We start from the raw sequence: 57,341 nt of genomic DNA, 5'->3' as shown, positions 1-57,341 counted from the left end.
TCTGAGGCGTGAAATAAGGCTAGCCGTTGACTTGCGCGAGGTGTCGATCCGCTGAGACTGATTGGTGGCTCGGCGGATGGCGTCTGGGGTTCTATGATCCCACGATCCAGATGCAGGCGCAGGGGAAGGAGATCTCGTGCGTCTTCCTGCCGCAACAACATACCCGGCGTTCTTCTCGGGGTGCGCAGCCATGTTGCCGCCAACATGCCAATATGACGAGCGGCGCCGAGCTCGAGGGCCTGAAGCTCGGCATCACGGCTTCTGGTTGCTGGACGGACAGAATGGCGCGCCGTTGCATCGAGAAGTCAGGATTGGGGCCGCGCGACGTCAACAGCAACGCAGTCGGGAGCGATGCGCCGGACATGGTTGCGCTCTGACCAAAAAACGTCGAGGCGCTGGTCTGTTTCGATCGCATTGCGACCCTGCTCTCGAGGAAGATTGCCGCCAATTCGCTGTTCGATGCGCACATCGTCGAAGCCGCCAAGAGTGCCTTTGGTCGGATCGACCTGAGCGCCTGTCGCGGCCTGCAGCAATCTTCATCGACAAGAATCCCGAAACCGTGCAGCGCTTGGTCAATGCCTTGCTGAAGAGCCACCGCTGGATCAACTCTGTATCAACGGAGCAATTCGTTGGCGCGGTCCCGGCCGGGTACAAAACTGATCGCGAGGTGAACATCGACATCCCCAAAGCGTGGAAGGCAATGTTTTTCCAGACCAGCCTAATGGACGCCCAAGCGCCCAAGGTACCCCCGGATGCGTTGAGCGGCTTCTACCCTAGGATCACCGCGGCAAAGGTCGACCTCAGCAAAACCCTCACCAATCGCTTCGCTGGCGTGCGGCCCAGCAGTTGAACTAACAACGGCAGGCGCCGAACATACCACAAAGAAGGCTCCGTCAGATGTCCCTGCCGCTCACCGGTATCCGTGTCCTCGACCTGTCGAACGTATTGGCAGGCCCATTCTGCGGCTACCATCTCTCGCGGCTCGGCGCGGACGTTATCAAGGTTGAAAACCCCAATGGAGGCGATCTCGCGCGGCGCCTTGGCGCCGATCCGAAAAGGGCAGAGCGCCTTCAGGGCCTCTCCTTCGTCAGCGTCAACGCCGGTAAGCAATCGGTGGCGCTCAATCTGAAGTCCAAAGCGGGAAGCGAAGCGTTTTTCAGGCTGGTCTCCGAGGCCGACGTCCTTCTCGAAAACTTCCGCCCCAAGGTCATGGAGCGGCTTGGTCTCGGTTTCGACACCTTGTGCAGGCGCAACCCGCGCCTCATCTATTGTGCGATCTCAGGCTTTGGGCAAAACGGTCCTTGGTCCGCCCGCCCGGCCTACGACCAGATCGTCCAGGGCCTTTCCGGCGCGATGAGTATTACCGGTGATGCAGCCACGGCTCCGCTGCGGGCTGGCTTCCCGATCTCCGATACCATCGCCGGGCTAACGGCCGCCTTTGCTATCGCCGCGGCGCTCGTCGAGCAGCAGCAAACGGGCAGGGGCCGCTTCATCGACGTGTCGCTGCTCGAGGCGACCATCGCGGCTATGGGATGGGTGGTTTCCAATCACCTGAACGGCGGAGTCGAGCCGCGGCCGATGGGGAACGAAAATTTTGCGGCCGCACCCTCCGGCACGTTCTGCACCGCGACCGGCCCGCTGAATATCGCCGCCAACGAGCAGAAGCAGTACCGGACGCTTTGCGATCTGATCGGCCGGCGGGATTTGAAGACGGATCGGCGCTTCGCGAAGCGGGAAGCACGTAAACTGAACCGCGGAGCACTTAACGATGAGCTGAACGAGGCGTTGAGCTGCAGGCCTGCGGAGGAGTGGGAGGCGCTGTTGAATGCCGCCGGCGTCCCTGCCGGCTGCGTGCTGACCGTCCCGCAAGTCTTGCGGGAGCCGCAGGTGCTGGAGCGCGGATTTGTCGAGACGCTGCCGCTCGATGCGGCTGGCGAACCGCCATTACGCATTACGCGCCCCGGTTTTCGGCTGGATGAGGCGTTTCCTGCCCCCGCGCTCCCCCCGTCGCTCGGTGCGGACACGGAGCGATGGCTGGCTCGACTCGGTTATACCGATCCGGAAATTGAGCACCTTATCGCAAGCGGAGCCGCCGGAACGCCATGTCAAGGAGGAGCTCATTTTCCACCGGTCCGCCCGGCGACAGATGGAGCAGCGTGACAGCCAGGCAGTTGCGCGCAAGCAAACCGCGGCCCCACCTAGGCTAACGGGATTGGAAAACAGGGATGAGCGAAACGGAGCTGCGAGAGCAGGCCGCCCATTGGTGGCGGACCTCCATATGCGATATCGCTCCCGGGCGGATCGCCTATCGCGGATACTCGATCGAGGAATTGATTGGTCATATTTCCTTCCCCGCGATGATCTGGTTGATGCTGCGTGGCGAGCTACCCACACCGGCACAGGAGCGGCTCTTGGAGGCTGCGCTGGTTGCATCGGTGGATCACGGCCCCCATGCACCTTCCATCGCTATCGCGCAGATGGCTGTGAGTTGCGGGCTGCCGCTCAATGGCGCGATGGCATCCGCGATCAACACGCTGGACGGTGTGCATGGCGGAGCGGGGGAGCAGGCGATCGAGCTCTATGACGAGGTCCTGCGACGCAGCGAGACCAAGGACCTCGATGAGGCTGCCGCGCAGGCGATCGACCATTTCACCGCCGCGCGCAGCAAATATCTGCCGGGCTTCGGTCACCGCTTTCATCCCGTCGACCCGCGCACTGAACCGCTGCTCGCGCTAGTCGATGCTGCGATCAGTGAAGGTGCCGTCAGCGGTCGCTACGCCAGCGCTGCGCGCGCGATCGAGCGCGTTATGCGCGAGCGCAAAGGCAAGCTCATCCCGCTGAACATCGATGGAACCACCGCAGTCATCTATGGGGAGCTGGCCTTTGCTGCACCCCTAGCCCGCGGCATTTTCTGCTTGTCACGGGCGGTAGGGATTCTGGCCCATGCATGGGAGCAGACCGGACGCAAGGACCGCAATAAAGGCCCGATGCCAAAGCAGTTCGTTTACAAATACGAGGGGCAACCAAGGCGCAGCCTAAAGCAAGCGCCATGATGTACCGTAAGGACCGCCGAGCTCATCGAAACGCGCGTCTTTTCGGCCACCCCCAATTTCGTCGGCTCGGATTGCGCGGACGTCAACCGTGGATGCAAGCCGGCTGACTGCTTCATCGAGGGCCGTCGTTCGAGGCGTAGGGAAATCTCTGTCTGGCCAACATTTTCTTCGCATCTTCAGGCTTGCACCCGGCGGCTCCTGGTCCTCGATTGTCAATAACGCTTGGCGGAATGGCCTGGCCGCATTCTCGCGTCCGACAACATCTGGGGCCTGCCCCTGATGAAAGATGGCGCTGTAAGATCGGCAGGTTTAGTTCATTCTTCGGAACGAGCGGTCCGGACGTGCTGGCAATGGACGCCAGACGCTGTTCGTAACTCATGCATAGCTGGGCCACGTCTTCGTCCTGGCATCGGATGGCGAGTGCATCGCTCCGCGTCAGTCCTGCGCTGGCTCGACGTGTTCTGAGCCTGCCCATGACGGGCAGGCTCTCTCGACCTTCTTCGCCGCTGTTACTGTGCGGTGATCTGCGCCAGGATAAGCGCGGCAATGGCCAGTTGAGCGATCGACGGCGCCAGATTCCCCCTTGAGACCTTGCCCTGCAGATAGTCGCTGAACTTACCACCCTCCATATAGACATCCTGCAACCATTCCCGATACGCGCCGAGCGCGGCGAGAGGGCAGCCCAAGGATTCTTGCGGATTCGACTTCGATTGCGGATGGCTGGCGGGGTAGTGGTGAGGATATTTTTCACGCTCGCCGTAGGTCGCCGCCAAGTCGTCGTCGCACCAGCCTTTCGACCAATGCTGTCCGATCGAGATATCAACGACGTTCTTCTCTCGATATCGGCACCGGCCATGATCAGTTCGTAAATCACGGTGGGGGCCTCGTTGAAGACGTGGAAGAACCCCTTTGGCGCGGACTGAAAATTGAGCACGATGCGCTCATGCCATTTGTCGAATTTCTTCGAGAAATCGCCTGACGCCGCGCCGCTGATCCGGAAGACGCAGCCCTATACCAAGCGCGTCGCGCACCAGGGCATTTGGGTCGAGCCGAAGCTGCTGGCCGAAATCGAGTACCGCGCCAGATTGGCCGAAGGCAAGGTGCGACACCCGGTCTTCAAAGGCTTGCGGGAGGACATGCAACGAGATGGTGCCCGCGATGCGATAACTGCCGGTGGGTTTACGAAAACCATCCGGACCAGCGTTGGCTGGGCATCCATGCGTGCACCTGCGGCGGTGCCGGTATGCCGTGCCCTTTTTGCAACAAGAGCGATGACGAGTCTCGCCCCCGGCGCTGCCAAAAGGCTGTGTTAGCCGCGACGACGACGTGTCCTTGAACGCAGAAAAGGCCCGGCGACCCATCAAGGACCGCGGGGCATTCTCGTTTTTGTGATTGGGGGGTGCATTGCTTCACGGGCCACGGCCTCGTCAGCTTCTCGAAAGCTTGCCCGAGTAGGTTACTCAGTTGATCTGTAGACGTGAGGCTAGCGTGGACCCGCTCAATTTTGACCCCTCCAATGTAGCAGCTTCGTCAGAGGTGCAGCACGCAATGATGCAAGATCAGCAAGCGGACCCGGCGGAGCAAGAAGCCTTTGAGCAGCAATTGGAACCGGCGGGCCTGGCCGATACGGCGATGCCCGACCGGGGGCCGCGCCGTAGCCCCCCTGCCAATGTGGCTAGCGACAGCCAGCAATCCCCGGACGAGTTGATGGGTGCACTTGCCAGGAGCAACCTCCTGCCAAGCGAGGAGGTCCTCATTAACGATGAGCATGACACAGCTGAGTTGAGAGCAGCGAAGAGGCCGAGGACCCTAAACAATCCGCAAGGCGTTGCCATTGAGCAGTAGCTGAGCGAGATCGCCAATTCAGGTGGAGGTGTTGGAGCAATGCCGGCGGCCTCGGCGCTGCCGGCTCAGTCAGCGGGCATTGTGATACGGGGGCAGTGGGACAAACGGCGTCTTTATTCGGAGGATGGTTCCGTTATCTTGAGCCTTGAGGAGGCCCTCATCAAGGGCGGGATGACCGCCACCCCGGCGAAGCAGTATGTAAGCTCTCTTCTTAGCTTTAGCCGTTGGCTCTTCGCAAAAAGCAGACCGAGCATTGTTGCTCGGCTCGACAGTAAGTCGCTGACGGATGGCAGTGACGTACACGAGTTCACCGGAAACGGTAATCCCAAGAAACTCCTTAAGGCATTAGAGCATCTCCGGACCTTTCGGTCGACGGGCGTCGTGCCGATCGTACGCCCAGGGCGCGCTCGCGCTAAGCTCAATCCTCACCCCCAGAACGTGGGCCCCATCAATCCCGAAAGCGCGGTACTGATGGAACCGAGGCTCATCGGCGACGCCGCTGCGCAGCACAGGGCGTCGCACGAAGCTAGCAGTCGGCTAGAGGAGCTTCGGGAAGGGCAGGAGGATCAACCCGCCCCGTCGGCTTTCGTCCAAGAGCTCGTCGCATTCGATCCAGAGCAGATTCCTCAGGCGGCGCTTCGGCGAGTGCTGGATCATCTGGATCATCAACCCATTCCGTCGCCAGTCTCCGTTCCTTCAGAGGAGCTTCAGCGATTGGAAAAGCAATTGCATGACGAGCTTCACGGCGGACGGGACTATCACCCTGCCCCGTCGTTCTCCGTCGATCCAGAAGAGTTTACTTTCAATCTAGAGCGGTTCTCTCCAGGGGAGCCTCGGCGATTGCTGGATGATCAATACATACCGTCGCCAGTCCCCGTCGATCCAGAGGACTCGGCTCTAAATTTAGGGCAGTCCCCTCCAAACGGGCTTTGGCCATGAACCCGCGCCGTTGGGAGTGGCATCTAGCGCAGCCCCGGCAGATCAGTTGGCTTACGAGCCGGGTCCGCTGCCTAATCTATCAATGTACCTCCCCCTGGACTTCCAGCACGGTCCCCAACTGGCGTCGGAAGACTTCATGCAAGGAATGCGCTTGCACAACCTGCTGCCGAGCGCGTCTGAGCCGGAGACAAATTTTCCGCTCAAGGGCGTGAACTACACGGCCACGTTAGGGCCGCCAGGCCATGAGGATCAGGTTTTTCTGCGCCCAACATGAGCAGCGGATTGCCGCACGGCAGAAAGGATGTAAGTTCTCCCCCGTAAGCCTAGGGATCGCCTCCCAACCGGCCTTCTCCCATAGGTACGTAGAGCCGTTGGGAACGTAGTGGTACCGGCCCAGTTCGAGAGCGGCAGGTGCAGGTACTTCGTGATGAAGGAAGCGAGGAAGCCCGCCATTGCGGCAATCGCAAATATCATCCACCGCACGCCGCGCGCTTGCATCAGAAGATCATGCATCGTGTTGACCTTGATTTGCACGTTGGAGAGCTGCGCGGTGACGTGCTCCAATTTCGTTTGCAGACGAATGACGCGGTCGCGGGTACCGGCGTCGTGGGTCATTTCTCGATCACCTTGATTGCGGCGACCGCGGCGACAGCCCTCGACACTCCGATGAAGAACGAGGTGAAGATCGCCTGCTCGGTCTTGTCCCAAGTCGGATTGCCCGTCGATGCCGGGCTTGCCGATGCTCGGGCGCCCCAAGAGCCGGGCAGGTGATGGATCAGTTCCGGCGCCAGGATGATCATCATCGTCAGGACGGTCAGCCCCCGAGTCTTCTTTCTGACAAATCTGCGCATTCAGGTTGTCCGCGTTCCGAAGGTCGGTAAGCGCGCTATCCGCGACGGTGCCGATCGTCTGCGCCGAAAGATCACCCGCAGTGAGCCGGCTACTTCTTGATGAGCGGCTCCGTCATCACGATTGTCGCCCGCATGCGCTCCATCCGAAAGGAGCACGGCCGTGATTGAAGCCATCCTCGGCGTGCTGACGTCGATCCTGTCGCCGCTGTTCAACTGGCTGAACGCCCGGGTCGACGCGGACAAGAAAAGTACCGGATGTTCGATATAGCGAATGCGCCGCCTGCCGCTTGTCGCAAATTTTGCCAAGAGCGAAGTTCGAGAAGGTGTTTACCTACAAGGGCGATTTCATTTGGACGTGATGCGTCAGCAGACACCGTTTCCCTGGGATCGTCTCATCAAGGCGGTCAATCGGCCGTGGTGGACAGGATCTCACCATGCCGAGCAGACGGCGTCTCGGTGCCTGCGGGCCGGTGAGAACGGGGCCGGAAAGACGCTGGGGCGGACAGCGTCCTGTCCGTTCCCGCGCTCTCTAAGCCCCTTACAGCAACGAGAGCTGCATCTGCGGCCTCCTTTGCGCCTCTGACGATAGCACCTGCTGATCACTTGGCTTTGTCGAATCTGTGCCCCGGCGCGACCGTGAGCACGGGCGCGCCGGGGCCTTGCTCCCTCTCAGCCGACCTGGGGCGTATAGGGGGCTGCGGTAGATCAGCGAGAGGTCGCACGATCGGTAAGCACAACAGCAAGGCTGATGTCAGTGCACATTTGTGCTCCTACATAAGGAACTTTGGCCCGAGCAGCGAGAGCTGGATATCGACGTGGTGCCCGCCCCGCCTCAGAAAGCCCTCCAACGACGGCGGTACGTCGCCACGATCGTCGATAGACGAATGAAGTGCGCCTACGTTCGTCCTCTTCCTGCGCCCGACGGTTGATGGTCTGGCCAGGTCGGTACGAAAGCTCGGCGGAGAATGCCTACCGCCGCAAACGGATCGGGACGGGTGCACGACCTCATGCGGGTCCCGGCTGCGGCTGATCAGACGAACTGGGAAGGCCGGGAACGGAATTGAGGACCTCGTCCACGAGTTCGTCGCCGGCATGTTCCTCGGCGAACGCGATCGTCTCGTTGGCGAGGCCGGCGATCTTTCCTAGGCTGAGACTCTCATTCATCAATTGCTGGCCGAAACCGGTGACGCCGGCTCCGCCGACGACGCTGCCGCCCTCTGAGTCCTCACCATCATGCTTCGCCACTAATTCCGAAGCGCCGGGAATGGACTCGATCAGACGCCCCACGGGGTCGTCGGCTGCCTCGCGTTGCAGAAACCCAGCATCATGTCCAACGGCCTTCTCGGCCTGAGCCGGGTCGACGCCGACATCGGCGGCGATGCGCGAGACGAATTCTTCTATGGCAGCGTTCTTTTCGTTTTAGGGCGTGTGGTCAGTTATCGCATCCATAGCACGATAGCTGCGAGAGTGACGACTGGGCGGTAATTCGGGCAGTTCTTCGTGGGTTGCTACGCGTCGGAACTTTGAGCTTACCGAAGCAGCACTCCACCAGATGTAGTTGGGCATAGAGAGTCTGCCGGGTTTGTAACCATCGGCGGTCACGACGATCAAGATCGACTTATTTACCCCTTAGAATGCTTTTTGTGGGACCGATCCATCGTGTGGTTGTCATCCATCAAAGCATTTGATTTTACGGATAATGAGAGTGGCGAATACTTGAGCTTGGTCGAGGTCAGATAATTAGCGGTCTTTGTCCTGTCTGCGACAAAGAGGTGGAGACGGAATATCAGCCGTGGCTCGTGTCCGTTCTGATCGGCATGTTCGGCATTCTGCGCAACCTGCTTTGCGCCGAGGCAACGTCACAAGTCTCGCGTGGCTCATACAGCGCGGTCTGTAGACAAACCTTGGTATAGGTTTTGCAACCGGTTCTATATCGCCTGTTTACCTCTGTAGAATTGAGCCACCCGTCGAGTTGTGTGTACTTTCGACGTCGAAGCTGGATCATTCGACAATCGGTGGGTCGGCGAAACCTTAAGCTCACTTGATAGGGTGTTGCGTGCCATTGAGGCGCGAGGGACGAAGTTGAATGGAAACACGTGAGCCCACTTTCGCCTTGGAGACCCATCAGCGCATTGTTTCGTTCCTGCAGAAGCCAGAGCCAGTGATTTTGGACATTGGCTGCTACGACGGCGTTAACTCGTTACGTTTTCTTCGGCTTTGCCCAGAGGGCTGAGCTCTGCGGCTTCCAGCCGCCCCTGGGCGATTGCTCGCTTTAGAGAAAAACATTGGTGCCTATCTTGAGAAGGTGCCTCTAATCAACATCGCGATCAGCGATCAAAATGGCAGGGCCGAATTTCATGCAAGCGACTGAGATGGAGAAGCTCAGGAACATGAGCCTTTAGATCACCATACGAAGACCGTTGATTGACATTCGAAAAAATAGACTGGCACGTCTGGCTGAGTGGTCGTAGTTAGATAGTAGGAAACACAGCACGGCTTCCGTTATACAACTGAAGTCTGTAATGGGAGCAACTGGCGAACCTTTGCACTTGACCGCTGCCAGTATGAAGGCAGCCGGAGGTGCTAAGCGACTGATCTGAATCTGCCGCAAGCCTGATGACCAATGTTGGTCTGGTCCCGCTGACGCGTGATCCGACGTTCTTCGGAGTTGGAAAGTTGAATGCCTTTGATGCCGCTATGTTTTTTCTGGCCGCAACGACGTTTTTTGCGGCCTTTGTAAATGGAGCCATCGGCTACGGCTTTTCGTCACTCACTGTACCACTTGCGCTGGTTTTCTACACCAATCGCATTCTCAACCCCGCCATCGTCATCATCGAGGTCTTCGTCAACGTCTACGTCCTCTCCATCAATCTGAAGGGCGTGCCGGCGGTTTGGAAACGCGTGTTTCCCATCTTGCTCGGGCTCTTGCCGGGCATTGCGATCGGCGGCTATGCGCTGGCCTCGCTGCAGCCGGGCTGGATCAAATTCGCCACCTACACGATCATTCTGCCCCTGATCCTGCTGCAAGCCGCCGGTTGGCGTCGCCCGGTCGAGGCAAGCTGGCTAATCGGCCTGCCATTCGGGTCGATGCTGGGCGTCCTTTACTCAGTGACGACCATCTCAGGCCCGCCTTTGGCGATGCTGTTCAACAACCAGGGCCTCGTCAAAAACGAATTTCGCGCCGGACTAGCCCTGGTTCGAGTGGCGGAATCGAGCGTAACCGCCTTGATCTATTATAAGCTCGGCCTGTTCATTTCCGAAAGCGGCAGCCTGCTTTATGTCTTTATTCCTAGCGTCGTGCTCGGCATTCCGCTGGGATCTTATGTTATCCGCCGGCTTGATCCGGAGATCTTCCGCCGCATCTGCATGAGTTTTGATGCCTGGGTCGTGGGCTTCGGCCTGTCACGGGCGCTAATCGAGCTCGCCCTGATGCAGAGCCCGTGGGCCTATGGCGTGATGGCGGCAACGATCCTGATCGATCTTTACCTGCTATACACGTTCTTCACGGCACATAACGGCGGCCCTGGGCGACCTCAGAGACAAGCGCGGCGCGCCGAGCGCGAGGTTAGAGCGAGCTCAAGTTGAATGGATCTGGTGTTCTGTCCGCATAACAGAAATGCACACGATCAAACGGGCTGGCGTTCCGTTCAAAGGATCCGGGCGCGCCGCCGCGGCCCGCTCGATGATCTCGGCGACCAAACGGGCTGATGTTGATCGGCTGCCGTCTGCAACTGTCGATTTAGCGAGTCCGCTCTTGGACCTGACTCAATCCACAAGCCGTCCGAACGCATAGGTGTATTCGAGTGCCATGCGGCGTGCATGTTCAGCGAGATTGGCGGCGGCGCTGTGTCCCCCATCGATATTCTCATAGTAGAAATAGGGCTGGCCCAGCGCAGTGAGCCTGGCGGCTGCCTTGCGGCCATGCGCCGGATGCACGCGGTCGTCCTTGGTGGACGTGAGGATGAAGGGGACCGGGTAGGTCTTGCCCGGGACCAGCTTCTGATAGGGCGAGTAGGCCTCGAGCCACTCGCGCTGCTCGGGAATGGCGGGATCGCCATATTCGCCGGTCCAGGAGGCGCCGGCGCCCAGCTTGGTGAACCGAAGCATGTCGAACAGCGGCACCTGCACGATCGCCGCGTTGAAGAGGTCGGGTCGCTGGGTGATTGCGGTCCCCACCAGCAGGCCTCCCTGGCTGCCGCCGACCACGCCGAGCCGGCGCGGAGAGGTGACGTTCCGGCGGATCAGGTCCTCTGCAACGGCGATGAAATCATCCCATGTCCGCTGCTTCGTTGCCGCCTGGGCAGCCTCGTGCCATAGCGGCCCGAACTCGCCGCCCCCGCGCAGGTTCGCGACGACATATGCATTGCCCTGCTCGAGCCAGAGCCTCCCCATAACCCCGCATAGGACGGCAGGAGCGGCTTCTGAAACCCGCCATAGCCATAGAGAAGGGTTGGGGTCGACCCATCAAACCTCGCATTCCGGGGCCGCACCAGAAAGTAGGGAATCCGCGTGCCGTCGCGCGAAGTTGCCTCGAACTGCTCCACGATATGCCGGGACGCGTCGAACTGCGAAGGTGCCATCTTCAGTGGCTCGAGGCGTTGGCTTGCGGCGTCGAAGTAGTAGAGCGTGACCTGCCACTGCGCATTTCCTCCAGAAGGAGTTAGAGTCCGGCCCGAAAGAAGGACGGACGAATGAAGCGAGCAAGGTCCACGGAAGAGCAGATTATCGCGGTATTGAAGGAGCATGAGGCTGGAGCGAAGACGGCCGACCTGGCTCGCAAGCACGGTGTTTCCGAGGCGGCGATCTACAATTGGAAAGCCAAATTCGGCGGCATGGACGTCTCTGAGGCCAAGCGGCTGAGGGCCTTAAAAGAGGAGAACGCGAAGCTGAAGAAGCTTCTGGCGGAGCAGATGCTCGATGCGGCCGCCCTTCGCGAGTTGCTTTCAAAAAAATGGTAGGGCCCGCTGCCAAGCGCGCTGCTGTCGCGCATCTGCAGGCCGTCATGAGCCTGTCGGAACGGCGGGCCTGCTCGATCGTGGGCGCGGACCGGACGATGATCCGCTATCGCTCCAGCCGCCCTCCGGACGCGGCGCTGCGCGGCCGGCCGCGCGATCTCGCCAACGAGCGGCGGCGTTTCGGTTACCGCCGGCTGTTCGTGCTGCTGCGGCGGGAGGGAGAGCGATCGGGGATCAACCGGATCTACCGGCTTTATCGCGAGGAAGGGCTCGCCGTCGGCAAGCGCCGGGCCCGCCGCAAGGCTGTGGGGACCCGTGCCCCGATCCTGGTCGAGCCGAAGCCCAACGCGCGCTGGTCGCTGGACTTCGTCCACGACCAGTTCGCCAACGGCCGGCGCTTCCGGATCTTCAACATCGTCGACGACGTCACCAAGGAATGCCTCGGCGCCATTCCGGAGACGTCGATCTCGGGACGGCGGGTGGCCCGCGAACTGACGGCAATCGTCGAGCGACGCGGCAAGCCAGGAATGATCGTGTCCGACCACGGCACCGAGTTCACCTGCAATGCCATGCTCGCCTGGAGCAAGGACACAGTCATCGACTGGCACTTCATCGCACCGGGAAAGCCGATGCAGAACGGATTCATCGAGAGCTTCAATGGCCGGATGCGCGATGAGTTGCTCAACGAGACCTTGTTCTTGATCTCGACGACGCCCGCACCAAGATCGCTGCCTGGGTCGCCGACTACAACCTCCGGCGGCCTCACTCAGTCATACGCCTATGTCTTCACCCTCCATCGCACCGCGCAAGGCGGCCTTCGCCGGTCTTCGCCGGAGCGATACTCGTTCGGAGACCGTCTGGAATGATAACGACACTAGCTCGTATCGCGGAGGCCACCAGCCTGTTGCTCACGCTCGCTACGGCTGCTTACGCCGACGAGCCCCTTGAAGATTGCAACCGGCGCCGGGGCGGGTTGGACAATTGGTGCAATTCGCCGCCGGGCTCGCCAAGTCCAAAGGCCTGGACGTCAAGGTTGTTGAACTAACCGACTGGGTTGCGATCAACGAAGTCGTCCATAGCGGTGACGTCGACGTGAACCTGTTCCAACACGGGAATCCGGCGCAGACCTATCGCTCGCTGGACGATGTTACGCTGGCTCCGGTCAACATCACCTATCTGCTCGCGGCGGGCGGGGATCTCAAGGCCGCCCTGATCATCGACCGCACGATTGATGACGGCCTCGTGCTGCGCTTCACGGCCAGGCCGGAGAAGAAGGACGATCCTCGCCTGAAGGACTTCATCGAGGTGTTCAAGTTGCGGCAGGTCAAGCAGTTCATCGAGGAGAAGCTGCCGGCGTTCATTCCCGCCGGCTTCAATGGCTGATCCTTACAGCGAGGTTGCTGGCATTGTCCCGGCCAGTGGCGACGCTTCTCCATTCAACGCCGGTAACTCCGGCGGGCCGACGATCGGATCGCAGACGGCTGCGAGGCGCGCCGCCAGCTCGGCGCACTGGTTGCGAATGTCGGGAATCGCGACGATCTCCCAGAAGGCGGCGCGGGTCAGTGGGCCCACCGCGAACAGCCGCCGCGAAGCAATGCCGTTCCGGTTGATCACGGCGCAATCATCCGCGATGTCAATGCCGATCTGCAGGGCGTCCGCTCGTGCCAGGCCCTGCTCGAACAGGCGCTGGATCACAGGATTGTTGGTCGCCCGCGGATCCTTCACGATGCCCGTGCAATCGACGATCAAGCCGACCTGCAGGCTGGCGGTATCTTGTCGGCCCCGCCGGCGATAGCGAACCAGCGCGCCGGCTGCATTCGGCTCGATGCCAGTGACCTTCGCAGCCACCAGGGAGAGACGACCCGATGCGAGAGCGCCGGCGAGGCGCATCGCCACTTCAGGCGCCGTGCGATGGCGGTGGATGTCCCACCAGGCCCGTGCGTGCTCGAGGAAACGACGCCTGGAGGCGAGCGGGAGCTCGTGCCAGAGCCGTTGCGTATAGGGTCTGATGGCGTCGATCACGCTGCGCCAGTCGCCTCCCGCGGCCATCTGCGCATCGATGCGCTCGCGCAGCCATCGCAGCAGGCGGCTGGCGCTCGCCCCGAAGGGGACGTCGCTTTCGTCGATTCGAGTCGGATCGGTGCGGCGATGAGCTCTGGCCAAGAGGCCGCGTCGCGACATTGCGACAATTTGGCCCCGATGGCCGCCTCGCAGCAAGGACAATAGGTAGTCGATCATCGTAAGTCCCGTGCCGAGGATCAGCACCGTTGTATCCCTGTCGACGGACGTGGACAGTGGTGCCCAGGGATCGGCGTCGCAGGGGAATCTGGCAACCGGGCTCTCATTTCCGGTGGCGAGGACGGCGACATCGCCAGTATGGGACGAACCGTTGTCAAGCATCACGGTGACGCCAGCGGTGCCTTCGATGACGTCCACGCATTGGCCATGTACAATGGTTAGGCGAGGCGCTCCGCTTTCGGATGACGTGAAGGGCGTGGTCAGGCTTGCAAGATAATCGCCATAGGTCCGCCGCGGTACAAAACAATACGGATCAGGACACAGCGGCCCCTCTGCGCGGCTCGAAAGCCAGCGCCAGAAATGCCCGGGATCGTCCGGCAGCGCACTCATGTTGGCGGCGCGGACATTCAGGACATGTTCGGGATTGCTGGTGTGATAGGCGGGACCTCGGCCGATCTCGGACCGTCGTTCGATCAACGTCACTCGAAACCCGAACTCCGGATTTTGCAGAAGCTGATAGGCGAGCAACACACCGCTCGCGCCGCCGCCGATGATGATCGCATGCCTTGTCGCGAAATCGCTCATGAGACTACACCCCGGTTGGCAATGAACTGAATGCATCGACGCTCGCCTCGTTCCCGATCCTAGCGCGCAAATTGCGTAGGCAATTTGAAAGGATTAATTTTCTACGAACGAGGCGCCCGGGAGTTCAGAAGTATCAGGAACCGGCATCTAGATCGCATGTCGTTGCTGTCTATGTTCGAGATGCTGTGCTGTGATCTTCTCGCGCGGCTTGCGGCATTCCATTTTTTGTCGCGCGAGGAGAAGCATACGCGCGCCGTGACGACAAATATGAAGGGCCATTTCATTGACGGTTTGGCGAAATCGTTGGATATTTGTGAGGTAGAGATCGCTCTGCCAAAGGTTGTCGGTATGAAAATGGCTCAAACACCCGCCATTAGGGATGTGCGCAAGCACGGAGCGCGGCGTTGCTTCTCGGCGGCGACCGGCGCCTGTCGTTGATCCATCTGTAGTTCCATTCAGATCACATCTTAAGACGGGAGCGCCGGCAAGACCGGCGAATGAGCCAGCATGTCCAACGCCTATATCATCGAAATCGAAAGCCACACCGCAGGTATCGTCACAAAAGACAAGCGCAGCTACCACTTCTTTTCTTCCGACCGCATCTTCGACAGCCTCGAAGGCCGCGAGTTTCGTTCTGCGCGCGACGCGGAGCGCGCGGCACGCGCGCTGTTCGTGGAGCGGCGTCGTCTCGTCGGGGGACAATTGTCTACCGGCGTTTGAGCGCAATGTGAAGTGTCGCCACTGGGACCTCTACGAGGACGGCGATTTGCTTAAATTGGACAGCTTGTGCAGGGCCGCTCACAAGACGTCGAACGCGCCGGTGCAGCGGTGAGACGTCCAAGATTTTCCTGATCGCCTGGGGCGTCTTCTTCCCGGTCTGGGTCAACACCTACATCGGCGTACGGGATACGAGCCCGCTGTTGGGCCGGGCGGCGGCAAGTCTTGGAGCGTGGAGCGGGCGGCTGGCGCAATTTTGCGTACGTGATCATTCCGGGCGCGCTGCCGTTCATCATCGTCGGCCTCGCGCTGGTCGTCGTTCTTGTAGCGGCGGAACTGGCCGGCGCAGCGTTTGGGATCGGCTATCTTATCCAAATGTCGCAACAGGTGATTCGGGTCGATCAGATGTTCGTCGGCTTGATCGTGCTCGGCGCGATCGGGTTCACGGCCGATCTCCGAACGCAGCGTGCGTCGCCTGCGTCCCTGGTACGGTGCCGAGAAGGCCAACCGGAAGGGCGGATCAGTCGAGCAGGGCCGGTCGGTCCCGCGCTGACGCAACTCGAAAGCAATTTATTGCGAGCGGCAACCGCCCGAGCCAGCGTAAAAGCCGTAGTGGCAAGAATGCGAGGTGAACGTGCAACCAACCAAAGTCGAATTCCACGGCATTGGCCGTGACCTGGCCGGATTGCGGAACCCGGCTGCTCGGCGCCGAGGCGCTGCTGCGGGCGAGTCGTGCGGCCAGCGAAATCCGCCGCCAGGTCGCCGGCGTCGAGCTCACGATTGCGCCGGAACTTCATGTCGCCGCCATCGAGCCGATCGGGAATTACGCATTGCGGCTGTCATTCTCCGACGGGCACGACCGAGGCATCTATCCCTGGTCCTATCTGCGTAAACTCGCAGAACGGCAGCCAGCCTGAGGTCGCGCGATGGATGACATCAATCAAGGTCTGATGGAAGTTGCCTGCGACGTTCTGGTGATCGGCGGCGGGACGGCCGGGCCGATGGCGGCGTACAAGGCCAAGCGGAAGAATCCCGCGGCGCGCGTCGTCTTGCTGGAAAAGGCCAACTTCAAGCGCTCGGGCGCGATTGCGATGGGCATGGACGGCCTCAACAACGCGGTGGTTCCCGGCTACGCCACGCCTGAGCAGTACACCAAGGAAATCACGATCGCCAACGACGGCATCTGCGATCAGGCGCCGGTCTACAAGTATGCCTCACGCTGCTTCGACATTATCCAGGAGCTCGATCGTTTCGGCATCAAGTTCCAGAAGAACGAGAATGGTGATTTCGACGTCAAGAAGGTGCATCATCTCGGCTCCTACGTGCTGCCGATGCCGAATGGCGATACCGTCAAGAAGGCGCTTTACCGCCAGTTGCGCCGCGAGAAGGTGCTGATCTCCAATCGCTATATGGCAACGCGTCTGCTGACAGGGCGCAATGGTGAGATTGCGGGCGCGATTGCGGTCTCAACGCGCAGCGCCGAATTCCTCGTGTTGCGCGCAAAGACCGTGATTCTCTGCGCTGGCGCAGCGGGCCGGCTTGGCCTGCCGCAGTCCGGCTACCTCTGGGGTACTTACGAGAATGCCACCAATTTCGGCGACGGCTATGCGATGGCCTATCACGCCGGGGCGGGCCTGGCGAATCTCGAATGCTACCAGATCAATCCACTGATCAAGGACTACAACGGCCCCGCTTGCGCCTATGTCGCCGGTCGTCTGCCCGCTCGACGTGCTCAGGATCAGCGATCTCACCGGCAAAGCCTACATGAAGTATGACGAATGCTGGTACTGCATGCCTTGCGAGGCCGATTGTCCGACCGGCGCAGTGACCGTCAACATTCCTTATCTGTTGCGCTGACATGACCGCATTCGAGCCTTTCGAAGGCTTCGGTGATCTCGACGAGATTTCCGAGCGGCTGCAGAGCCCCGACCCCTCAGTCCGCCGTCTCGCGGTCATCGAACTCGTGGAGACGTCGACGGATGAAGCCGTGCCTCTGCTGGCGCGATCGGCGGGTGACGCCGATGCGGGGGGCCGGCTGCAGGCCGCGCGCGCGTGGGGAGATTTCGATGGCGTTGACGTTGCCAGGGTCCGGGGCGTCGAACACGATCTCCTGGCGTTTGACCCTGACGTTGCGAAAGTGCGTCGTTCCGGTCGCCGTCAGGCGCTGGCCGAGCCCGTCCCAATCATCGACCAGCTCGATACCGTCGCGCTTGACTGGGAGGATCGCGGCCCCGCTGGTGCCGGACGGATCGGCGGCGCGGACCAGGACGTAGTCGGAATACAGGGTTCCGGTGCTGTAATATTTGGTGCCGTTCAGGATGTAGCCGTCATTTCCGTCAGGCGTGAATGTCGTGCCGGGGGTGACATTACCGACGCGCGGGGTTCCGAGCTCGGTCGTAGCGAGCCCGATGATGGCGCCCTCGGCGACGGCCCTCTGCCAGTCCCGGCTCTGTTCGTCCCTGGGCTTACGTACCAGCCGTTCGACGACGCTGAAATGGTTGCGCAGGATATGCGCCACATTGGCGTCGGACTCGCCCAGGCGAATGACGACCGCGAAGAGATCGCGGATCGAGCTGCCGGCGCCGCCGGCGGCCACAGGCAGCCGCAATGCGCCGAGACGCGCGCGCTGGATGAGGTCGATCGCGTCGAACGGAAGAACGCGGTCGCGTTCCCGCGCGCTCGCGCCTTCAGCGATCTGATTGAGCACCGCGTCCAGTTCCGGAGAATCCGTTCCGAGCGGCTGCGAGGCAGTTAGGGAGGGGGTGGTTACGGGTCTGTTCATTTGGCGCTGCCTATCTTTGTGCTTAGAGCTGCGCGAGGTGATCGGTCACCTTCACCGGCTCGGGCAACACCTTGCGGGCGACGAGCCAGTCGGCGGCCTTTTGCAGCTCGCTGACGAACTGCTCGTCATCGACCGCGAAGTACCGATACTGACGTTTCAACGCGATGAACTGGTCGCGGACCTCGTCGCTGTACTTGCCTGCCTTCTGTGCGATGAACTCGGCCTCTTTGGCATTCTCCGAGATCCATTTGCCTTCCGCGCGGAACGCATTGTTGACGGCGCGTACCAGCGCGGGATTGTCAGTCGCGAATTTGCGGGTGGTCAGATAGGACGTGTAGTCAATCTGGAAATCGAGGTCGCGGCCTTCCAGGAAAATGTTGTGCGCCCTGTAGTCGAGCCGGGCGATATCGACGCCGGGGCTCCACATCGACCAGGCGTCGACCTTGCCGGACGCGAGTGCAGGCGCCGCATCCGGTGGATTGAGATAGACGAACTTCACCGCGGAGCGGTCGACCTTGTGCGTCTCGAGCGCTGCCACCAGCAGGAATTCACCGAGGCCTGAACGATTGACCGCGACGGACTTGCCGACGAGGTCCTCGATCCTGTCGATGCCCGAGCCGTCCTTGGCGATGATTGCCGTTGTGCGCGGCTCGTAAACGACGAACTGCGTGAACACCAGCGGCGAGCCGGCGATGATCGCGGCCAGCGCCGGTGTAGTGCTACCGCCGAAGCTGAAATCGGCGCTGCCGCCGGTGACCGCCTGCAGGGTCGGCGCATGGTTGGGAAATGGGCCCAGCCACTCCACCTTGATGCCGTCCTTGGCGAGTTGCTTCCCGAACTCGCCGCGCTCCTTGGCGATCAGATTGAGACCGCTCAGGCCCCAGGTCAGGCGGACCGTGTCGGTGGAGCGGCCGGTCGCGGCCTGGGCAGAGCCGCCAAAGGCAAAGTCGCCAAGCGTCATGCCGGTGAGCGCACCAATGCCCAATCCAGCGGTGCCGAGGAAAGCGCGCCGGGGATGGCTTAGCGGATGAGAATTCAGACATGCAGGCCTTCCGGGTCTTTAATCAACGGCGCTGTGGGTGACGCCGAGCTCCGTCAGGAGCTCGGCGCGCGAAATGGAAGGGGCATCGGAGACGCGATGCTCGAACGCAATCGCGCCGCCCCGCATCACCAGGATGCGATCGGCCAGCCCGATCGCCTCGTCGACGTCGTGGGTGACGAGTAGAACGCCGGGCCGGTGGCTGGCGACAAGCTCGCGTACGAGCGCGTGCATGCGGATGCGCGTCAGGGCGTCGAGCGCAGCAAAGGGTTCGTCAAGCAGCAGCAGCTCGGGTTCCTGCACCAATGCGCGCGCCAGCGCCACGCGCTGCGCCTGTCCGCCGGAAAGGTTGCGCGGCCAATCGTCGTGCCGGTCGCCAAGCCCGACCTCCGCCAGCGCCTCAGCGGCTCGTTTCCGCGGGTCCGGCACCCGAAGGCCGAGTGAGACGTTGCGCCACAGATTGTCCCAGGGCAGCAGGCGGTGCTCCTGGAACCCTACTGCGGGCCGGCGCGGCGCCGTGATCCGTCCGCCCTGGATCGGATCGAGGCCGGCGAGCGCGCGCAGCAGCGTGGTCTTGCCGCAACCGCTCTCGCCGAGCAGCGCGACGAATTCCCCACGCTCGATGCGCAGGTTGAGCCGGTCGATCACGACGCGGGCGCCATAGGCGCGGCGGAGGTTGCTGACCACCACAGCCGGAGTGGTCGCCGCCAGTGGCGGCGCGACGTGGAGCGTCATCGTCTGCCTCCGTAGTTCGGGTGCCAGGCCAAGAGGCGCCGCTCGAGCCAGCGCGCGATCGCATCCGCCGCGACGCCGATCAGGGCGTAAATTACGATCGTCAGCACGATCACGTCGGTGCGCAAAAACTCTCGCGCATCCATGGCGAGGAAGCCGATGCCTGATTGAGCCCCGATTGTCTCGGCCACGACGAGGGCGAGCCATGCGGTCGCCAGCACATACCGCACGCCGGTAAGAACGGAGGGCAGGGCGCCGGGCAGGATAATGCGCTGGATCAGTTCGAGCCGGCTGAGCCCCTGGACCCGTCCGAGCTCAATCAGCTTGGGATCGATCTGCCGGATCCCGAGCGTGGTATTGATATAGATCGGAAACGTCACGCCGAGCGCGACGAGGAATATCTTTTCGGCTTCGCCCACGCCGAGCCAGACGATCACGAGCGGAAGAACCGCGAGGAAAGGAATGGCGCGGATCATCTGGACGCTACGGTCGATAGCGGCCTCCGCGATGCGCGAGAAACCGACCAGGGTGTCGAGTGCAACGCCGATGCTGGCGCCGATGGCAAATCCGCTTGCCGCGCGCAGCAGGCTCACGCCGAGATCGTTTAGCAGGCTATCAGTCGTAGCCAGCTTGATAGCGGTGGCCACGACCTTGCTCGGTGCGGGCAGCACTTGCGGCGAAATCCATCCGGCTCTGGCGAGAAATTCCCAAATGACGACGAGCGCCGCCGGCGCGAGCCAAGAGATCGCCAGCAGGCTACGCTTGCCTAGCGGAGCGGGCGCGCGCCGTGAGGCTGCCGTTTGCGCCTGATCGAATTTGGCCACTGCGAGAGTTTGCTCGGTATTGCTCAAGGCTGCTCGGTTCCTGTTGCATCGTCGCGCGTCAGGGAGCTCATGAAACGCGCACCAGTCATGCTGCGCAGGAAACAGGCACGAGCCATCTGCTCGCTCTTCGTTACACGCGCAAAACTGTCCCACGATTTTCGGCGAACGGAAATAGAGCGGTATTTCAATTGTCATTCGTTCCGGAGTTTTCTGATTTCTCCGTGCGTGCTCGGGCGGCAAAGAATATCTTTTGATGCGGATGTGCTTGAACTTGAAGCATTCGTTGGTCAAAACGAGCAGCGCTCGCCCGATAAGGCGCGAGCTCTACGAGGAGAGGATCCCATGACAGCAACGTCTCCGCGCTTTGGCATCTGGGCGGTCGTGCACGGATCACGTGGCGCATACCAGGATCCCGATGAGCCCAACGCGTCATGGGAGCGCAATCGCGATCTCGTGCTCGCCGCGGAAGAGCTTGGCTATGACTCGACCTTGATCGCGCAGCACACGATCAATCTGCATATCGAGGATTTCGATCAACTCGAGGCCTGGAGTGCTGCGGCTGCGATCGCGGCATTGACGAGCCGGATCGAGATCATCGCGGCCATCAAGCCCTATCTCTATCGTCCCGTCGTGCTCGCCAAGATGGCGCTCGGGATCGAGAACATCAGCCGTGGCCGCTTTGCACTCAATCTGGTCAATGCCTGGAACCGTCCCGAGCTCGAGAAGGCGGGAATCGGCTTTGCCGAGCATGACGAGCGCTACGCCTACGGCCGTGAGGTGGATTTCGGTGGTGTCGCGCCTGATGGAGGGGGAGCGCTTAACCTATAAGGGCAGGCATTTCGACGTGCGTGATTATGTGCTGCGGCCGACCAGCCTCTACCGGCAGCGGCCGACCATCTGTGTCGGAGGTGAGTCCGAACCCGCCCGCGTACTGGTCGCCGGCCATGGTGATGTCTGGTTCATCAATGGGCAGCCCCTGGCTGATGTCGCCGGGCTCATCGCAGACGTGGCGGCACGTCCGCGTTCTGGAGCGCCACCACTGAGGTTTGGGCTTTCCGCCTTCGTCGTGGCCCGTGAGAGCAGCGAGGAGGCTCATGCCGAGCATGAGCGCCTGTTGGCCCTTTCGGCAAAGGACGCGCCGATGAAGGCGATCCAACGCCAACATACCGATCCGAAGGTCGTGATGATGCAGACGTTGCAGAGGACGCCGCGTGTCGGCACCAATGGCGGAACGGCCGCCGGTCTCGTCGGCAGCTATGACGAAGTGGCGAAACGCATCCGCGACTTCCACGCGGCCGGCATCGAATTGTTCATGCTGCAATTCCAGCCGTTCGAGGCAGAGATGCGGCGTTTTGCTCTGGAGGTCATCCCGCGGGTGCGGCAGGCACAAACGGCGCGGACGCTCGAGCCGGCGGCCGGATTCTAAGCCGAAGCCGCGGCTGGTCCGGACTGGGCAAGCCGGCTCGGCGGCTTTGTGAGACCAAAATGATCGCGCAGGGTCGAGCCGCCATACTCGGTCCGGAACAGGCGGGGCCGTTGCCGGATCGGCACGACCGTATCGACGAACGTTGCGGGCCAGACGGCAGCACATTGGGCATGGGACACGCGCAAGCCGTTCCGCCACGAATGCGGCGACATCGGCCTGTTGAGACGTTGCAGCAGCAAGTGGTGAGAACCTGGCGCGATCATTGTATCAATCGCAATTAGCGCATTTGGCATCTGGCGATGCAATCGTCGATCCACGGCTTGTGCAGCTTTTCTGGAGGATGGTGGTTGCGCTCGTAGGCGGATTGAAGGCCCTTTTCACCCGCACCCATCATGAGCGCGCTCACCTTCAACACAGCGCGCCGGTCTGGGTCAGCGGCCGGCGTCGACCCATACACCTCGTCGAGTTGGTCGATGATAGTGCTACTATCGACCAGTACCTCGGCGTCGTCGAGTACCAGGGCCGGAATGCGGCCGAGTGGGTTATTGACGTGCACTTGAGCCCGGTTGCCGAAGCCGGAAAGCGGATACCGCTGCGAATGGCAGGTTGTATGTTTTTCGAGGTAATCGCGACACGTAGCCTAAACGGTGACCGGTTTACCCGATGAGCAGCATGTTGTCCTCGACAATGGTGGGCCGCGGCCGCGGCTCGCAAGATAAGGCAATGAACTCGACGAAAGATGCAACCGACGTGCAATCGGTAGCGAAGCCACTAAGCTACACGAGATTGTCGGATCACACATGACGATGTTCTTCGCCGTAAAGTAAGAAAAGTGCGTCCGATGAGAAATTTGATAAGGGGGATTATCTCCACCCGACGAAAAATAGTCGGTATTGGACTCGCGCATCCGAAAATTCTCTGAGAGGATTGATCATCAGGGCAATGATGCCGATCGAGGAAGATTGTGATGCGCAACGGCAACTGCGGCAAGGTGGGTGATACCAGGGCGCAGCACTTGTCGATGACGTGTTTGTGTCGTTGTGCTGACGCGGCCTAGATGCGCGGAACTGATTGCGCCTGAGATCGCTACAACTCTCCCAACTCCAATAGTGATCAGAAAACATGAATGCGGGCTCGTCGCGAGCAGCGCGATTGCACGATGCTGTCTGACTTAAGTCGCACCTCTCTTCCGCACACACAACTGCGAGGGACCTACACGATGACTGTCAACAACGATCCGATTAAATTTGCCTACTGGGTGCCAAACGTATCCGGCGGCCTTGTGATTTCTTCGATCGAGCAGCGCACAAGCTGGGACATCGATTATAACCGCAAGCTCGCCCAGATCGCGGAGAAGTCAGGTTTCGATTATGCCTTATCGCAGATCCGCTTCACGGCAGGTTACGGGGCTGACAAGCAGCATGAATCCGTCGCTTTCTCACACGCGCTGCTGGCGGCGACCGAGAAGCTCAAGGTTATCGCTGCTCTCCTTCCCGGTCCATGGAATCCGGCGCTTGCCGCAAAGCAGATTGCAACGATCAGCCAGCTCACCAACGCGCGCGTTGCCGTCAACATCGTCTCGGGTTGGTTCCGCGGAGAATTCCATGCCATTGGCGAACCCTGGCTCGATCATGACGAGCGTTATCGCCGCTCGGAGGAGTTCATCAGCGCGCTTCGCGGGATCTGGACTGAGGGGAGCTTCACGCTCAAGGGCGATTTCTATCGGTTCAACGACTATTCCTTGAAACCAAAGCCGCTGGATCCGCTGCCGGAAATCTTCCAGGGCGGCTCCTCGCGCGCAGCCCGCGACATGGCCGCTCGCGTGTCCGACTGGTATTTCACCAATGGCAATACGCCAGAGGGCCTCAAGACGCAGGTCGAGGACATCCGGACAAAGGAAAAGGCTTTCGGGAAGAGCTTTCGCACCAAGATCGGCATCAATGCTTTCGGCATCGTCCGGAAAACTGAGAAGGAAGCCAAGGATGTCCTGCAAGAGGTCATCGACAAGGCGATCCCGGATGCGGTGCGCGGCTTCCATCATGAGGTCCAGAATGCCGGGAATGCAAGTCCCGAGCGCGAGGGCAATTGGGCCAAGTCCACCTTCCAAGATCTCGTTCAGTACAATGATGGCTTCCGCTCCAATCTCATCGGTACCCCGCAACAGGTCGCCGAACGGATCATCGAGCTCAAACATGCCGGGGCCGACCTGATCTTGCTCGGCTTCCTGCACTTTCAGGAAGAGGTCGAATATTTCGGCAAGCATGTGATCCCGTTGGTCCGTGAGCTTGAGGCGAGGGCTCCCTTGCGCGTGCGGGCCGCTGAATAGCCGTTACGGAGAAGCCGGTGTCTAGAATTGGGGCAGGAGCGGGTGCGCTTCGTCTGGAGGAAGCGCCTCCAGACGGACATATCCATGCGCCGGCTGGCGCACGGTGTGCTGCGGTAGAGCGCCGTACTCGTACTGAGTCAGACGGTCGCAGCCATTTGAGCCTGAGAATCAAGTAATTGAGGAGATTCAATATTTGGCACGCGGAGGGCCAGATGGATCTCGATCAGGGCGGAGCTAGCGAAACGCGGTTTGCGGAGTATGTAGCCGGTCTTGGAAGCGTGATCGGTCACGTGGAGCGGACGAGACCGCTGCGCGACTATTGCACGGGCCTGATGCTGCCTGGGGAACGCAAGAGCGTTGAGCCGATGGCGGCGCGGACGGCTCCAGCGCGCACGGCGGCACAGCACCAGTCGTTGCTGCATTTTGTCGCCAACGCGGCTTGGTCGGACGAGGACGTGCTGGCCAAGGTGCGCGAGATGGTGCTGCCGGCGATCGAGAAGAGCGGACCGATCGAGGCGTGGATCATCGATGACACCTCGTTCCCCAAGCAAGGCAAGCATTCGGTCGGCGTGCACCACCAATATTGCGGGCAGCTCGGCAAGCAGGCCAATTGCCAGGTCGCGGTGTCGCTGTCGGTTGCCAATCATGCCGCCAGCCTTCCGGTGGCCTATCGGCTGTACCTGCCGGAAGCCTGGACGAAGGATCGTGCCCGGCGGAAGAAGGTAGGCGTGCCGAAGCAGATCAAGTTCAGAACCAAGCCACAGATCGCGCTGGAGCAGATCCGCCGGGCCTGCGAGAGCGGTCTGCCACGCGGTGTCGCGTTGATGGATGCGGCCTACGGCAGGGACGCGCGGCTGCGTGCAGGCATGACGGAATTGGGCGTGCCCTACGTGGTCGGCATCGTGTCGACCATCTTGATGTGGCGTCCCGGAACCAGCCCGCGGCGCATGGACAAGCCGATGAACAACACCGGCCGCCGCGACGAGCCCGAGCTGGTCTCGGCCAAGAAAGTCGCACTCGGTCTGCCGAAGCAGGCCTGGCGCACGGTGACGTGGCGCGAAGGCTCGGCCGACCAGTTGTCCTCGCGCTTTGCACGTGTGCGTGTCCGGGTCGGGTACAACAAACTGATCCCGGAGAAGCTGTCGCCTGAGTGGCTGTTGATCGAATGGCCGGAGGGCGAAGCAGAGCCAACCAAATACTGGCTCTCCACGCTGCCGGAGACCATCAGCTTCGAGCAACTCGTCGATCTGGCCAAGCTGCGCTGGCGCATCGAGCGCGACTATCAGGAGCTCAAGCAGGAGGTCGGGCTCGGTCACTACGAGGGACGCGGCTGGCGTGGCTTCCATCACCACGCAACCCTGTGCATCGCAGCCTACGGCTTCCTCATCGCCGAACAGGCGACGATTCCCCCCTCAGGACCTCGTTCCGCCGCGCCGGTCCAGGTCCCTCCCTTACCCGACGATTATCGACCCAGAGGATCTGCCCTTGCGGCCTGAACGCCACGTCCCGAACTCGATCGCAACCATGCGCGTGCGGCTGAGCCGGGCCCTCAGCAAAACGATCACACGATGCCCTTGCTGCGGCGCCATCGCCGCATCACGCACGCGCAGAAAACTCGTGACGCAGTACGAGTACGGAGCATGTGGCCGCAACGCTCGCATCTCCGGTCCTTGGTCTCACCAATGTCTCGCTGGCATTTGGCGGTGTCGCAGCGCTGCGTAATGTCGATCTGCACGTCGCCCAAGGTGAGATCCGGTCCATTATTGGACCAAACGGCGCGGGAAAGAGCTCCCTGCTCAATGTTGTCAGTGGGCTCTACCGGCCTGACCGGGGCGAGGTCAGGCTCGGCGAGCGTTCGTTTTCTGAAGTGCCAACGTCGGGGCTTGCTGCCCTTGGAGTGGCGCGGACGTTTCAGAACCTGGTGCTGTTCAAGGGACTTTCGGTCTTCGATAACGTGCTGATGGGGCTTGCGCATCGCGTGCGCGCCGGATTCCTGCGCCAGATCGTCGGCTCGCCGTCGGCGCGGCGGATCGAGGCGGAGAATCGTGCAGCTGCGGAAGAGGTCATTAGCTTCCTGCATCTTGAGCAAGTTCATGATCGCATTGCGGGAACGCTGCCTTATGGCGTGCAAAAGCGAATCGAGCTGGCGCGCGCGCTGGTGGCCCGGCCAAAGCTTCTGCTGCTGGACGAGCCGTTTGCCGGCGTAACCCTTACCGACAAGCAGGAGCTGGCGCAGCATGTGCGCAACGTCCGCGACAGCTTTGGCGCCACCATCGTTCTGATCGAGCATGACATCGGAGTGGTGATGGGCCTGTCCGATTGCGTGGCTGTGCTGGATTACGGTCGAAAGATCGCAGACGGCCCGCCCGACGAGGTGCGTGCCAATCCCGCAGTAATCGATGCCTATCTCGGCGTTGCCCATGAGGACGAGACGGAGCTTGCGGTCTGATGTTCGACTATCAATTTCTGATCGAGGTCTTGATCGGCGGCCTACTGTCGGGGGTGATGTACTCACTGGTCGCCATCGGTTTTGTGCTGATCTACAAGACCTCGGGCGTGCTCAATTTCGCGCAAGGCGCGATGCTGCTGTTTGCGGCGCTGACCTTCGTCAGTCTGGTCGAGCGCGGTGCGCCATTTCCTCTGGCGCTTCTCGCTACCCTTGCGATCATGGTTGCGCTCGGCATTGCCATTGAACGCACGGTGCTGCGGCCGCTGGTGAACCAGCCGCCGATCACCTTGTTCATGGCCACCCTTGGGCTCTCCTACGTCATCGAGGGTGCAGCCCAGCTCCTGTGGGGCACGCAGGTACATGGTCTCGATATCGGGGTCAGCGATACCCCCTTTGAAGTCGCAGGTGTGCTGATCAGCCAGTTCGATCTGTTCGCGGCCGCGATCGCCGGTAGCCTGGTCGCGCTATCTGCCCTGTTCTTCCGCTACACGCGCACCGGGCTCTCGTTTCGTGCCGTAGCTGACGACCAGTTTGCCGCGCTCGCAGTGGGCCTGCGGCTGCCCCGGGTTTGGGCCGCGGTCTGGACGGCGGCTGGCATCGTCGCCCTGGTCGGCGGGCTCTTGTGGGGGGCACGGCTCGGCGTGCAATTCTCGCTGTCGCTCGTTGTGTTGAAAGCGCTACCGGTGCTGGTCCTGGGTGGCTTTGATTCGATTGCAGGTGCGATCGTCGGCGGCCTTCTGGTCGGTGCGATCGAAAAGCTCGCGGAGGTCTATGTTGGACCATTCTTCGGGGGCGGTATTGAGGCCTGGGCCGCTTATGTCGTGGCACTCGTACTCCTACTGATCCGACCGTCAGGCCTGTTCGGGCAGAAGCTGGTGGAGAGGGTGTAAGCCGTGGCCGGACTCGCATCTCGTAAAACGACCTGGCCGACTGCCGAGACGCTGTGGATCGGCTTGGCGATCGTTCTGGCCTACGGCATCGTTCCGCTCGCCGCATCGGACTATCTGCTGGATGCTGTGCTCACGCCATTCCTGGCGCTGGCGCTCGCAGCCGTCGGGCTGAACGTCCTCACCGGCTATGCCGGGCAGGTCTCTCTCGGCTCGGCCGCCTTCCTCGCGGTGGGCGCTTACGCAGCATACAATCTTCACCTTCGCGCGCCAGCGCTGCCATTGCTATTGGATGTCGTGCTGGCCGGCGGTATCGCCGCCGCTATCGGCATCGTGTTTGGGCTGCCGAGCTTGCGGCTGCGGGGATTCTATCTGGCCGTGTCAACGCTCGCCGCCCAATTCATGATCCAGTGGGCGCTCACCAAGTTCGGTTGGTTCTCCAACGACAATCCGTCCGGCGTGATCGATGCGCCGGTTATCAGCATTGCTGGCGTCTCATTCGCAAGTCCAGCAGAACGTTACGTCTTCACGCTTTCGATCGTAATCATTCTGGCCTTGTTGACGCTGCGGTTGTTGCGCTCTCAAACCGGTCGCAACTTTGTCGCGGTGCGCGATCACGAGGTCGCGGCAAAGGTCATAGGTGTACCGCTGCTGCGCACCAAGCTGCTCGCTTTTGGGCTCTCGTCCTTCCTCATCGGCGTCGCCGGTGTGCTCTGGGCCTTTGCCTATCTGCGCACGGTCGAACCGGCTGGCTTCAATCTCGACCGCTCGTTCCAGATCCTGTTCATCATCATCATCGGCGGGCTCGGGTCGCTACGCGGCTCTTTCATTGGCGCGGCGTTCATCGTCGTCTTCCCGCTCTTGTTATCACGGATAGGCGCCGCCCTGCTCGGTAACCTGTTCGATTCCGGCGTGCTCGAGATGAGCCAGCGTATCGCTATCGGTGTGCTCATCATCGCCTTTCTGATTGCAGAGCCGCGCGGCCTCGTCGCCCTCTGGGACCGCGCCTGGTCCGCAGCCCGACGCGCCAAGCGCCCGGCACTCCCAACTTGATCTGTTCAACTCAAAGGAGCTTACGATGAATATCTTCAGACGTTTGAAGCTGACAATGGCGGTAGCGCTCGCCGTGGGCCTTGCCTCTATGCTCACCGCGCAAGCCGATGAGCAGTTCTTTCCGCTGCAAAGCTATCGCGTGGGACCCTATGCGGCCGGCGGCACGGGGTTTTTCGGGGGGGTCATTGATTATCTCAACCTGATCAACATCCGCGATGGTGGGGTCAATGGCGTCAAGCTGACCTGGGATGAAGGCGAGACCCAGTATGAGGTCGAGCGCGGCGTCGAGGTTTACGAGCGGTTGAAGAGCCGTGCGGGGATTGCAGCCTGGAATCCCCTCTCGGTCGGTATTGCCTATGCCATGATCGATCGGATCTCCAAGGACAGAGTGCCGCTGATCACGATCAATCACGGCCGAACCGATTCCACCGATGGCCGCGTGTTCCCTTACGTGTTTCCGCTGCTGCTCAATCCCTACAGCGAAACCTCGGGCATCGTAAACTACATTGCCGCAAAGGAAGGCGGCTCGGTCAGGCTGAAGGGCAAGAAGATCGTCGTGCTCTATCACGGCTCGCCCTACGGCAAAGAGACGATCCCGATCTACAAGCTGCTGGCTGACAAGTATGGATTCGACCTCGAGCAGATCGAGGTTCCGCATCCGGGCAACGAGCAGCAATCGCAATGGATCTCGATCCGCCGCGCCAAACCCGATTACGTGGTGCTGCGCGGCTGGGGCGTGATGAATCCGGTCGCGCTGAAGACGGCGCAGAAGGTTGGCTTCCCCGCCGACCACATCATCGGCAATGTCTGGTCCAATTCGGAAGAAGACGTCATCCCCGCCGGCGATGCCGCCAAGGGCTATATCGCAATTACGACCCAGGCTTCTGGCGCCGAGTATCCCGTGCTCTAGGAGGTGATCAAGACGGTCTATGGTGCGAACAAGGGAAATCTCGATGATAAAAAGCGCATCGGCAGCGTCTATCACAACCTCGGGATCGTAAACGGCATTCTCAACGTGGAAGCGGTCCGGGTTGCGCAAGCAAAGTTCGGCAAGCGCACCCTGAGCGGCGATGAAGTCCGCTGGGGTTTTGAGCATCTGCAGCTCGATCCGGCGCGGGTGGAGGCGCTGGGCGCAAAAGGCCTGTTTCACTCGATCAACGTCACCTGGGACAATCATGAGGGCGACGGCCGCGTGACGTTCCAGCAGTGGGATGGCAGCAAGTGGAAGGTCGTCTCCGACTGGATCGCGCCGGACTGGGCCTTCCTTCGGCCGATTATCGAGAAGTCCTCGACCGGCTATGCCAAGGAGCATGGCATCAAGATCCGCACCTCCGGCGATGATGCGGTAAGCCAATAGCGGCAAGGCTTGGTACCTGCGGGCGCCGTCGGGCCCCGCAGGTGTCAGACCAAATGGATCAAAATATGAGTAACGTTCTGCTTTCAGTCGAAGGCCTGGTCGCAACCTACAACCATGCCATCCAGGCGGTGAACGATGTCTCCTTCGCGGTTCGGCGCGGCGAGATCGTCGCAGTGCTCGGTGCAAACGGTGCCGGCAAGTCGACCACGCTTCAGGCGATCTCTGGGCTGTTGCCGGCGCGGCGGGGCCAGGTGGCCGCCGGTCGCATAGTCTTCGATGGCCACGACATTGCAGCCGCATCGCCTGCGAAACTGGTCCGTGCGGGGATCGTTCCGGTACTTGAAGGCCGGCATTGCTTCTCCTCGTTGACAGTGGAAGAAAACCTCATCACTGGCGGGATCGGCCGAGACGCAAAGTCTCGGCTGATCCGAGCTGATCTTGAGGAGATCTACGAGCTTTTTTCCCGCGCCTGAAAGTACATCGTCGGTCAATTTCCGGGCTCACCTCGGGCGGCGAGCAGCAGATGACCGCGATCGCCCGCGCGCTGATGTCGCGGCCACGGCTCCTTGTGCTCGACGAACCCTCGATGGGGCTCGCGCCGCTTGTTGTCAAAGGCATCTTCCGGGCGCTGAAGCAGCTGAATGCCGAGCAAGGCCTCGCGATCCTCGTGGCCGAACAGAACTCGACGGTGGCGCTGCGTTTTTCCGATTCCGCGCTTGTGCTTGAGAACGGCCGCAGCGTGCTGTCCGGCGCGTCAGCCGCATTGCGCAATCGCGACGACATCAAAACGCTTTACCTCGGCGGCGCCGCCAAAAAAGACGCCCACGAAAAGCGGCTGGCGCACGCCGTTGCATAATTTTGATGAACACTGGAGAGACTGACCATGGCTAACGAGAATTTGGCACGCAACGTCGGCCAAGACGTCTATACGCGGCTGGATGCGGCGATTGACACGACCGTCGGCGTTAACGCCGATCGCAATGATCTGGAAGGCCGCTTTCCCAGGGAAAGTCTGAAGGCGCTCTCGGAAACGGGCTGGACCGGCGTGCTGAACGAGCCACGATTTGGTGGCCTTGGCCTTGGTCATGTTGATTTCGCGGAGGCCGCATACCGGATTGGACAGGCGGATGCATCGACCGGTCTCGTCTACGTCATGCATGTCGGCGCGGCCCAGACGATCAATTTGTTTGGCAATGATGACCAAAAAGAGCGCTGGCTCAAAGCCAACAATGGCGGCCTGCTTGGCACATATTCGACCAGTGAACGCGCGACCGGTGGCCACTGGTGGTATAACCTCTCGGAAGCATCACGCGACGGCGACAATTATCTCCTCAATGCTGAAAAATCATTCACGACGAGCTCCGGTCAGGCGGATTTTTATGTCGTGCAGACGCGCACGCCAGGCGCCAAGGACCAAACCGACATCGTCTTCTTCATCGTCGACGGCAAATCTGAAGGCATCGAATCAAAGCCCTGGAATGCTCTTGGCGTACGCGGCAATCATTCGGGTCCAATACGCTACACCAACGTGCGGGTGCCGAAGCGGGATCGCCTCGGTGCCGAAGGTCAGGGGAAGGAGATCATCTATGATGGCGTATCGCCGGTCTATCTGATCGGGCTTGGTGCCGTATGGGAAGGCGTCGCCCGCGGCGCATTGAACGCGGCCGTCAAGCATTCCACGAGTTTCGTGCACAAGGATCGAAACAAGAGCCTTTCGGACTATCAAGCGATCCGGCAGGAACTTGGAGCTGCCAAGGTGCTAGTGGAGACCCTTCGACCCTGGCGCCTCGAGCTTGCGGCGAAGCTGGATGAGCTCTCGCGCGCGGGCAAGCCGCAGAGCGAGATCCTGATCCCTTTGACCGAGTTCAAGGTCCATGCCGCCGAGGTCGCGAACAAGGTTGCCGCGGCGGCCCTGACGGTGACGGGAGGTTGCGGCTATCACCGCGGGCCGATCGAGCGTTCCTTCCGCGACGCGCGCGCAGCAATCGCCATGGGGCCCTCGAATGTGATTGCGCGCGACTGGATTGGTAAATCGTTGGTCGGACTGCCTCTGGAGCTGTTCCACGAAGGGGGAGAATAGATCTTGCCTGAGGAGGTGCCCGCAAGCGGCATGGAATCCCGTTTCGTTGACCGATGACATCAGTGAATTGATATTTGAATCACCCGAAATGGCCGCATCAGATTGATTTCTCACAGAGTTTAATGTGACGCGGCCGTGTTCAGCGCCAGCCTATGGGCGTATGTGGAAGTCGTCGACGATCCAATTTTGCCTGGAAGCGCAGCAGCTGTTGTTTCGCTGTTTCGCCCAACAAATGGTGTCTGCTGCCGAGATGCATATCTCGCCGCAACCTGCTGCCGATTATTTTCGTAGAATTTCAGGATGCTCTCGTCACTCAGTTCTTGGATGGCCATCGAAATATTCTCAAGACTCACCAAAAAACGGAGCCGCAGATGTAATCCGCGGCTCCCCTCGAAGACAACTCGGTAAAACGCAATATAGCCCAGCTCCCGTGCCGACCTCAGGGTGACTCGCTTATCCCGATTTGTAGCGATGTCGCTAGCCTATAATTTTCGTCCCGATCCGCAAAGGACCCTACGGGCGGCGATATCGAAAACGCTCGGAGGCGACAACGAGACCAACTCTACCAGGTTTGGCGCTCACCGAGGTCCTATCAGAATCCGTAAGATCGTTCGGCCCAGCGCAGTAGCACGCGCGCATCCCGATCGGGTAAGACCACGCGCTGGTCACGCAGGCCCTTGGCGATCGCTTGACCAACCTCGGGCTCAATTCGATTACCATGGGTCATCAAGAAGAACCAACCGAACGGGACGCCGACCTCACGGTCGAGGGCTTCAACGCGATCCATCAGGATATGAACCGAGGCATCGTCGGCGCTGAGCTTCTCTTCCGGCAGATGCAGCGGGCGCGGCACGAATCCGACCTCGCGCGTGCCTTTGTCGTCGTAGTCGTAAATGTCGAGCGCCCAGTGCGCGTAGACGCGCTCGGCCGAAGCGCTTGATTCTTCCCAATCCTGGAAGAAGCGATTCTCCCGTGCCACGAACTCGAACCAGTCCGGCACCAATTCCAGGAACGGCGTCTCGGTCGTGCCCTGCCGCGTCACTTCCCGCACCACACGGCGTTCCATCTCCGGCCGCTGCGCCTCGCGCTTCTCGCGCTCGAGGCGGGCACGCCGCGTCAGGAAACTCCGGACATGGACGACGCTGCTGCCCGCGCGCCCAAGCATCCGATAGAGCGGACCGGCGATTACCTTGTCGTCGGATATATCTTCGTGTGTGATCCATGATGGATCGAGTAATTCGTCCTTGCTCCAAGGGCGGTACATCGGATTGACGATCGGCCCGGCGCGCCATTCGACTTCCCGGCCGAGACGGATTTGCACATAGTCCGCCGCGCCCGGTCCAGTTGGCGCGAAGGCGTACACGCTGTTGCCGTGCCATTCCGAAATCTGAAGGTCGCTCTCGCGCAATCGCGTCCAAAGGGCGCCAATGTCGCCGTTGTCCTTAGCAAGCTCGGCTTCCATCCACGGCCGGTATTCTGCGATCCGTGATGCAGGCCTTGCCGCACGGCGATGCCCCGCTCCAGCAGGAACGCACGGATCTGATTGATGACGCCGGTGCGCTGACCGACCAATCGATCGCGGACGCGGTGCAGTGCCTGAAGGTCGAGCTGATCGGCGGTCTTGGTCGCGACGAACTTCATGGTCGGGCGTTGGACGGCCTCGGCGATGGCTTCCGCATCTCGGAAGTCATTCTTCTGTCCCTTCGAATACGGGCGCACGTATTTCGCCGGCATCAGGCGGGCGTCGTGGCCAAGCATTTGGAGTTTGCGACTGAGATGATGGGCGCCGACGCAGGCCTCCATACCGACCCAGCACGGCGGCAGGTTGGCGAGCCGCGTTTCCACCTGGCCGCGCGACCACTTCTGCCGCAGCACGATGGCACCGCGGTGATCATGACCCACGATGTGGAACGAGTTCTTGCCGATATCGATGCCGATCACGGCGATCGCTGCGTTGAGTTTCTGAGGCATGGCGTGCTCCTTGTCTTGAGTGCCCCTTGCCAGCTTCTCGTGCTGGCAGGGCCGGAGCACGGCCGGACCATCCCATTCTGATGTCCCCAGTCAAGTACACAGCGCATGGTTTCCCGTCCCCACGAAGACTCATCGTGAAGTTCTTGCTCTGATGGATCGTGCGGAGGAGAAGGCGGGACCCAAAGACGTCGGTGAACAGGCTCTGATGCGCGGGTTGGATACCGCATGCATGTTTCGCGGGATCGTGAGCACGGATTTCAAAGCATCGTGAGCAGAGATTTCAGACGATCGTGAGCATGGATTGCGCTGGATCGTGAGCAACGTTTCAGCGGCTCTGCCCGCTTCGGCCGACAACTCAACCGGCTTAGGAACTGTCTCGTCAGTGAACGAGGAAGGCCGATGCCCACCCAGAGATTGTCGATGCGCCGGATCAAAGAGGTTGTCCGCTTAAAACATGTTCAAGGCTTGCCGGAGCGAGCCATCGCGCGCACCCTGGGCATCAGCAACGGCGCCGTGCACAGCTATCTGCGCCGAGCCGGGGCTGCCGGGCTGAACTGGCCGTTGCCGGCCGGAATGACCGACGAAGACCTGGAGCTGCTGCTTTTCCCTGCGCCGAAGCCTGCGTCGCAGAGCCCCCAGCGGCCCATTCCCGACTGGGGCTATGTCGACAAGGAGCTGCGCCGGCGCAACGTGACCCGCCGGCTGCTGTGGGACGAGTATCGCGCCAGCCATCCCGATGGCTTCGGCTACACATGGTTCTGTACGACCTACGAGGCCTGGAAGGGGCGGGCCCGGCCTTCGATGCGGCAGACCCATCTGGGCGGCGAGAAGGTTTTCGTGGATTTCGCCGGCGACACCATCGATGTCATCGATCCCTTAACCGGGAAGTGCAGCCGATGAAGCTGTTCGTCGCGGCGATGGGCGCCTCCAATTATACATACGCCAAGGCCTGCCCAAGCGAGGGCCTCGCTGACTGGATCCGGGTCCACATCAACCTTTTCACTTTCCTCGGCGGGGCGCCGACGTTCGTGGTCTGCGACAATCTCAAGGCCGCCGTCACCAATCCCGACCGCCACGACCCCGGCCTCAATCGGACCTATGCCGAGATGGCGAGCTATTACGGCACGGCCATTCTCGCAGCCCGGCCGCGGCGCCCAAAAGATAAGGGCTCAGACTCATACTGCACCTCGTCAGTTATGTGAGGATGAACTTTCAGGATCGACCTGGTAGTCCCGCTTGTGGACGAACTTCGCCGGCAGGTCCTCTGGCGGAATCTCATAGAGGAAGTCGCCACGATCATTGACCGGATGTGCGCGTAACAGGCCACGTCGGCGCCACAAATGGACGGTCGAGACCACAACGTTGTAGCGAGCCGCGACGTCCTGCAGAGTCAGCAGTCCTTGCGCGAGCAGGCGTGTCTGCCGATCGGCGAGATGGTAGGTATGGCGAAGTCGTCCGGTGCGCGTAGCTGTCCAAGGCGTGCTGACGACGGTCCGCACGCTCGCTCGTTGAGCAGATCGGCGATCTCTTTGTCCGTGTAGGTATCGATGAGGCGGTCGATCTCCGCGATCACGGCGGCATCTGTCGTACGCAACTCGACACACGACTTCGGCAGCGGCAGATCCAATGAGCGCGTCGCGCCGCCGACGAAGCGGATATCCACATGGAGCGTATCGCCCTTGCTGAGCGTCACGTCCTCGATCAGCATGCGCAGCATGCGTTTCTTATCTTTCATCTGCGTGCGTGGATTGCGCCAGAGGCGGGGGAAGTCGATGGCGAGGGCCATCGGCTCGCTACGCTCGGCATCGGTCACGACGCTAACATCCGCCGCCGAGGCTTTGTTGTATGCTTCCTGTGCCGCGGCGACCGCACGAAGCAGACGCAGGAATTGATCTGATCGATCCGACGACGGAACAGATCGCCACGTCCATCGATTCCTCCTCCTGTCGAGGCACGGACGAACAGCTGAATCCGATGGCCAAGGTGAGTCATTCTGCAAAAGCCTTCACGCCCAAGCAGGGCCAGTATCTGGCCTTCATCGACGCCTACACGCGCGTGCATCGCGGCCACCAGCCGAATGGGTGCAGCGGCACTTCGGCGTCTCCCCGCCTTGGCGCAAGCTGCGATCGCGAGGCTCTGGTGTGCTCTGGCCCTATCTGACTTGGTAGCTGCCCAAGCCACGTAGCCGGTGTTAAGTTCGCTTGAGCAAGGGTGCCGATCGAGCTGACCGTAAGAGTTGTACAGAGCCTCCTGTTCGGTCCGAGGTCGTCCGCTTGTCGTTCACGCTCTTCTGAGCGGTCGGGGGCGCAGCTTGGCAGATGGAATGGAAATGCAACAGCGGCGCTCGCTCTCGAATGGTGATCGGCCGGCCGGCCATTTTCGGAACACCGCTTACGTGCTCAACAAGAGCAGCAGTCCCTATTTCGATGCATCTCACGCGGCCGGCCTCATGCCGGTCGAGGGACGTTCCACGACGGGACGGACCTTTGTTTTGGACGGCGGTCCACTGTTCGACTTCGAAGGCATCTCAGAATCGCTAAGGCGAACGTCCTCGGCGCGTCCGCACGGTAGGATGAATATTTCTGGAGAGCGCACTGATGCCCGACTGGGATATGCACTCATTGTCGGCCAGCGTACCCAGAAAAATGCTTCAACGTCGGTACATTGGTGCGACGGCTTGGCAATTTCGTCTACCAGGATGGTGTCGCCGCCCGAACGCGCGGGCTTCATCAGGCGCCGGCCCGGATCGCCGCGCAGCATCGAAGCGCTGGTCCCTCCCGAGCTACCCGTCTTGGAATCCAAAACCAATCAAACAAAACCTCAGTGTCGAGGTACTAGGACAAAACTGAGGGGGAATAATGTCTGACGCTGCGTTAGATCGCACACCGAATGTCACGGGCACCAAGACCTTTAGCATAAACTACGGATTGTTCGCGTTCGCGATCGTTGCGCTGACGATCCTCTACATCTGCGCGCGGCTGTATCAGCAGGCTTTTGGTTTCTCCATGGGGCTCGATGCGAGTTCACCAGAATTTGGCGAATACTGGATGACGCTCTTCAAGATCGAATTACCGGTCTTGTATGGCGCGGGCGCGCTCTGCTGGACCTATCTCTTCCTGACGCGTGACAAGAACATTGAGGCCATCACGCCCGAGGTCGAGTTGCGCCGTTACTTTTATCTGACGATGTGGCTCGTCGTGTACAGCTTCTGCATCTTCTGGACGGGCAGCTTCTTCGCCGATGGAGATGGAGTCTGGCATCAGACGACCCTCAGAGACACGCCGTTTACTCCCAGTCACATAATTCTGTTCTATGCGACCATTCCAATCTATCTCTTCTTTGGCGTAGGCAGCTTTGTTTACGCAATGACCCGCATTCCGGCCTTCTGCAGGGGGATCTCGCTCATGCATGTCTTCGCCGTAGTGGGGCCTTTCCTCATTTTGCCGAATCTCGGTTTCAACGAATGGGGGCATGCTTACTGGCTCACGGAGGAAATCTTCTCGCATCCGCTGCATTGGGGTTTCGTGGTTCTTGGATGGTGCGCACTCGCGCTGGCGGGCGTCCTGATGCAGATCGTCGGACGATTTAGAGAACTCGTTCCAATTGTATTCAAGCAGGATGCAGCGAGCGCGTGACGGACGCACGTCTGCTACACGTTGGAAAAGCGCGGTGCGGGAAGCCGTGCGACAATAATACAAGCCAACAGCCATTCCCGGAGAGCGATCGCAGTCCGGGAAGAGCAGGTAAACCCTAGGGAGAGAGGAGTGACCTCAATTACCGACATCGATGCAGTGGCGATTCCGAAAAGGAAAGCTGGCCGCAAGGGTGAGACGGTCATTTCTGTCTCCGGTCTAACCCCCAAGGCAGCAAGATACTCCCGCATATTCGACTTCTTGGTCGTGGCGGCGGTGGTGCCCCTCTTTGCGGGAGCATTCCATCTGCACGTGATGCTCACGGTCGGTGATTGGGACATGTATGTCGACTGGAAAGATCGGCAATATTGGCCCCTTGTCACGCCCATCTCCATGATCATGTTTCCTGCTGCTCTGCAGGCGATCTTCTGGGTCAACTTCCGTTTGCCCATCGGCGCGACGGTGGGCGCAACAGTGTTGCTGATCACCACGTGGCTCGGACGTTACGCGAATTGGTGGATATGGACAGGCTTCCCGTTCACGGAAGGCGTGCCGTCACAGGTGATCGCGGGCGCATTGTTGATGGATATGGCGTTAATCGTCCTTCGCAATAGCCTGTTCACATCCATCTTCGCGGGCTTTGCGTTTGGATTCGTATTCTGGCCATCGAATTATTCCGCTTTGGCTCCGTTCTATCTCCCAGTCGAGCACCAAGGAATGGTCGCATCGTTGGCCGACATGATCGGTTACACATTTCCGCGTTCGAACATGCCTGAGTATCTGCGTATCATTGAGCGCGGTACGCTCCGGACTTTCGGTAGCTCGGTTAGTTGGGTGTCGGCGGCGTTCGCGGGCTTCATCTGCATATTCATGCACCAGCTTTGGTGGCAGCTTGGGCGTTTTGCGTCCCAGGCGACGTTCCTCAAGAACGGCGATGTCGTCAAATCCTTCATGGGTATGAAAAGCAGGCCAGCGTCCTAAGCGAATAAGCACAGGGAACACGGGTATGTTGGCGAAACTTATAAAACTCGCTGCCGGTTGGGTTGTCGCGTTCACTGCCGGAGTGTCTAGCGCAGCTGCTCATGGCGAACGTGCTCAGGAGCCATACTTGAGGACCAGGACGGTGCAATTCTACGATGTCCACTTTTCCAAAACTGACGTGAAGGTGAACGAGCGGTTCGAGCTAACGGGAAAATTCAGGCTGATGGAGGACTGGCCGGACGCAGTTACTCCGCCGGATATTGTTTTCGTATCGAGCGTATCGCCGGGGCCAACAATTGCCAGGGTCGAAACATACCTCAACGGTGAGCCAGCGAGGCAGTCTTTCGCAAAGCTGGAACTTGGCCGCGACTACGATTTTCGAATGGTTCTTGAGGGGCGCACACCGGGCAGCAGCCACATCCATCCCTCGATCTCGATCAAGGGATCTGGCCCTCTGGTGGGACCGGGTCAGTGGATAAACATCTCGGGTGATGCGCATTCGTTCGCGTTTCCGATCAAGACTATGACTGGTCTGCAGATCGACGACTTGCAGACGTTCGGGCTGACGAACGCGATCGGATGGCATGTGGCCTGGCTGGCCGTGGCTGAGGCTTGGTTGTTGTTCTGGTTGGTTCGTCCACTGTTTTTGCCGCGATGGCTTGTTCTGCAGAAGGGCAGGGAGGATTTGTTGGTTTCGTTGAGGGACACCGGGGTCGGGATCATTGTGGCGGCGATCGTTCTCGTCATGGTCTTCGGCGGCTACGTCCGAGCCAATCAGGAATATCCATATAATGTGCCCCTCCAGAGCGGGTTGAATAAGGTCGCGCCGCGCCCGGCAAGCCCTGCTGACGCAGAGGTCAAGGTCATATCGGCCACCTATGACGTGCCGGGCCGTTCGATGAGGTTAGCGACCAGGATAACGAACAAAGGGTCAGAACCTCTTTCAATCGGCGAGCTTACGACCGCAAACATCCGCTTCCTCAATCAGGGGCTTCCAGCAGCAATAGCCAATGTAGATCCGACCTACCCAAGGGATCTCATCGCACGCACGGGGCTTGAGCTCAGTAGTGATACGCCGATAAATCCCGGTGAGACGAGAGAGGTGCTCGTCGAGGCAACGGACGCCGTGTGGGAATTGGAGCGCCTCGTCAGCTTCCTCACCGACGTCGACTCCAAGTTCGGCGGGTTGTTGCTCCTCTACACTCCGAATGGGAAACGCGTCATAGCGGAGATGGGCGGACCAATAGTGCCCGTATTCACCGAACTTAAGTAAGCTTGGGTGCGCGAATGTTGCGACGAGGTCGGTGGCGGACGACCGCGAGCGGAAGAGGGGCGTTCCCGGCGTTCCTTATGATGGCGCTCGGCGCTCTCTTTGTTCTTGCCGCCGTCCGCGAAGGTCATGCGCACGGAGCGGTGTCCATGGAGGCGGACCAATGCAAGCTGAAAGTGGACAGCTACTTCATGCATTTTACTGGCTATCAGCCGCAGAGCTCGAGAGCCGAATTTTGTGAGGACATACCGGAGGTCGGGCGAACGATCATTGTTCTCGATTTCGTCGACCAGTCCCTTCGAGACATCCCGGTAAGCGTGAACCTGGCTAGAGATGACGGCGTACAAAGGATGGAAATGACGAGCACACCATCCAGCATCCTCTACATTCCACCAAGGAAGTATCCGAACGGAACGATCAAGATCGACGTCAATTTCGAGAAAGCCGGCAGATACGTCGGCATGGTGGCGATCGAGGATCGCGGGCAAAGCGTGGCAAACTTTCCATTCGACGTGGGGCGAGGCTGGAGTCTGATACGTCTTCTGGCGTGGTGCCTGGTCATAGTGTCAGGCGCCGTGGGAACGTTTCTGTGGGCACGGCGACGATACTCGATCGGGCGGGAGCTATCCTCGGCGAACCACAGGTAAGGGCGAGTTATTTCGATGAAAAGGTTCGTGCTCGTCCTGATGGCCGTGCTGATCGGAATGCCAAGCGCGGTACTCGCTCATGCGCACCTCATTCGATCGACGCCGCAAGATGGCAGCGAAATTTCAACTCCGATCGACGCGATGGTCCTGTACTTCACTGAAGCGCTCGAACAGCGGCTCATCAATGTCGCCCTTTCTCGCGATGATGAAGCCGTATCAGGGCTTTCGCAGCCTGTGCTAAGCGGCAATGGACGAATCGTGAATGTTTCGTTACCTCATCTATCTGCTGGGCTCTATACCGTCAGTTGGAGCGTTGTCTCGATTGATGGGCATCGCACGGAAGGCAAGTTTAAATTTCTCTACCGAGGACCTTGATGGAAACGGTCCTCTCACTTGCGCGAGGGACTGCTTTCGCCTCCACGGCAGCTTTCGGCGGATTTTGCTGGGGTTTGGCACTGTGGCGCGAGGGTCTTGAAAGCGGCACTCGGTCGCGCTTCACGACGATAGCTTCCATCGCTGTGTCCGTAGGACTCGTCCTCGGTCTCTTGTATTTAACGGTTCGGATCGGCGCCGTCCTTGGCAAGCCGGTCTTAGCTGTCAGCTCTAGCGACGTGCTCTTCATCATTTTGGACACGCGGTTCGGGAGAGCTCAGGTCGCGGCGCTTGGGTTTTTGCTAGTCGGATTTGCGAGTTTGCGACTTCTTCACAAGCCAGGTCTTGCCGCGAGTTTCAGCGGACTATCGCTGCTGGTGGGATTGTTCTCGAGCCACTCGGCGGCTGGCGGCACTATAGCAGACCTAACGATCAATATGATCCATGTTGCTGTGGCTGCGCTCTGGTTCGGAGGACTGTCAACCCTCGTTGTCGCGATGGCTCGCCAGGCAGCGGAGAGGCCCGAAAGTAAATCTAGGCTCCTGAGCGGCTTTTCGACGGTCGCGCTGCCGCTCATGTTGCTCGTGGTCGCAACCGGAGTAGCTCTAGCAATCGAAAATGTGGGGACTTGGCCGGGTTTGGTGGCGACCGAATATGGCTGGCTCCTGACGGGAAAGTTCGCCTGCATCGGCCCGGTCCTGATCTGCGCGGCGTTTGTCAGACAGAGGCTATTGCCGTTGCTAAAGACCGAAGGGGCAACTCAGCCACTCGCGATGGTCTTGAAGATCGAGCTAGCCTTCGCATTTCTGGTCACGCTACTTGCGGGCTGCCTGTCTCAGGCCATTCCATCGAGACACGTCGAGATAGTCTGGCCGCTTTCGTTCCGTCTGGATCCAGCCGTCGCTTGGCGGACGGTACCGGGAAGTAACGTTCTGGCCATTGGCGGCTGCATTGCTCTGTTGGTTGGGAGTATTGCCGCATTTGAGCTCGGCCGTATGGGAAGATGGCGGTGGGCGACGATCGCGGCTGTTGCTGGACTTGGCGTCGCAGGGGCTGTCGCGCTGCCCGGGTTATCAGTCCCCGCGTATCCTTCGACCTACTCAAAGGTTCCGGTACCGTATGACGCGGAAGCGATTGCCCAGGGACAGGACGTATTCGCTGCTAATTGCGTAGCTTGCCACGGCCTGAGGGGTAGAGGAGACGGCCCGTTAGCAAAAGATTTGAAGCCGCCGCCCGCCGATCTCACTGCTCCGCACACGAGAGACCATACGATGGGAGACATGTACTGGTGGGTGAGCCATGGCTTCCCATCCTCGGCGATGCCGGGCTTTGCCGAAAGTCTGTCGGACTTGGACAGGTGGCGAGTGGTCGAGTACGTGATGGCTCTATCGCTTGGCTATGAAGCAAGAGTTCTTGGTCCCGAAATATCGGCGGGGCAGCCGTGGCTTCACGCGATCGACTTTCCGACGTGCCGCGGCGTTGACCCGAGAGAGAAGTTGAAAGATAGGAGCGATGGGCGCTCAAAACTTGTGCCGATCTTCCGAGATGGCATCCGAACGCAGCGCCTAGATCAGTTGACGCAACACGCGCGCGCCATCGAGCAAGCAGGCGGAATGATCGTCGCGGTGATGCCGTCTCACTCCGAGGAGTTCCCATCTCCAAGTGAGTCAGGAAATCCCTGCATCGTGTTCGACATGGACCATCGCATTGCCGCTGCGTGGAATCTCTATCGGCGCACAATGGCGAACCCCGGCTTCGATGACAACGATTCGCCTCCAGCGATAATCGAGTTTCTTATCGACAGATTCGGATTCGTGCGCGCACGCTGGCGTTCGGACGAGACGGAGGGATTGGCATCGCATTCGCAACTGGTCGACGCAATTACGCAGCTCCAAGCCGAACCGGAGATCAACAAGAGAGGCGTTCATGACCATTAGCGTCCGGGCCGCTCTTGCCCTCACTGCTGTCTGGCTCCCGCCGATCGCACTCGCGATCAATGCTCTCGCCGAGCGCAGTGCCCCCCGCGAGTTTCAATCGATCATTTGTCGCGGCGACAGGTCTAGTGCCAGCAAGATCGCAGGCCGCGACGAGCCATGATCATAGTAGCGAGCAGATTCTGCGTCGACAAGCAGGCGGTAGCTCTTTTGGGGCACTCGGATGGGGGATCGGTGGCAGAAGAAGAGCATCTCATCTCGCCGTCCCGTATCAGCCCCCGAGTGATCGTGGCTAGCGCTGCCGGCATTCAGCGGAATGATCTTGATCCAGCCCAGTTGAGCCCACCTCCAAAAGCGGCAATTGCGGGAAACGTTCGCTGACCACCTTTCCCGCAAACATAAAGTGGTAAGCGCTAAAACGCGGATTACAGAGGAGGCCATGATGCCTTGGAAACCCACGATGTTGATGGCGAGTGCAAGGGCATTGCTTTCGCCGATTGCCGGTGTTGCCGTCCTGGCGTTTTTTAACAGTACCGCCGTCAGCCATGAGTTGGAGGTCGGAACACTACTGATCCAGCATCCCTGGGTGGCTGCAAAGGATACGACCAATACCGCGACGACGGCTTATGTGATCGAAATTCAGAACAGGGGCACAGGGCCAGATCGGTTGCTCGGGGCGTCGCTTTCGGGCGAGAAGGGGATCTTGCAGGAAGCCGATGCAGGCGCACGGCCAGCTAAGTTCGCCACCCATGAGCATGGCTTCCAAATAGAACCTGGTGGTTTCGTTCGTCTTCAACCCGGTGCCGCGCGGATCCTGTTTGAAGGACTTCACGGCGCACTAAAGGAAGGAGAGATGGTCAAAGGGACGTTGGAATTCGAAAAGGCCGGCACCATAGAAATCGAATTCACGATCGAGCCGGCGGGCTTGGCTGAAGAGGATGATACGCCAATCCATCATCACACTCACCACTAAGGTGCCAGGAGAAGGGCGAAGCATGGACGCCGTCTGATGCAGGGGTGTGGGAGATCGAACCATGAGCGCGATAGGCATTTGGGAACGCCCCAGATCTGGAAACATTCACGATCAAGCAGCCATGCTGAAGGGATGGTGGGATGGGATCAATCCTATACCCAGCTTGAGGCAGGGCAATTCGAAGCTGAAGTGCAGTCAGCTCAACTTGCACCCGATTGCGGGATTTCCCGGAAGACCACCAACAAGAAACTCTATAGATGTTTGCTCCTCCAACGGGCGGTTTTGCACTTGGTGGCCAGGTGCTGACGAGCGGGCCGTCGCCTAGAACATGCAGGACCGCAAGACGGCCTTCCTCAACGCTTCGACGGACAAGCGCACGGCCAGTCCGGACCGGCTCGAGGCCAAGGTCTCGCCTTATGTCGTGCAGGCTGGCACGGTGATCCCAGTTGCGCTCATCACGGGCATCCGGTCCGATCTGCCCGGCCAGACTTCAACGTCGAACAGATCGAAGGGCTACCCGCTGGCTACTATGCAGCGCCAGCGCCGTCCGCCGAACCGGTGGAGCGCATCGAGCACGCTGACTGTTACTTCGATAACACCGGCGCGGTCGTCCGCTACGGTGGCGACAAGGCGTTCTACTCGCCAGTCACGGATCACATTCAGCTCCCAAGACCAGAACTCTTCAAGGACATGGCGTCTTTCGTAGCCGTCAGGGCCCATGAAACGCTTCATTGGACATCGGCCCCCGACCGGCTCAACCGGGATCTTAGCCGCTACCACAAGGATCGCCGCGAGCGGGCCTTCGAGGAAATGCTGGTGGAAATTGGGGCGGCGCTCGTCTGCGCCGATCTTGGCATCGTCCCCGAGCTCGAACCGAGACCGGATCATGCGGCCTACCTGGCAAGTTGGGTCTCCATTCTTTCCAACGACAGGCGCGCAATCTTCTCAGCAGCCGCCCATGCGCAGCGGGCGGTTCCTTATCTCCACAGCTTGCAGCCGCAGAGCAATGGCGAGCGCGAAGCCGCCTGATGCTACATGCTCCGCTCCTTGAAGGGGAGGGCGGTCCGTCCTCCCCGATCGCCCTGTGCGCGATTTCCCTCCACGCGGCCGTGCATTCCACCATGCTTGTGGCGCTCGTCGCGCATGGCGTCTTTGTAGGTCGCAAGTCACGATCGAAAAGAAAAGAGGTCCCGCCTCGCGGCGGAGCCCTCTCGCGGATGCCGTTCGCGATTGCGTTATGGCAGATCGCTGGCGGCGGCGCCTCCGAAGTTGATCGGCCGCATGGGTCTGGTGCGGCGAGGTTGCATCCGCACGACAAGCACGTCGGCAGGCTCGTCGGCGATGTTGCGGCAGCGACCTCCGCAGATGCGCCCATATTGCTGACAGCGGCGTTCCCCTCGCGCGGGGATGCGCGGCGCCAAGTGGCCTGGTTGAGGAAAACCGCGTCTCGTTGCCTGTGCTCGTTGTCTCGAGATGTGAATGGGCCAGGGGAGCCTGTCTTCATTATTCCATGTGTTTTCGCGACGGGGCACACCCATCTGCGTCCTCGATAGAGGCTGGTCTGACCGAAGGCCGATCCCGCTACGCGGGCTCTCGATCTTGTCCCCGCAACGTCCGTCCTCGACTTTCTTCCCCTGGCGCTGCGCGCCATTCCTCGCGGTTCAAGAAAGTCGCTCCCGGCCGCCCTCCACTTTGTTTCGGCCCTTCGGGTGCAGGTCGATCGCCTCCGGTCTCACGACCGCCATCGAGGTCGCGATAGGCGCGGCCCGAGAAAACCAGGGAATGAGACAATGGCTACCATCGGCACCTTCACCTCCACGGGCAACGGATTCTCCGGCTCCATCAAGACCCTTAACCTCAACGTCAAGGCCAAGCTGGTCCGCGTCGAGAACCCCTCCGAGAAGGGACCGCACTTCCGCATCTTCGCGGCGGCGAATGTCGATCTGGGCGCCGCCTGGCAGAAGGTCTCCAACGAGGCCCGCGACTACCTCTCGGTCAAGCTGGACGACCCGGCTTCCCCGCTCCGATCTACGCCACCCTGATCGAGGTGGAGGGCGAGGAAGGCCTGCAGCTGATCTGGTCCCGGCCGAATCGGGACTGAGGCTCCCGCTGGAGGGCTCCCCTGTGAGGCGGGAGCCCTCTTCCTTTCAATCGGAGACGCCCTCATGACCGTCGACACCATCGAGGAATTGCGCGCCGAGCTGCGGGAATGCCTGTTCACGCCCGCGGAGCGCAAGGCGCTCGAGGCCGAACTGGCCGACCTCATCCGTCAGCGCAACGAAGCACTCGCGGCCGATGAGGAGGGGGCGTAAGCCCCCTTGTCTAGCGACTTACGGCACGACCGTGCAAGGGCTCCGCTCATCCGTTGAGGACGTCCTTGATGGCTTTGGCTGGCGTGAAGGTGAGCTTCTTGGAAGCCGCGATCGCGATCGTTGCGCCGGTCGACGGATTGCGGCCCTCGCGGGCAGGCGTGTCCTTGACCTTGAACTTGCCGAAGCCGGCGATGCTTGTCTCGGCCCCGCTCGCGGCTGCATCGGCGATTGCCTTGAACACGCCGTCGACAATCGCTTTCGCCTGTGTCTTTGTCAGGCTGTTCTCAGCGGCGATCTTCTCGGCAATCTCATTGGCGGTGGTCATGGAACAGGCTCCGTCTTGCTTCGATTTTCTTCCGTCTGACACCAAGACCGTCGGACGATAGAGCAGGCATCGGAAGCGGAGCCGTAATCCCCGGAAAACTGACGAAACTTTAGACTTTCTCCTCAGCAGAGGCGTATCCGCGCCTGCGCTTGGTGCGCTCCAGCCATTCGAATGCTTCGCCCGCTTCCGCACTGGCATCGAAGGCCTGCACCATCGTTCGGTCGTGCCGATCCGGCCCCAGTTGCGGATAAGCGAGATCCCGCCGAACAAGGTCGGCTGGATCGAAAGCAAGTAAAACCGCCGCATGTTGCGGGTGGCGTCGATGCGGCGAAGGTGAAGCGGACTTGGCTCGAGGTTCGGCATGCGGGGATTCTCGCTTCCTGCGAAAGCGAGGTCCAATGATTTTTATGAATCGATCAGGGGCCAAACGATTCATTTTCTCGATATCTCAGCCACACCATGGATGCACAAATCCCTCCCATCGTCGCGCAATCCCTTCCTGCATGAGATTTCCCCGATGGATCGGCGCACTGTTGTGCCCGAGCCATCGATGACGGTTGCTTCTGTGTCACCGGCTAATCTCCGCCATGAAAATAACACTTCTCCGGGCGCATCAGCATCACGTCCCCGGTCGGAGCCTTTTATTCAACTAAAGCGAAACAGCGTCGAAGGTTTGAACAGACATCTCTTTGTCGCGTGTTCGTCAGCTTCTTCTTCCATTCCTGTTGTACCATTGGGAGATCGAAGATGTTCGATGCTGCCACAACCGCGCTTCTACGGTCGGTCCTCGACGAAGTCTGTGTGAGCCTTTCGCGCTACGAGACGGGCGCTCGCACCCATGTGGCTTCAAAGATATTGGAAGCGGCCAGCACGGGCGAGAAAACGCCTGACCGCCTCAAACGGATCGGTCGCGAGGCTCTTTCCAAAGCTCCGACGATGTGTCGATAGAGGCGGGAAGCAGGATATTGTTATTGACGTGACCAAGGTTCAAGCTTGGAAGCCAAATGGCTGTGAGGCCGCCGCTAAGCGTCAACGGGCTACGTGTTCGTTTCTTTGTTTTTGTCGAGCGAGCTTGACGGCGCACGCGCCATATGTAGGATCAGCAATCAAAGATTGCATACGAATTTTTGATCGGAGTTTATTGCGGGGCGGGTAATGTCGCGGCACCCGGAGAGGCCGGCGCTTTCATGACATCGCGAGCGTTCACACGGAAACGCGACTGTTTTTCCGCGCGATCTCTAGTGGACCGCCGGATACCGCGCGCTCCTGACGGCATTTGTGACGCTGGCATGACGTCGAGATGTTCGAACCTGCGGAGCGCTGCCGCGTCCCGAGGTCGGCTCGACGTGCTTTCGATCGGGACGGGCTGACCCCATGGAAATCGATCAGACGCGGTTTCGGAACGTAGTCGAGCAGACGCGCGAAGATCGCGATCGCGTGCGCAAGCTCGTGGAAGGCAAGCAGTGGCGCCAGGCCGAGCCGGACCGTGCGCGTATGGCGATGTTCAACTTGCGGGCCGCGCGGCAGACCATGCCTCTTGGCGCGGAGGCCGTGCAGGGTCCGGACGACATGCAGACGTCGTGGTTCCTGCCGGGCGGCGCGACAGCGCGGCGGGCGATCGCGTTCGTCGAGGCGACGGCCGGAGGCAAATGGACGGCCGGCACCGGCTTCATGATCAGTCCCACGCTCTTCATGACGAACCAGCACGTGATCCAGGACGAAGCCGCTGCGCTTTCGGCACAGATCACTTTCGATCGGGAAATGGGCGACGACGGATCAATGCGGCCCACCACCGTCTTCCGTTTGGCGCCCGAGCGCTTCGCCCTGTTCTCGCAGCAGGAGGAATTGGACTACGCCCTCGTCGCGCTTGGCCAGAAGGTGGCTGGCGACGGCGATCCGAGGGACTTCCGATATTGCGTCCTGTCCGATCGGCCGGACAAGCACGTGATCGGCATGAACATGAATATCGTGCAGCACCCGAATGGTCTGCCCAAGATGATCGCCATCCGGAACAACATTCTGCAGTATCGGACGGAGCGTACGCTTCTGTACGAGACCGACACCGACCACGGTTCGTCGGGAGCGGCGGTCTTCAATGATGCGTGGGAGCTCGTTGCGCTTCACCACTTCGGGGAGCCGTTCCTCGAACGCAAGGATGAGAACGGCAATCCCATTCCGACGAACGTCAACGAAGGCGTGCGGATCAGCGCCATCTATCGACATCTCTCGGACAGGCTCGTCAGTCTCGACGAGGAGCGTCGCGACCTATTGCGGGCCGCGCTCGATCTGTCGAAAACGGCTCTCGCGCAAACAGGCGGAAGGCGACTCTCGCCGCCGCATCCCTCCGCGGATGCACAAGAGAGTCTGGTGATCGGGGAGGAGGGCGTCATGGCCAGCGAAGCGGGTGGGAACGAGATCAAGGTGACGATTCCGATCGAGGTGAGTGTCCGGGTGGGCGGAAACTACGCGACCGGCGCAGCGATCGCGCCAGCGCCAGCTCCCCAGAAAACGCTCACGCGCGCAGCGGAAAAGATATCGATTGATCAGGACTATTCGAATCGCGACGGCTACGACCCGCGGTTCGTGCACGGCGTGACGTTTCCTCTGCCCACGCCGGTCGGCAAACTGGCGAAGCAGATCGCTCCCTTGAGGGCCGGCGAACAGAACGCCGAGGCCGGTGAACTGAAGTACGAGCACTTCAGCATCAAGATGAACAAGGCCAAGAAGATGGCTCTCTTCACGGCGACCAACGTCGACGGCAAGAGTTTCCTGAACGTGGATCGCTCTACGGGAGAAGTCACCGACGGTGCGGAAGGAGAAACGTGGTACGGGGACCCCCGCATCAGCGCGAGCTTCTTCATCGATCAGACCTTCTATTCTGGTTGGTCCAATCTCTTCGACAGGGGCCATCTAACTCGCCGGATGGACCCTGACTGGGGAAACAAGGTGGAAGCCGAACGCGCGAATGCGGACACCTATCATTTCACCAATTGCACCCCGCAGCACTTCCGCTTCAACGAGAGCACCAAATTCTGGCAGGGCGCCGAGCAATACGTCCTCGAAAACGGAGCCATCTCGGAAGAGACCGCGAACCGCATCTGCGTCTTCCAGGGGCCGATTTTCGACGATAAGGTCGATCTTTGGGCGGACGACACCCAGATTCCGTCGTCGTTTTTCAAGGTGATTGCCTGGAAGGGCAAGAACGGCGTGAAATCCGTCGGGCTCGTCGTCGATCAGCGTCAACTGCTGTCCGAACAGCGCAAGGGAGGAATTCCACCGAAGCCGCCGGCCTTCGTCGACGTCTCGCAATGGCGCGTCGCCATCACCGAGATCGAACGCCGGACCGGCCTGGACTTCGGCGATCAGGTCAGGTCGGCCGATACTTTCGAGACCAAGGATCAGCCTGTCGTAGGCGAGGCGCGGCCGGCGATTCCAGTGAAATCCGAGTCCGATATCCTGCCTCGGAACCTGTGACGATCGCGATACGGGGGCCGACGTGTCATCCACTGGCAATCGCGGAGGAACGCGCATGAAGAAAGCCGCTTTGCTGGCGTTGTCCTGCCTCGTCGCGCTGGTGCCCGCCCCGGCGTCCGCGTGGTGGGACGAAGGCCATATGCAGATCGCCTATCTGGCCTACAAGCGGCTGGATCCCGCGATCAAGGACAAGATCGACGGCCTGCTCAGGCTCAATCCCGACTATCAGGTCTGGACGTGCGGTGCGCAGGACGAAGCTTCCCGAAGGACCTATGCCTTCGTCCACGCGGCGACGTGGGCCGACGACATCAAGACGAAGAGCGATTACCGGGAGGATCGCATTACGGACGCGACCGCCGGGCAGAACGTAGCTTACGACAAGCTCAAGCACAGCTATTGGCACTATGAGGACATATTGTTCTCGCCGGACGGCACGACGCTGCCCGCACCGGATCCGGTCGATGCCGCGAAGATGGCGAAGATCATGATCGCTACGCTGCCCGCAGCTTCCGGCGCCTCCGATCAACTCCGTTCCTACGACCTCGCCTGGTTGCTGCACCTCGTCGGGGATCTCCATCAACCGCTTCACGCGATCGCCCGCTATACCGCCGAGCTTCCGCACGGCGACCGCGGCGGCAACGCCGAGATGGTGGTCCCGGCCACCGGCGAGACGATCGCGCTGCACGCCTATTGGGATCGTCTCTTCGGCGGATATTCTTCCGTCTTCGGGGCCATCTTCGACGCCGACGATCGTGGTGGCCTCGGGTCGGTTGCGGTCGATGCCGACGCGGAGAAGGTGCTCGATCCCGATCGATGGGCGCAGGAGAGCTTCGAGGCCGCGAAGAGCTTCGCATACGCCCAGCCGGTCGGGCCTGGATCGGCTCCGGTCCAACTCACGCGCGACTACGAAACGAACGCACGCAACGTCGCCCGGAACCGCGCAGCCCTTGCCGCGGCAAGGCTCGCGAAATTACTGGACATGGCGCTCCGCTAGATCTCGAAGGGAGAACCTGAATGCTGCCGACGATGCTTCAGAGATTGTACGCGGCGTCCGACCTCCTTGATGGATTCAATCCGTTCGACGAGTTGGGATTCACGCTCACCCGCGATTTCGAGGTGTTTCGGCAATTCGTGTCCGACGGAGGACCCGTGCCGTCCTCCCTGGCGACGCGACTGTCGCAGGCGCGGCACGACGCGACGATCGCCGATGCCCTCAAGAGATTTCTGAAGGACGTTGGCCGGCCGCTCGTGGGGTTCATGGGCGGCCACGCCGCCAAGCGCAATTCGCCGGCGTTCGCTGACATCGCCAAGCTTGCCTGGAGCGTGGCGCAGGACGGGTACCTCATCGTCACCGGAGGCGGTCCCGGCGTCATGGAGGCTGCGCACGTGGGAGCGGCCTTCAGCAAAAACGGAATGGACGATCTCGAAAGGGCCTTGGCGAAGCTTGCGGCGACCCCGGATTACGGCGATCTGGATGATCTCTTCGAGAACGACGGCAGCCTTAAGAAATCGAAGCGGAAGGACGTGATGGCCGCCCGCGATTGGCTCGCTGCTGCACTCGACGTGCGTTCGGCTGCGCCTTCGACGCTGCCTCTCAGCCTGGCCATTCCGACCTGGCTGTACGGTGCCGAGCCCACGATGCCGTTCGCGACGCACTACGCCAAATACTACCAGAACAGTCTTCGCGAGGAAGCGCTCGTCAACAATTCGCGGGCTGGGATCATCTACGGCCGAGGGGGCGGCGGAACGCTGCGCGAGATTTTCCAGGACGTGGAAAGGAACTACTACGCTAAGGACGCTGAGAATTTCACTCCAATGATATTCTTTGACAGGGGCGGCTACTGGCTGCGCTCCGCGATCTACGAGAACGGCAAGGTTACGAGCTACGGCTTGAAAATGGACGAAACCGTCCCGGAGATACTCAAGTTCGGGATCTGCACCCGATTGAGTCCCGACGAAGCCGCATTGCGACAATTTCTCGATAAAATGGCTTTCACGGACGACGTATCTGTCATCAAGGATGTCTTGGCCAAGCATTCGGGCGTTGCGAAGCGGAATATGTCTTTCGCGCTCGCCGGCGAGTCGTTCAGGATACCTACGCTGCGCATGAACCGGGCCTAACCTAAACGGGCGCCCGCTGCGCCAGTCTTGCTTGGGACATTCCGAACAGGTATCGCCGATGTCCAGTACTCCCGCGTCCGCCATGACGGCGGCCTGAGGCGGGACGCCCTGCAGCGGTGATCCCGGGTCTGACGATGCAGAAAAAGTCTGGTTTCCGGGACCTGGATTTTGGCTCGAGCGCGATCCTGTCGGAGAGAATGCCGTCGCTCAGAAGTGACCGAATGAAGGGTTTCGATCGTCGAAGACTCGTCTCACGTTGAGCATTATCCGGAATTCAGTGTAACGAGCGGTTTCTCGCTATGAATAGCGTCTGAGACGGACCGACTGTTCAGATGCCGCGCGCAAGCAATGATGTTGGCTGATTTTTGAAGCCTCTCTCCACGCTCTGGGTGGAGCTGCTGGGGCTGGAGCGGGTCGGACGCCGCGACCACTTCTTCGAACTGGGCGGCCACTCGCTGCTGGCGGTGCGGTTGCTGAGCCGGCTGTCGCAGGCTGTTGGTGTACAGCTGCCGCTCACCACGCTGTTCGTCAAACCGGTGCTGGCTGATCTGGCGGCGAGCATTGTCGAGGTGCTGAGCCGCTGCGATCCGCAAGACCTGCCGGCTATTGCGCGAATAGAGCGTTTTTGGCACAGCTGGATGAGACCAGCACGAACTACCACATTCCGCTGGCCTTGCGGCTGCGCGGCGTGCTCGACCGCATCGCCTTGCAGCGCAGCCTGGACCGTGTGTTGGCGCGTCATGAGGCGCTGCGCAGTGTCTTTGTCGCCTCAGAAGGTGAACCTCGGGTTGAGATTCTGCCGCCGGATGCGGGGCTGCCGGTGCTGGAGCACGATCTGCGGGGCAGGCCGGATACTGACGCCGCGCTGTCGGAGCTGTGCCAGGAAGAGGCGCGCACGCCGTTCGATCTGGTCCGCGGCCCGCCGATCCGCGGGCGCCTGATCCGCACCTCCGATGAGGAGCACGTCGTCCTGCTGACGCAGCATCATATTGTCTCGGACGGCTGGTCGCTGGGCGTCTTGGTGCGTGAACTCAGTCAGCTGTACCGGGCATTCGCAGCCGGACAAGACGATCCGCTGCCGCCGCTTGCGATCCAGTATCCGGATTATGCCGCCTGGCAGCGGCAGTGGCTCTCGGGGGAGCGGCTGCAGAGCCAGGCGCAGTATTGGCGCAACGCCCTGTCGGGTGCCCCGGCCCGTCTTGCCTTGCCGACCGACCGGCCGCGGCCGGCGCAACAGTCGTTTGCCGGGGCCAGTGTGCCTGTGGTCATCGATGCGGATCTGACGCGGGGTCTGAAGCGGTTGAGCCGGCAGCATGGCACGACGTTGTTCATGACGGTGCTGGCGGCGTGGGCCGCGGTGCTGTCGCGTCTGTCGGGGCAGGACGACATGGTGATCGGGGTGCCGAGCGCCAATCGTGGTCGCCGCGAGATCGAAGAGCTGATCGGCTTCTTCGTCAACACCCTGGCGCTTCGGGTCGACCTGTCTGGGGAGCCGAGCGTGGCGGAGCTGTTGGAGCGGACGCGGCGCACGGCCTTAGGGGCGCAGGAGCATCAGGACCTGCCGTTTGAGCAGGTGGTGGAGATCGTGCAGCCGCCACGGCATCTTGATCACACGCCGTTGTTCCAGGTGATGCTGGCCTGGCAGAACAACGCCGTCGCATCCTTCGATCTTCCTGGATTGAGTGTGGAGGCGGCGGCGGATGGATTCGATCAGGTCAAGTTCGATCTGGAGCTGAACCTGCGCGAGCGTGGCGAGGCCATCAGTGGAACGCTGAGCTACGCGACGGCGCTGTTCGATCGAGTGACCGTCGAGCGGCAGCGAGGTTATCTGCTGGCGCTGCTGCGGGCGATGGTTGCCGATGCCGGACAGCCGGTCGGCCGCATTGAGCTGCTGCCGGCCGACGAACGCACCTATCTGCTGGAGGAGTTGAACCGGACGGCGGCGCCGTATCCGTCGGAGCGGTGCATCCACGAGCTGTTCGAGGCCGCGGTGCGCCGTGCGCCGGATGCGGTGGCGGTGGTCTGCGCGGCCGAGCGCCTAAGCTATGGCGAGCTCAATGCGCGGGCCAACCGGCTGGCGCATCATCTGATCGCGCTCGGGGTCAAGCCGGATCAGCCGGTCGCGATCTGCCTGGAGCGCAGCGTGGCGATGGTGGTGGGGCTGCTTGCGATCTTAAAGGCTGGCGGGGCCTATCTGCCGCTGGATCCGGCCTATCCGGCCGCGCGGCTGCGGCAGGTGCTCAACGATGCGGCGCCGCGACTGGTGCTGGCCGATGCGGCCGGACGCGCCGCGCTGGGCCCGGAGGCGCTGGCCGATGTGAGCGTGGTGGATCTCGAGACGGCGATGCCGGCGTGGGCGGACCTGCCGGCGTCGGATCCGGATCCGCGCGCCCTCGGCCTGACCTCGCGCCATCTTGCCTATGTGATCTACACCTCCGGCTCCACCGGAACCCCCAAAGGGGCACAGAATGAGCATCGGGCTATTATCAACCGCCTGATCTGGATGCAAAAAGCCTACGCTCTCAAGGCAACTGATGTCGTCTTGCAGACGACGCCATTTGGCTTCGATGTCTCGGCCTGGGAGTTCTTCTGGACGTTGCTTGAAGGCGTGACCCTGGTGCTGGCGCCTCCGGGTGCGCACAGAGATCCCGATGCATTGGTCGACTTGATCATCAGCGAGCGCATCACGACGGCTCACTTCGTACCATCCATGCTGGTCAGCTTTATGGATACGAAGGGTGTTGATCGCTGCACATCGCTGCAGCGTCTTTTGTGCAGCGGCGAGGCGCTTCCTGCCGCCAGTGTGCATAAGGTTCGGCGCCTATTGCCTTGCACTGGCCTGCACAATCTCTACGGTCCGACCGAAGCTGCGATCGACGTGACAGCGTGGAGCTGCCCCGATGAGTTTGATGGGTCCGTTGTCCCGATTGGGCGTCCGATCGCGAACACGCGTGTGTATCTGCTCGACGGTGATGGTGCGCCCGTTCCGTTTGGGGCGGTCGGGGAGCTCTACCTCGGCGGGGCGGGGGTGGCGCGCGGCTATCTGAACCGGCCCGAGCTGACGGCGGCGCGGTTTTTGGCCGATCCGTTCAGCGCCGAGGTCGGGGCGCGGATGTACCGGACCGGCGACCTGGCGCGCTATCTGCCGGACGGCAATCTGGAGTTTTTGGGCCGCAACGACGACCAGGTGAAGATCCGCGGCTTCCGCATCGAGCCGGGCGAGATCGCGGCGCGGCTCGCCGAGCACGCGTCGGTGCGCGAGGCGGTGGTGGTGGCGCAAGAGGATGGCAGAGGCGAGCAGCGTCTGGTCGCCTATGTCGTTGCGGCTGCGGAGCATGCGGCCGAAGCCGAGGGTCCTGATCTTGCCGGCGCCTTGCGCACGTACTTAAGTGCGCGGCTGCCGGACTACATGGTGCCGTCTGCGTTTGTGCGGCTTGCGGCGCTGCCGCTGACGCCGAACGGCAAGCTGGACCGCAACGCGCTGCCCTCGCCTGAGGATGAGGCCTATGCGCGGGCGGCCTATGAGCCGCCGTGCGGCGAGATCGAGACCACGCTGGCCGAGCTCTGGGTGGAGCTGCTGGGGCTGGAGCGGGTTGGACGCCGCGACCACTTCTTCGAACTGGGCGGCCACTCTCTGCTGGCGGTGCGGTTGCTCAGTCAAGCATTAGATCTTGGGCTGACGTTTAGCGCCGCCGATCTCTTCCAAGCCCCTGTTCTGAGGGAACTTGCATCGAAGATTCATTTGGAGCGACAGCCCAGCAGTCCGGAAGTGATTTCGGTTCTAGCAACGGGATCGCAGGCACCGCTCTTCTTTGTTCCTACAGGGTTGGGCGATTGTTCCTATGTCCTCGGTTTGGCGAAGGAAATGGACGTAGACTGTCCGGTCTATGCTCTGCCATGGCCGCCTTTCAATGACGTTTGTCTACCAACTCTTGAGGCGATAGCCGCGGAGGTAATCCTGGCAATTAGAGAGACCCAGCCAAAGGGTCCATACCGCTTTGCTGGATACTCATCAGGGGCAATCTTGGCTTACGCAATTGCGCAGCACTTACTAAGTCTCGATGAAGCTGTGTCATTCATGGCGTTCATCGATGTTGTCTTACCTGCAAATCGAACAAGCATATCGCCTGCCCAAACGGCACGAAAAGTGCTGCTGGATTCTTTTGAATCCTTAGATGATGAGCGCTACGAAATGTTGGAACGCTTTGCTGAACACAATTCAACGGCCCAGCTGCTTAAAACGGCGCAGCAAATTGGGGCGATACCCCTGGATTGTGATCTACAAGATGTCGTTCTGATGTATGAAAAGACCACGCAGTTCCAAAGGATGCTGGACTTATATCAGGTTCCATTCCTGCCAGTTGAGATCCACCAGTTTTATGCCAACTGGCCTCTTCGTCGGGCACGACCCCGCAAAAATTCAATGGGTCCGGAGGCAAGTTCGCCCTTGCGGGGTTGGGACCGGGTTTTGAATGCGGGGGCCATTCATGCCGTACCGGTTCCAGGCGATCACACGACGATGATGAGCGTTCCAGAAAACCGCCGAGTTCTGGCTCGAGCCATTTCAATGACCTTAATCAATTTACCGAGAACACAGCGGCAATCGCAGGCGCCACGGAGCTGACCTTCGGCATCGATTCGTTGGGATTCGCGGACATCCTCTGGGACCGTGGAGCGGGCTTACGGCAGAAAGATCGAGATGAATACGGCCGATGCCTGGTCGAACCTCCAGAATGTCGGCGACGTGGTGCAAGCCGTCCGAGGCTTGCTCTCCAAGCCCCCTTATAGGCCTCGGCATCTTGATCCAGCGACTTGTCGGAAAGCCGAGCAGCAATGCTCTGCTTATTGTTTTGACGCAAGTAGTCGCTGAAGCCGATGAGAATAGGTGCATAGTTCCTGGCAGTAGGCTGGGATTCTGTTGCCTTGTAGTCTCTGATCAGGTCCGCGTCTTCGGGATAAGGGTAGAAGTGAGCGCGGCCTGCCCTCGGCGCAATGCCAGCTCCCGACTGGGAGGCACGCAGACTGGTCAATGCCGCAACGACCTGCTGCTCGCCTGCTTTCTTTGAACGTCTCGAGATCTTCGTCCAGGGACTTGTCGTCCAGCCGAGCAGCAATGAAATGGACCCGCGGAGCGGGACCGCTTGAACCGGTTTGTTAGTTGGAAACTGACCGCTCCTGATCCCTTTCTATC

Annotated in this window: 43 protein-coding genes and 18 pseudogenes; 45 read left to right on the top strand and 16 right to left on the bottom strand. The window is 60.7% G+C overall.

Annotated features, from left to right (window positions below; all coding sequences use genetic code 11):
- Window positions 1–305: 305 nt before the first annotated feature.
- Window positions 306–533: a hypothetical protein gene (locus tag AC5ZG5_RS15465; protein WP_456643330.1), complete on the bottom strand. Its 228-nt coding sequence runs from the start codon at window positions 531–533 to the stop codon at window positions 306–308.
- A 26-nt stretch (window positions 534–559) separates the two neighbouring features.
- Between AC5ZG5_RS15465 and AC5ZG5_RS15460 the strand changes: the two genes are divergently transcribed.
- The 3 genes from AC5ZG5_RS15460 to AC5ZG5_RS15450 all read left to right on the top strand — a co-directional run bounded on the left by AC5ZG5_RS15460 (window position 560) and on the right by AC5ZG5_RS15450 (window position 3,053).
- A complete protein-coding gene (locus AC5ZG5_RS15460; RefSeq protein ID WP_456643329.1) occupies window positions 560–850 on the top strand; it encodes a hypothetical protein in 291 nt (96 codons plus the stop codon).
- 47 nt (window positions 851–897) lie between these two features.
- Window positions 898–2,160 (top strand): CaiB/BaiF CoA transferase family protein, encoded by a 1,263-nt coding sequence (locus AC5ZG5_RS15455; protein WP_456643328.1) that lies wholly within the window; start codon window positions 898–900, stop codon window positions 2,158–2,160.
- Window positions 2,161–2,225: 65 nt separating this feature from the next.
- Window positions 2,226–3,053 (top strand): citryl-CoA lyase, encoded by an 828-nt coding sequence (locus tag AC5ZG5_RS15450; protein ID WP_456643327.1) that lies wholly within the window; start codon window positions 2,226–2,228, stop codon window positions 3,051–3,053.
- Window positions 3,054–3,562: 509 nt separating this feature from the next.
- On the opposite strand, the pseudogene AC5ZG5_RS15445 reads toward AC5ZG5_RS15450, so the two are convergent.
- Window positions 3,563–3,987: pseudogene (locus AC5ZG5_RS15445) on the bottom strand (BstA C-terminal domain-containing protein).
- 52 nt (window positions 3,988–4,039) lie between these two features.
- Between AC5ZG5_RS15445 and AC5ZG5_RS15440 the strand changes: the two are divergent.
- The 3 genes and pseudogenes from AC5ZG5_RS15440 to AC5ZG5_RS15430 all read left to right on the top strand — a co-directional run.
- Window positions 4,040–4,192: pseudogene (locus tag AC5ZG5_RS15440) on the top strand (ATP dependent DNA ligase); the annotation flags it as partial.
- A gap of 349 nt (window positions 4,193–4,541) precedes the next feature.
- A complete protein-coding gene (locus AC5ZG5_RS15435) occupies window positions 4,542–4,898 on the top strand; it encodes a hypothetical protein (RefSeq protein WP_456643325.1) in 357 nt (118 codons plus the stop codon).
- Between the two features lie 39 nt (window positions 4,899–4,937).
- Window positions 4,938–5,837, top strand: coding sequence for a hypothetical protein (locus AC5ZG5_RS15430; RefSeq protein WP_456643324.1), 900 nt, complete (start codon window positions 4,938–4,940; stop codon window positions 5,835–5,837).
- Window positions 5,838–6,086: 249 nt separating this feature from the next.
- On the opposite strand, the gene AC5ZG5_RS15425 is transcribed toward AC5ZG5_RS15430, so the two are convergent.
- The 3 genes from AC5ZG5_RS15425 to AC5ZG5_RS15415 all read right to left on the bottom strand — a co-directional run bounded on the left by AC5ZG5_RS15425 (window position 6,087) and on the right by AC5ZG5_RS15415 (window position 8,089).
- Window positions 6,087–6,452, bottom strand: coding sequence for a hypothetical protein (locus AC5ZG5_RS15425; protein ID WP_456643323.1), 366 nt, complete (start codon window positions 6,450–6,452; stop codon window positions 6,087–6,089).
- On the bottom strand, window positions 6,449–6,688 hold the full coding sequence (locus AC5ZG5_RS15420; protein WP_456643322.1) for a hypothetical protein: 240 nt from the start codon (window positions 6,686–6,688) through the stop codon (window positions 6,449–6,451). The genes AC5ZG5_RS15425 and AC5ZG5_RS15420 overlap by 4 nt, the downstream gene beginning before the upstream one ends.
- A gap of 1,005 nt (window positions 6,689–7,693) precedes the next feature.
- Entirely contained in the window at window positions 7,694–8,089 is a 396-nt protein-coding gene (locus AC5ZG5_RS15415; protein WP_456643412.1) for a hypothetical protein, read from the bottom strand.
- Window positions 8,090–9,304: 1,215 nt separating this feature from the next.
- On the opposite strand from AC5ZG5_RS15415, the gene AC5ZG5_RS15410 reads away from it, so the two are divergent.
- Window positions 9,305–10,273 (top strand): sulfite exporter TauE/SafE family protein, encoded by a 969-nt coding sequence (locus tag AC5ZG5_RS15410; protein WP_456643321.1) that lies wholly within the window; start codon window positions 9,305–9,307, stop codon window positions 10,271–10,273.
- A 180-nt stretch (window positions 10,274–10,453) separates the two neighbouring features.
- On the opposite strand, the gene AC5ZG5_RS15405 is transcribed toward AC5ZG5_RS15410, so the two are convergent.
- Complete coding sequence (locus AC5ZG5_RS15405) at window positions 10,454–11,080, bottom strand: prolyl oligopeptidase family serine peptidase (protein WP_456643320.1); 627 nt, start codon at window positions 11,078–11,080, stop codon at window positions 10,454–10,456.
- Window positions 11,081–11,379: 299 nt separating this feature from the next.
- Here AC5ZG5_RS15405 and AC5ZG5_RS15400 point away from each other — a divergent pair.
- Together AC5ZG5_RS15400 and AC5ZG5_RS15395 are read left to right on the top strand one after the other, a co-directional pair.
- Window positions 11,380–12,412 (top strand): annotated as a pseudogene (locus AC5ZG5_RS15400) (IS3 family transposase); the annotation flags it as partial.
- Window positions 12,413–12,627: 215 nt separating this feature from the next.
- Complete coding sequence (locus tag AC5ZG5_RS15395) at window positions 12,628–13,026, top strand: MetQ/NlpA family ABC transporter substrate-binding protein (protein ID WP_456643319.1); 399 nt, start codon at window positions 12,628–12,630, stop codon at window positions 13,024–13,026.
- A 3-nt stretch (window positions 13,027–13,029) separates the two neighbouring features.
- Here AC5ZG5_RS15395 and AC5ZG5_RS15390 read toward each other — a convergent pair whose 3' ends face one another.
- Window positions 13,030–14,466 (bottom strand): FAD/NAD(P)-binding protein, encoded by a 1,437-nt coding sequence (locus AC5ZG5_RS15390; RefSeq protein WP_456643318.1) that lies wholly within the window; start codon window positions 14,464–14,466, stop codon window positions 13,030–13,032.
- Window positions 14,467–14,637: 171 nt separating this feature from the next.
- Between AC5ZG5_RS15390 and AC5ZG5_RS15385 the strand changes: the two genes are divergently transcribed.
- The 7 genes and pseudogenes from AC5ZG5_RS15385 (at window position 14,638) to AC5ZG5_RS15355 (ending at window position 17,938) form a co-directional block, all read left to right on the top strand.
- On the top strand, window positions 14,638–14,904 hold the full coding sequence (locus AC5ZG5_RS15385) for a hypothetical protein (protein ID WP_456643317.1): 267 nt from the start codon (window positions 14,638–14,640) through the stop codon (window positions 14,902–14,904).
- A gap of 69 nt (window positions 14,905–14,973) precedes the next feature.
- On the top strand, window positions 14,974–15,186 hold the full coding sequence (locus AC5ZG5_RS15380) for a hypothetical protein (protein WP_456643316.1): 213 nt from the start codon (window positions 14,974–14,976) through the stop codon (window positions 15,184–15,186).
- Between the two features lie 222 nt (window positions 15,187–15,408).
- On the top strand, window positions 15,409–15,858 hold the full coding sequence (locus AC5ZG5_RS15375) for an ABC transporter permease family protein (protein ID WP_456643315.1): 450 nt from the start codon (window positions 15,409–15,411) through the stop codon (window positions 15,856–15,858).
- Window positions 15,855–16,100 (top strand): gamma-butyrobetaine hydroxylase-like domain-containing protein, encoded by a 246-nt coding sequence (locus tag AC5ZG5_RS15370; RefSeq protein ID WP_456643314.1) that lies wholly within the window; start codon window positions 15,855–15,857, stop codon window positions 16,098–16,100. Before AC5ZG5_RS15375 ends, AC5ZG5_RS15370 begins: the two co-directional genes overlap by 4 nt.
- A 9-nt stretch (window positions 16,101–16,109) precedes the next feature.
- Window positions 16,110–16,925, top strand: a pseudogene (locus AC5ZG5_RS15365) (FAD-binding protein); the annotation flags it as partial.
- Window positions 16,897–17,040 (top strand): annotated as a pseudogene (locus AC5ZG5_RS15360) (4Fe-4S dicluster domain-containing protein); the annotation flags it as partial. The pseudogenes AC5ZG5_RS15365 and AC5ZG5_RS15360, both read left to right, overlap by 29 nt.
- Before the next feature lies 1 nt (window position 17,041).
- On the top strand, window positions 17,042–17,938 hold the full coding sequence (locus AC5ZG5_RS15355; protein ID WP_456643313.1) for a HEAT repeat domain-containing protein: 897 nt from the start codon (window positions 17,042–17,044) through the stop codon (window positions 17,936–17,938).
- Window positions 17,939–17,987: 49 nt separating this feature from the next.
- Here AC5ZG5_RS15355 and AC5ZG5_RS15350 read toward each other — a convergent pair whose 3' ends face one another.
- The 3 genes from AC5ZG5_RS15350 to AC5ZG5_RS15340 form a co-directional block, all read right to left on the bottom strand.
- The gene (locus AC5ZG5_RS15350; RefSeq protein WP_456643312.1) at window positions 17,988–18,926 is read right to left on the bottom strand and encodes an NrtA/SsuA/CpmA family ABC transporter substrate-binding protein; all 939 of its coding nucleotides are present in this window, start codon (window positions 18,924–18,926) and stop codon (window positions 17,988–17,990) included.
- A 99-nt stretch (window positions 18,927–19,025) separates the two neighbouring features.
- Complete coding sequence (locus AC5ZG5_RS15345; protein WP_456643311.1) at window positions 19,026–19,739, bottom strand: ABC transporter ATP-binding protein; 714 nt, start codon at window positions 19,737–19,739, stop codon at window positions 19,026–19,028.
- Window positions 19,736–20,587 (bottom strand): ABC transporter permease subunit, encoded by an 852-nt coding sequence (locus AC5ZG5_RS15340; protein WP_456643310.1) that lies wholly within the window; start codon window positions 20,585–20,587, stop codon window positions 19,736–19,738. The genes AC5ZG5_RS15345 and AC5ZG5_RS15340 overlap by 4 nt, the downstream gene beginning before the upstream one ends.
- Window positions 20,588–20,902: 315 nt before the next feature.
- Between AC5ZG5_RS15340 and AC5ZG5_RS15335 the strand changes: the two are divergent.
- Window positions 20,903–21,986: pseudogene (locus AC5ZG5_RS15335) on the top strand (LLM class flavin-dependent oxidoreductase).
- A 277-nt stretch (window positions 21,987–22,263) separates the two neighbouring features.
- On the opposite strand, the pseudogene AC5ZG5_RS15330 reads toward AC5ZG5_RS15335, so the two are convergent.
- Window positions 22,264–22,563 (bottom strand): annotated as a pseudogene (locus AC5ZG5_RS15330) (glutathione S-transferase N-terminal domain-containing protein); the annotation flags it as partial.
- Window positions 22,564–23,205: 642 nt separating this feature from the next.
- Between AC5ZG5_RS15330 and sfnG the strand changes: the two are divergent.
- The 8 genes and pseudogenes from sfnG (at window position 23,206) to AC5ZG5_RS15290 (ending at window position 32,138) form a co-directional block, all read left to right on the top strand.
- Window positions 23,206–24,312: a dimethylsulfone monooxygenase SfnG gene (gene sfnG / locus AC5ZG5_RS15325; RefSeq protein WP_456643309.1), complete on the top strand. Its 1,107-nt coding sequence runs from the start codon at window positions 23,206–23,208 to the stop codon at window positions 24,310–24,312.
- 212 nt (window positions 24,313–24,524) lie between these two features.
- A complete protein-coding gene (locus tag AC5ZG5_RS15320) occupies window positions 24,525–25,808 on the top strand; it encodes an IS701 family transposase (protein WP_456643308.1) in 1,284 nt (427 codons plus the stop codon).
- Between the two features lie 146 nt (window positions 25,809–25,954).
- Complete coding sequence (locus tag AC5ZG5_RS15315) at window positions 25,955–26,761, top strand: ABC transporter ATP-binding protein (RefSeq protein ID WP_456643307.1); 807 nt, start codon at window positions 25,955–25,957, stop codon at window positions 26,759–26,761.
- The gene (locus AC5ZG5_RS15310; RefSeq protein ID WP_456643306.1) at window positions 26,761–27,651 is read left to right on the top strand and encodes a branched-chain amino acid ABC transporter permease; all 891 of its coding nucleotides are present in this window, start codon (window positions 26,761–26,763) and stop codon (window positions 27,649–27,651) included. Before AC5ZG5_RS15315 ends, AC5ZG5_RS15310 begins: the two co-directional genes overlap by 1 nt.
- 51 nt (window positions 27,652–27,702) lie before the next feature.
- A complete protein-coding gene (locus tag AC5ZG5_RS15305) occupies window positions 27,703–28,701 on the top strand; it encodes a branched-chain amino acid ABC transporter permease (RefSeq protein ID WP_456643411.1) in 999 nt (332 codons plus the stop codon).
- A gap of 55 nt (window positions 28,702–28,756) precedes the next feature.
- A pseudogene (locus AC5ZG5_RS15300) lies at window positions 28,757–30,058 on the top strand (ABC transporter substrate-binding protein).
- A 65-nt stretch (window positions 30,059–30,123) separates the two neighbouring features.
- Window positions 30,124–30,914: pseudogene (locus tag AC5ZG5_RS15295) on the top strand (ABC transporter ATP-binding protein).
- 27 nt (window positions 30,915–30,941) lie between these two features.
- On the top strand, window positions 30,942–32,138 hold the full coding sequence (locus tag AC5ZG5_RS15290) for an acyl-CoA dehydrogenase family protein (protein ID WP_456643305.1): 1,197 nt from the start codon (window positions 30,942–30,944) through the stop codon (window positions 32,136–32,138).
- A gap of 592 nt (window positions 32,139–32,730) precedes the next feature.
- Here AC5ZG5_RS15290 and AC5ZG5_RS15285 read toward each other — a convergent pair.
- Both AC5ZG5_RS15285 and AC5ZG5_RS15280 read right to left on the bottom strand, forming a co-directional pair.
- Window positions 32,731–33,639: pseudogene (locus AC5ZG5_RS15285) on the bottom strand (hypothetical protein); the annotation flags it as partial.
- A pseudogene (locus AC5ZG5_RS15280) lies at window positions 33,630–34,109 on the bottom strand (IS110 family RNA-guided transposase); the annotation flags it as partial. The pseudogenes AC5ZG5_RS15285 and AC5ZG5_RS15280, both read right to left, overlap by 10 nt.
- Window positions 34,110–34,508: 399 nt before the next feature.
- On the opposite strand from AC5ZG5_RS15280, the pseudogene istA reads away from it, so the two are divergent.
- Window positions 34,509–35,275, top strand: a pseudogene (gene istA / locus AC5ZG5_RS15275) (IS21 family transposase); the annotation flags it as partial.
- A gap of 224 nt (window positions 35,276–35,499) precedes the next feature.
- Here istA and AC5ZG5_RS15270 read toward each other — a convergent pair.
- The gene (locus tag AC5ZG5_RS15270) at window positions 35,500–35,922 is read right to left on the bottom strand and encodes a hypothetical protein (protein ID WP_456646718.1); all 423 of its coding nucleotides are present in this window, start codon (window positions 35,920–35,922) and stop codon (window positions 35,500–35,502) included.
- 32 nt (window positions 35,923–35,954) lie between these two features.
- Here AC5ZG5_RS15270 and AC5ZG5_RS15265 point away from each other — a divergent pair, with 32 nt between their 5' ends.
- From AC5ZG5_RS15265 to AC5ZG5_RS15210, 12 genes and pseudogenes are all read left to right on the top strand, one after another.
- Entirely contained in the window at window positions 35,955–36,269 is a 315-nt protein-coding gene (locus tag AC5ZG5_RS15265) for a hypothetical protein (protein ID WP_456646717.1), read from the top strand.
- 698 nt (window positions 36,270–36,967) lie between these two features.
- Window positions 36,968–37,744, top strand: a complete 777-nt coding sequence (gene amoC, locus AC5ZG5_RS15260) for a bacterial ammonia monooxygenase, subunit AmoC (protein ID WP_456646716.1) — start codon at window positions 36,968–36,970, stop codon at window positions 37,742–37,744.
- Between the two features lie 129 nt (window positions 37,745–37,873).
- A complete protein-coding gene (locus AC5ZG5_RS15255) occupies window positions 37,874–38,722 on the top strand; it encodes a methane monooxygenase/ammonia monooxygenase subunit A (RefSeq protein WP_456646715.1) in 849 nt (282 codons plus the stop codon).
- Between the two features lie 25 nt (window positions 38,723–38,747).
- Complete coding sequence (amoB, locus tag AC5ZG5_RS15250; RefSeq protein WP_456646714.1) at window positions 38,748–39,995, top strand: bacterial ammonia monooxygenase, subunit AmoB; 1,248 nt, start codon at window positions 38,748–38,750, stop codon at window positions 39,993–39,995.
- A 77-nt stretch (window positions 39,996–40,072) separates the two neighbouring features.
- On the top strand, window positions 40,073–40,639 hold the full coding sequence (locus AC5ZG5_RS15245; protein ID WP_456646713.1) for a hypothetical protein: 567 nt from the start codon (window positions 40,073–40,075) through the stop codon (window positions 40,637–40,639).
- Between the two features lie 15 nt (window positions 40,640–40,654).
- Window positions 40,655–41,014, top strand: a complete 360-nt coding sequence (locus AC5ZG5_RS15240) for a copper resistance CopC family protein (protein WP_456646712.1) — start codon at window positions 40,655–40,657, stop codon at window positions 41,012–41,014.
- Window positions 41,014–42,948, top strand: a complete 1,935-nt coding sequence (locus tag AC5ZG5_RS15235) for a CopD family protein (RefSeq protein WP_456646711.1) — start codon at window positions 41,014–41,016, stop codon at window positions 42,946–42,948. The genes AC5ZG5_RS15240 and AC5ZG5_RS15235 overlap by 1 nt, the downstream gene beginning before the upstream one ends.
- Before the next feature lie 457 nt (window positions 42,949–43,405).
- On the top strand, window positions 43,406–43,918 hold the full coding sequence (locus AC5ZG5_RS15230) for a copper chaperone PCu(A)C (RefSeq protein WP_456646710.1): 513 nt from the start codon (window positions 43,406–43,408) through the stop codon (window positions 43,916–43,918).
- A gap of 325 nt (window positions 43,919–44,243) precedes the next feature.
- Window positions 44,244–44,405: pseudogene (locus AC5ZG5_RS15225) on the top strand (TrbI/VirB10 family protein); the annotation flags it as partial.
- Window positions 44,384–44,947, top strand: a pseudogene (locus AC5ZG5_RS15220) (ArdC family protein); the annotation flags it as partial. The pseudogenes AC5ZG5_RS15225 and AC5ZG5_RS15220, both read left to right, overlap by 22 nt.
- A 761-nt stretch (window positions 44,948–45,708) precedes the next feature.
- A pseudogene (locus AC5ZG5_RS15215) lies at window positions 45,709–46,019 on the top strand (DUF736 domain-containing protein).
- Window positions 46,020–46,083: 64 nt separating this feature from the next.
- On the top strand, window positions 46,084–46,230 hold the full coding sequence (locus AC5ZG5_RS15210) for a hypothetical protein (RefSeq protein ID WP_456646709.1): 147 nt from the start codon (window positions 46,084–46,086) through the stop codon (window positions 46,228–46,230).
- Window positions 46,231–46,276: 46 nt separating this feature from the next.
- Here AC5ZG5_RS15210 and AC5ZG5_RS15205 read toward each other — a convergent pair whose 3' ends face one another.
- Together AC5ZG5_RS15205 and AC5ZG5_RS15200 are read right to left on the bottom strand one after the other, a co-directional pair.
- The gene (locus tag AC5ZG5_RS15205) at window positions 46,277–46,555 is read right to left on the bottom strand and encodes an HU family DNA-binding protein (protein ID WP_456646708.1); all 279 of its coding nucleotides are present in this window, start codon (window positions 46,553–46,555) and stop codon (window positions 46,277–46,279) included.
- 109 nt (window positions 46,556–46,664) lie between these two features.
- Window positions 46,665–46,918, bottom strand: a pseudogene (locus AC5ZG5_RS15200) (WGR domain-containing protein).
- Window positions 46,919–47,302: 384 nt separating this feature from the next.
- Between AC5ZG5_RS15200 and AC5ZG5_RS15195 the strand changes: the two are divergent.
- From AC5ZG5_RS15195 to AC5ZG5_RS15165, 7 genes and pseudogenes are all read left to right on the top strand, one after another.
- Window positions 47,303–47,503 (top strand): hypothetical protein, encoded by a 201-nt coding sequence (locus AC5ZG5_RS15195; protein WP_456646707.1) that lies wholly within the window; start codon window positions 47,303–47,305, stop codon window positions 47,501–47,503.
- Between the two features lie 426 nt (window positions 47,504–47,929).
- The gene (locus AC5ZG5_RS15190) at window positions 47,930–50,029 is read left to right on the top strand and encodes a DNA/RNA non-specific endonuclease (RefSeq protein ID WP_456646706.1); all 2,100 of its coding nucleotides are present in this window, start codon (window positions 47,930–47,932) and stop codon (window positions 50,027–50,029) included.
- 55 nt (window positions 50,030–50,084) lie between these two features.
- Window positions 50,085–51,023, top strand: a complete 939-nt coding sequence (locus tag AC5ZG5_RS15185) for a S1/P1 nuclease (RefSeq protein ID WP_456646705.1) — start codon at window positions 50,085–50,087, stop codon at window positions 51,021–51,023.
- A gap of 20 nt (window positions 51,024–51,043) precedes the next feature.
- Complete coding sequence (locus AC5ZG5_RS15180; RefSeq protein WP_456646704.1) at window positions 51,044–52,150, top strand: SLOG cluster 4 domain-containing protein; 1,107 nt, start codon at window positions 51,044–51,046, stop codon at window positions 52,148–52,150.
- A gap of 374 nt (window positions 52,151–52,524) precedes the next feature.
- Window positions 52,525–55,883, top strand: a pseudogene (locus AC5ZG5_RS15175) (amino acid adenylation domain-containing protein); the annotation flags it as partial.
- Window positions 55,884–55,919: 36 nt separating this feature from the next.
- Window positions 55,920–56,774, top strand: a complete 855-nt coding sequence (locus tag AC5ZG5_RS15170; protein WP_496138729.1) for a thioesterase domain-containing protein — start codon at window positions 55,920–55,922, stop codon at window positions 56,772–56,774.
- Window positions 56,759–56,927, top strand: a pseudogene (locus AC5ZG5_RS15165) (phosphopantetheine-binding protein); the annotation flags it as partial. The gene AC5ZG5_RS15170 and the pseudogene AC5ZG5_RS15165, both read left to right, overlap by 16 nt.
- Window positions 56,928–57,341: the final 414 nt, after the last annotated feature.

The organism is Bradyrhizobium sp. Ses1 (assembly GCF_059512365.1).
The sequence above is the reverse complement of the archived record's forward strand: the minus strand, read 5'-3'. Positions and strand labels throughout refer to the sequence as shown.

Bases quoted from the DNA above. Each gene is read 5' to 3' on its own strand.
- AC5ZG5_RS15455 (WP_456643328.1), top strand. From the start codon at position 898: ATGTCCCTGCCGCTCACCGGTATCCGTGTCCTCGACCTGTCGAACGTA.
- AC5ZG5_RS15450 (WP_456643327.1), top strand. From the start codon at position 2,226: ATGAGCGAAACGGAGCTGCGAGAGCAGGCCGCCCATTGGTGGCGGACC.
- AC5ZG5_RS15430 (WP_456643324.1), top strand. From the start codon at position 4,938: ATGCCGGCGGCCTCGGCGCTGCCGGCTCAGTCAGCGGGCATTGTGATA.
- AC5ZG5_RS15425 (WP_456643323.1), bottom strand. From the start codon at position 6,452: ATGACCCACGACGCCGGTACCCGCGACCGCGTCATTCGTCTGCAAACG.
- AC5ZG5_RS15420 (WP_456643322.1), bottom strand. From the start codon at position 6,688: ATGCGCAGATTTGTCAGAAAGAAGACTCGGGGGCTGACCGTCCTGACG.
- AC5ZG5_RS15410 (WP_456643321.1), top strand. From the start codon at position 9,305: ATGACCAATGTTGGTCTGGTCCCGCTGACGCGTGATCCGACGTTCTTC.
- AC5ZG5_RS15405 (WP_456643320.1), bottom strand. From the start codon at position 11,080: ATGGGGAGGCTCTGGCTCGAGCAGGGCAATGCATATGTCGTCGCGAAC.
- AC5ZG5_RS15390 (WP_456643318.1), bottom strand. From the start codon at position 14,466: ATGAGCGATTTCGCGACAAGGCATGCGATCATCATCGGCGGCGGCGCG.
- AC5ZG5_RS15385 (WP_456643317.1), top strand. From the start codon at position 14,638: ATGTTCGAGATGCTGTGCTGTGATCTTCTCGCGCGGCTTGCGGCATTC.
- AC5ZG5_RS15380 (WP_456643316.1), top strand. From the start codon at position 14,974: ATGTCCAACGCCTATATCATCGAAATCGAAAGCCACACCGCAGGTATC.
- AC5ZG5_RS15355 (WP_456643313.1), top strand. From the start codon at position 17,042: ATGACCGCATTCGAGCCTTTCGAAGGCTTCGGTGATCTCGACGAGATT.
- AC5ZG5_RS15350 (WP_456643312.1), bottom strand. From the start codon at position 18,926: ATGACGCTTGGCGACTTTGCCTTTGGCGGCTCTGCCCAGGCCGCGACC.
- AC5ZG5_RS15345 (WP_456643311.1), bottom strand. From the start codon at position 19,739: ATGACGCTCCACGTCGCGCCGCCACTGGCGGCGACCACTCCGGCTGTG.
- sfnG (WP_456643309.1), top strand. From the start codon at position 23,206: ATGACTGTCAACAACGATCCGATTAAATTTGCCTACTGGGTGCCAAAC.
- AC5ZG5_RS15320 (WP_456643308.1), top strand. From the start codon at position 24,525: ATGGATCTCGATCAGGGCGGAGCTAGCGAAACGCGGTTTGCGGAGTAT.
- AC5ZG5_RS15310 (WP_456643306.1), top strand. From the start codon at position 26,761: ATGTTCGACTATCAATTTCTGATCGAGGTCTTGATCGGCGGCCTACTG.
- AC5ZG5_RS15290 (WP_456643305.1), top strand. From the start codon at position 30,942: ATGGCTAACGAGAATTTGGCACGCAACGTCGGCCAAGACGTCTATACG.
- AC5ZG5_RS15265 (WP_456646717.1), top strand. From the start codon at position 35,955: ATGCTTCCTGTGCCGCGGCGACCGCACGAAGCAGACGCAGGAATTGAT.
- amoC (WP_456646716.1), top strand. From the start codon at position 36,968: ATGTCTGACGCTGCGTTAGATCGCACACCGAATGTCACGGGCACCAAG.
- amoB (WP_456646714.1), top strand. From the start codon at position 38,748: ATGTTGGCGAAACTTATAAAACTCGCTGCCGGTTGGGTTGTCGCGTTC.
- AC5ZG5_RS15245 (WP_456646713.1), top strand. From the start codon at position 40,073: ATGATGGCGCTCGGCGCTCTCTTTGTTCTTGCCGCCGTCCGCGAAGGT.
- AC5ZG5_RS15240 (WP_456646712.1), top strand. From the start codon at position 40,655: ATGAAAAGGTTCGTGCTCGTCCTGATGGCCGTGCTGATCGGAATGCCA.
- AC5ZG5_RS15235 (WP_456646711.1), top strand. From the start codon at position 41,014: ATGGAAACGGTCCTCTCACTTGCGCGAGGGACTGCTTTCGCCTCCACG.
- AC5ZG5_RS15230 (WP_456646710.1), top strand. From the start codon at position 43,406: ATGTTGATGGCGAGTGCAAGGGCATTGCTTTCGCCGATTGCCGGTGTT.
- AC5ZG5_RS15210 (WP_456646709.1), top strand. From the start codon at position 46,084: ATGACCGTCGACACCATCGAGGAATTGCGCGCCGAGCTGCGGGAATGC.
- AC5ZG5_RS15205 (WP_456646708.1), bottom strand. From the start codon at position 46,555: ATGACCACCGCCAATGAGATTGCCGAGAAGATCGCCGCTGAGAACAGC.
- AC5ZG5_RS15195 (WP_456646707.1), top strand. From the start codon at position 47,303: ATGTTCGATGCTGCCACAACCGCGCTTCTACGGTCGGTCCTCGACGAA.
- AC5ZG5_RS15190 (WP_456646706.1), top strand. From the start codon at position 47,930: ATGGAAATCGATCAGACGCGGTTTCGGAACGTAGTCGAGCAGACGCGC.
- AC5ZG5_RS15185 (WP_456646705.1), top strand. From the start codon at position 50,085: ATGAAGAAAGCCGCTTTGCTGGCGTTGTCCTGCCTCGTCGCGCTGGTG.
- AC5ZG5_RS15180 (WP_456646704.1), top strand. From the start codon at position 51,044: ATGCTGCCGACGATGCTTCAGAGATTGTACGCGGCGTCCGACCTCCTT.